Source organism: Gordonia sp. JH63 (assembly GCF_009856645.1).
Classification (GTDB): domain Bacteria; phylum Actinomycetota; class Actinomycetes; order Mycobacteriales; family Mycobacteriaceae; genus Gordonia; species Gordonia hongkongensis.
On record NZ_CP047235.1, the window covers coordinates 5064313 to 5121983 of the forward strand.

The window sequence follows — 57671 nt, forward strand, 5'->3', positions numbered from 1 at the left end:
CGTTCCTCGGTGAGGATCGCGAGTGCATCGCGGATGGTGTTGCGGGAGACATTGAAGTCGGCGATGAGGGTGCGTTCATCGAGCGAATCGGCGAGGTCGCCGTCGTGGATCTGTCGCCGGAGCACGTCGGCGACCATACGGGCGTTGTCCGCCCGGAGCCGTCCGGCTGCTGTGGTCCTGAGCTGCATGAATGGCACGATAACGCGATCGCGCCGGCCCCGGAACGCCTGTGCGCGGCGCTGGTCGCGGCCCGGGGTGAATGCGCCACCGGCGGTACGCCGTGACCTGCGGCCCGTGCTCGGCCGCAGGTCATTGCGCCACCCTCGTGCGCCTCGGTCCGATTAGAATCACCGCGCTCACAATGCGGTGTCGGCCCCCCCGGGTCAGCGCGGTTGCGTCGCGTCGGCCGCTCGCAGCACCGTCCGCGAGACCGCGTCGGGGCGCGACACCAACGACGCGTGCGAGGCGTTGACCTCGGCGGTGCGCCCGGGTACGACTCGTCCGGCCAGGAAGCGCTGCAGCGCCGTGGGATCACCCGATCCTGCTGCGAGACGAGGTACCAGCTGGGCACCCGTGCCCACGACGGCGGTCCGGACGGTTCCAGGTTGGCGCGGAGCGCGGCGGATTTCTGGTGGGCGAACATGTCGGCGGCGACCGCGGGCGACACGTCCTGCGCGAAGATCTCCCGGAAGTACGGGCGCGCGATGTAACCGTCGACGTTGCGTCCGGCCACGCCGGTCGGGTCGTTCTCGACCACCGTCAGCTGCAGGGCCGGCGGAAGGAGCCGGCTACCGGGATAGGTGATCGGGTTCAGCAGCCCCTGGACGAACTCGCCCGTGGTGCATCGGGTGTTCCGACCACTCGCCGGCGATGACCACTACTCTTGCCCTCATGACCAAGCGAACCGAACCGGACGCCGAGATCGACATCAAACCGCGTAGTCGCGACGTCACGGACGGCTTGGAGAAGACCGCGGCCCGCGGCATGCTCCGCGCGGTGGGCATGGGCGACGACGACTGGGTGAAACCGCAGATCGGCGTCGGGTCGTCGTGGAACGAGATCACGCCCTGCAACCTGTCGCTCGACCGGCTGGCCAAGGCGGTCAAAGAAGGCGTGCACGAGGGCGGCGGGTACCCGCTCGAGTTCGGCACCATCTCGGTCTCCGACGGCATCTCGATGGGTCACGAGGGCATGCACTTCTCGCTGGTGTCCCGCGAGGTGATCGCCGACAGCGTCGAAACCGTCATGAGCGCCGAGCGCCTGGACGGTTCGGTCCTGCTGGCCGGTTGCGACAAGTCCCTGCCCGGCATGCTGATGGCCGCGGCCCGACTCGACCTCGCGTCGGTGTTCCTCTACGCCGGGTCGACACTGCCCGGATACGCGACGCTGTCGGACGGCAAAGAGCGTCAGGTGACCATCATCGACGCCTTCGAGGCGGTCGGGGCGTGCTCGCGCGGACTTATGAGCCGGGAGGACGTCGACACCATCGAGCGCGCGATCTGCCCGGGTGAGGGTGCGTGCGGCGGCATGTACACCGCCAACACGATGGCCAGCGCGGCCGAGGCACTGGGGATGTCCATCCCGGGCAGTGCCGCACCCCCGGCCCCGGACAAGCGTCGCGACCAGTTCGCCCGCCAGAGCGGGGTCGCCGTCGTCGAGATGCTGCGCCGCGGGATCACCGCGCGCGACATCATGACCCGCGAGGCCTTCGAGAACGCGATCGCCGTGGTGATGGCGTTCGGCGGCTCGACCAATGCGGTGCTCCACCTCCTCGCCATCGCCAACGAGGCCGAGGTCGAACTGTCGCTCGACGACTTCATCAGCGTCGGCAGCCGGGTTCCGCACCTGGCCGACGTCAAGCCGTTCGGCCGGCACGTGATGACCGACGTCGATCGCATCGGCGGTGTGCCGGTGGTGATGAAGGCACTCCTCGACGCGGGCCTCCTGCACGGCGACTGCCTGACGGTGACCGGATCGACGGTCGCCGAGAACCTGGCGCACATCGCGCCGCCGGACCCGGACGGCCAGGTCCTGCGGGCCACGAAGTCGCCCATCCATCCCACCGGCGGCATCACCATCCTCAAGGGATCGCTGGCCCCGGAGGGCGCGGTGGTGAAGTCCGCAGGCTTCGACTCCGATGTGTTCGAGGGCACGGCACGGGTTTTCGACCGCGAACGCGCCGCGATGGACGCGCTCGAGGACGGCACGATCACCGCCGGGGACGTCGTCGTCATCCGGTACGAAGGCCCGAAGGGCGGACCGGGCATGCGGGAGATGCTCGCGATCACCGGCGCCATCAAGGGCGCGGGTCTCGGCAAGGACGTGCTCCTGATGACCGACGGCCGGTTCTCCGGCGGCACCACCGGTCTGTGCGTGGGTCACATCGCGCCGGAGGCCGTCGACGGCGGACCGATCGCTCTGGTCCGCGACGGCGACCGGATTCGGCTCGACGTCGGCCGCGGTCTCCTCGACCTCCTCGTCGACGACGACGAACTCGCTTCGCGCGCACAGGAGTTCACTCCCCTGCCCCCGCGGTACACGCGCGGCGTGCTGGCGAAGTACTCCAAGCTCGTCACCTCGGCGTCGCAAGGGGCGGTCTGCCGCTGAGCGCGGTACCGGTCCCGCTGGACCCCTTGAACCCCGGTGCCGGCGTCAGGTTGCGGTTTGTCCCGGATTGCGGGACAAATCGCAACCGGATCTCCGGTGACCGCCGTCGAATGCGCCTACAGTCTCTGGCATGGCCAAAGACCGTGGCACCCCGAAACCCACCACTGGGAAATCGTCCGCGCTGTCGAAGGTGTCTCTGCCGCAATGGATTGCGCTTGGACTGACCGTTCTCGCGGTGGTCTTCATCGTGCAGAACCGGACCACGGTGCGCATCGACCTGTTCTGGGTGAGTGTCGAGTCCCCGCTGTGGTTCATCCTGGCCGTGGTCTTTCTCGTCGGATGGGTCGTCGGCGTACTCGCCGCGCGCGGACGTTACCGGCAGCGCCGTCCGCACTGAGTTCGACGCCGCTTCGTCGGCGAAACCCGCGCGGTCTCACGACGATCGCCCGGGCGGCAGCTCCTTTCGCGGGATGAGGTGGCCGAGCAGCCACTCGTAGATCGCGTCGTCGTTCAGCAGGGTGAAATGGTGTGCGTTGCCGATGTGGAACCCCTCCTGGAACTTCAGCCCGCGACGCTGCCGCGTGTGCTGCCCGCGCCCACTCGGCGCGAGCACCAGGCCGTCACCCAGCAGACGCCCGACCGGGTGGTCGGGGTCGCGGGTGATCGTCGCGGTGACGAAGAGATGGCGAGCGCCCGCCAGCAGCGGCACGTCGGCGCCGGGCGGCTGCGACCACGCGTCCGGGTCGTGACCTATCCAGTCGTCGTCGGTCAGGCTGCCGTGGAACAGGTCCCGCACCCCGGCACTCCGACGACGCAACAATGAGCCGATCGGGCGGGTGACCGGCGTCCGGTTCAGCGCATTCGTGGCCAGGTGGACACCGCGGGCGAGTGGAGCCCCGAGGTGCGGCGTGCCGAGGCACACTGTCTCCGACACCAGGCCCGTCCAGTAGTCGCCGCGCTGATCGGCTGCGTGGCAAGCACTTCGGACGACCAGCCCACCCATCGAATGGCCGATGAGGGTCAGTCGTGTCACCGGCGTCGGCCAGAGCAGGACGAGTGCGTCGAGAAGGTCGGCGAGGGCGCGGCCGTTCTCGCTGATGTGGCGACCGGTGTTGTAGCGGACCTGGACCTCGGTGGCGCCGATGTCGTCGGTCAGCCGCTCGCCGTATGTGGGTTGCTCACCTAGAGACCACGCGAACTCCGACTCCATCAGGCCGTGCAGGAACACGACGACGTGTCCACCCGCGTCGGGGAAGCCATCGCGGAGCGACTCGGCGTCGAGGGAGACCGGCCAGCCGTCGACGCGGATCGACATGTCGGCCGTGAGGGGCGAGTGCACGGTGTCCAGTTCATCGCCGATGAGACCGTTGAGAATGCCGAGGAGCACCGCGCCTCGAGTAGTATGCGAGGGCGCGCGGCCCTCCGACCAGGGCACATGGTCCGCAGCCGACCGGCCGGCGTCGAGGGCAGCGGTGATCGAGTTGTACGTCCCCTCGCTGACGGCGTCATGCACCATCCGCGCGGTGTCGACGGAACTCCCCAGGACAGGCCGGAGCATCCGGAAGACGCCCCCGGCGATGACGCGGTGCATCGCTCCGACGCCGCGCGTCGCAGCGCCGGCCTCGTACAGCCCGAGGTCGGTGAGCGCCCGCAGCTCGGACTCACGCGTGGTCGTGGCGGTCATGCCCCGAGTGTACAGATGTGCACTCAATCTGGGCGGAGCGGAAGTCACGACCGCCACCCGTCAGATCAGGTTGCGCCTTGTCCCGGCTACCGGGACAAAACGCAAGGGGATCTCAGGCGGCCCGGCGTCGCGCCCGGAACACCACGTCGTGGGTGTGGTGGCCGCCTCCCGCGGCCTTGCCGCGTTCCCGCGTCTCGTCGGTGACGATTTCCCAACCGTCGCCGAGCAAGGCCACGAAGTCCTTGGGCTGCACATAGGCATCCGGGTTGAAGCCATGTGCACGCACACCCTCGGGGGCGTGTGCCACGACGAGCAGGGACCCGCCGGGGCCGACGGCATCGACCAGCCGGCGGGCCGCGTCGACATTCTCCTTCGGGATCGGGAAGTAATGCATGGTCACAAGGTCGACGTCGGTCGCCGGCACGTCCTCGGCGATCACGTCGGCACGCAACCACGTGATCGACGGCCGCGGGTCGATCTCACGAGCCCGATCCACCGCGACCTGCGAGATGTCGAGGGCCGTGACCTGCCATCCGCGGTCGGCGAGCCATCGGGCGTCGGCCCCCTCGCCCGACCCGACGTCGAGCGCGGTGCCCGGCTCGATGTCCGACACCTCGGCGACGAGCGCAGGGTTGACGTCGGAGGTCCACAAACGGTCCGCGCTGCGGTACCGCTCGTCCCAGCCTTCGGCGGTTCCCGGATCGTTGCTCCCCCGGGACTCGGTGGCGGCCTCGGGGCGGTGGCTGTTCTCGGTGGTCATGTCTTCGACTGTGGCACGCACCGTCGTGAGCGGCAAGGACGGTTGCCGATCCGGCAAGAAGTGATGGTGGAGCGGAGACCCCGGGTCAGTGCACCACGCCCGCGATCCGCCGGATGGCCTCGGTCAGCACGTCGGCGGAGCAGGCGGCGTTGAGTCGAACGAAACCGGCACCCGGATTCCCGAAGGCGTGTCCGTAATGCAGGGCGACGCGGGCTTTGTCGAGAATGACGAGCCCGGGGTCGTCGCCCAGCCCGGTCTCGCGGAAGTCGAGCCAGGCGAGATACGACGCCTCCGGCCGCGTGTACCGAACCGTCGGAAGATGCTGCGCGAGCAGCTGTTCGAGGAGATCGAAGCTCTCCCCGATGACCTCGAGGGTGGCGTCGAGCCACTCGTCACCGTGCGCCAATGCCGCTTCGGCCGCAGCGCGGCCCAGAATGATGCTCGTGCGATAGCGCACCTCGTCGGGTTGCCGCGCGATCAGAGCCCGGCCCCGATCCGACGCGACAACCGTGAGCGCGCACTTGGCACCGGCGAGATTGAAGGCCTTGCTCGCCGAATGTGCGGCCACGCCGACGTCGCGCGCCGTGTCGCTCACCGCGAGGAACGGGACGAACTCCACGCCGGGGTGGACCAGCGGCGCATGGATCTCGTCACTGACAACGGTCGCCCGCGGCCAAGTCGGCCAGTCGCGCGAGGTCGGTGGCGTCGTGGACGAGACCGAGCGGATTGTGCGGGTGACACAGTAAAACCGCGCGGGCCCCGGCGGCGAGGGCGCGTTCGATGCCCGCCAGATCCATCCGCCAGGTCGTCGACGACGACCCGCGTTCCTCGAGAAGGGGCACCTCGACGACGCGACCTCCGGCCTCCGGGATGAGTTCGAAGAACGGCGGATAGACCGGGGGCATCAGCACGACACCGTCGCCGGGACTGATCGCGACACGCAGACTCTCGACGATGACGACGCTCACGTCGGTCGTCGAGTTGACGTCAGCCGGATCCACCCGCCACCCCCACCGACGGTCGGCGAACCCGGCGAAGGCCTCCCCTGCCGAACCCGAGGTCGCCGCGTAACCGATGTCGGACGCACGTACCCGGTCGATGATGGCGTCGGCGACCACCGGTGCGAGCGGATAGTCCATCTCCGCGATGAACAGCGGTAGTACGTCGTCGGGGTGCGTGTTCCACTTCGCGCTGGTACGACGGCGTAGTTCGTCGAGCGGCGGCGCGACCGGTCTGATGCTCACCGCTACTTCGTACCGCCGATGCCAACGCCGCACCACCACTGCGCGGCCACCATGTCCGTCGACGATTCCGCCGTCAGCGGGCAGACTGGTCGGCATGGCCTCCCCCATTCGCATCGGTGTCCAGATCCAGCCCCAGCACGCACCCGAGTACTCGCTGATCCGTGACGCGGTCCGCCGCGCCGAGGACACGGGCGTCGACATCGCGTTCAACTGGGATCACTTCTATCCGCTGTACGGCGCCCCCGAGGGCGAACACTTCGAATGCTGGACGATGCTCGGCGCCTGGGCCGAGCAGACCTCCCGGGTGGAGATCGGCGCGCTCGTGACCTGCAACTCTTACCGGAATCCGGAGTTACTCGCCGACATGGCCCGCACCGTCGACCACATCAGCAACGGCCGTCTGATCCTGGGCGTCGGGGCCGGCTGGTTCCAGAAGGACTACGACGAGTACGGGTACGACTTCGGCACCGTCGGTTCCCGGTTGAACGATTTCGGTGCCGCCCTCCCGCGGATCAAGTCGCGGCTGGCCAAGCTGAATCCGGCTCCCACCCGCGACATCCCGATCCTCATCGGCGGCAGCGGCGAGAAGAAGACGCTGCGCTACATCGCCGAGCACGGCGACGTCTGGCACGGCTTCAACGACGTCGAGCAGTACCGGCACAAGTCCAAGGTGCTGGCCGAGCACTGCGCCGCCGTGGGTCGCGATCCCGAGACCATCGAGCGGTCGTCGGGCGTGCAGTTCGACGGGGACACCGACGCGCTGCTGCGCGATGCCGATGCGCTCGCCGACGAGGGCGTCACGCTGCTGACCGTCGGCGTCACCGGCCCCGACTACGACCTCACCGCACTCGAGGCGCTGTGTCGGTGGCGCGACTCGCGGAACTGACCGCGTAGCACCCGGGCGCACCCGCGCCCGGGTGCCGACACTCCCCCGAAGGCGTCGACGACACCGCACGCCCGCACGGCTAGGTTTGTGATCATGCATCGAGTGCCGGCACTTCGGGAACTGCTGACACGCGCGGCTTCGGCGGTCGCGCTGACGGGACTGCTGGGCGTCCTCATGGCCCTGGCGTCCCCCGGCGCGGCGTCGGCGGAGCCGCCCACCCGGCTGCCGAACTACGTCGTCGACTCCGCCGATGCGATCTCCCCGGCGCAGCGCGCCGAACTCGAGACGGCGATCGACTCGCTCTACAACGCCCACGCGGTCCAGATGTGGATCGTGTACGTCCGCGATTTCGACGGTCTGACCAGCGAGGAATGGGCGGATCGGACCGCCGCCGCCAGCGAGCTGGGTGACCATGACGCCCTGCTCGCCGTCGCCACCGAGGACCGGGCGTATCGGTTGTTCGCACCCGACAGCGTGGGCGGCCTCGATCAATCGACACTCGAAGAAGTCGCGAACGACGACGTCGTCCCGCAATTGCGCGACGAGAACTGGGCAGGTGCGGGCCTGGCGGCGGTCAACGGACTGTCCGGCGCACTCGATCCGAACCACACCGGCCTGATCGCAGCCGGCGTCGTCGGCGGCGTGGCCATCCTCGGCGGCGGCGGCGCGTACCTCTACTCCCGACGCCGCAAGCAGCGTCGTATCGACGACAGCGTCGAGACCCTGCGAGAGCAGGAACTGACTGTCGACCAGTTGGCCGCGCAACCCGTCGAGGTGCTCGACCCGTGGTCGCGTGAGGTGCTCACGGACCTCGACAACGCCATCCGCACCAGCAAGGAAGAGCTGCAGCTGGCGGTCGGCGAGTTCGGTGAGGCCGAGACGGCTCCGTTCACCGACACCGTGCGGCACGCCGAACAGGCGCTCGGACGGGCGTTCGGGCTGCGCCAGCGTCTCGATGACAACGTTCCCGAGACCGACGACGAACGACGCTCGATGCTCGTCCAGATCATCACCACCTGCACCGAGATCGACAGCACGCTGGACGACCACGTCGAGAACTTCGACGCGATGCGCAACCTCCTCATCAATGCGGACTCGCGATTCGACGCCATCACCCAGCAACTCATCGGTCTACGCGCCCGTCTGGAGACGGCGACGCAGCAGCTGACCGACCTCATCGGCAAGCACGGCGAGGCCACGTTGACCTCCATCCTCGACAACGTCGATCTCGCCCGAGCCCAGATCGACTTCGCCGAGGCGACCGCGGATCAGGGGCGCGCCGCCATCGCCGCACCGGTGGGTCAGCAGGGACCGGCCGTCGCTGCGATCAGGTCGGCCGAGGGATCGATCGAGCAGGCGACCACGCTGCTCGACGCCATCGATCACGCAGATGCGAACATCGCCGTCGCCCGCTCGCGAATGCCGGCGCTCATCGCCGAGGTGGACGACGAACTGGCCGAGGCCAACGCCCTGGCACAGACCGGCGGGACCTCGCTGGTGACTGCGATCGAGGTCGCGAGCGCCGCGGTCGCCAATGCCCGCAGCAACTTCGACGCCGATCCGCTGGGTACCTTCACGGCGCTCGTCGACGCGGATGCCGATCTCGACGACGCACTCGCCGCGGCCCGGGACGCCGCGGCCGAGCGCATCCGTCGTGCACAGGTCCTCACCGCGGCACTCGAATCGGCCGAGGCCAAGGTGACGGCGGCGGCCGACTTCATCGGCACCCGCCGCGGGGCCGTGCAGTCCACGGCACGTACCCGACTGGCGGAGGCGCAGCGGCTTCTGCAGTCCGCGATGGACGCCGCTGCCACCGATGCACCGGTGGCGACCGCGACCGCACGTCGCGCCGGTTCCCTGGCCGACCAGGCGCTCATGGCCGCTCAGACCGACGTCGTCGACTGGCAGTCGCAGCAGCGACATCCGGGCGGCTCGTCCACCGCCGGTGCGGTCCTCGGCGGAATCCTCGTCGACAGCTTCCTACGCGGCACCGTCGCGGGACGCGGGGGCGGATTCGGCGGCGGTTTCGGCGGGGGCGGCTTCGGAAGCGGCGGACGCAGCCCCGGTTCCTTCGGCGGCTCCGGGTCGTCGGGCCGGATCGGAACCGGCGGGCGGTTCTAGGCCCCGGCGCCGGGAGCGCAGCGAGCGGGCCGAATCAGCACGGCGCCGGGAGCGCAGCGAGCGGGCCGGATCGACACGGCCGCGTGATGTTCCACGTGGAACCAACAGGGGTGTTGGGCTGCCGTTAACGCTCGGGTAGCCATCGGTTCGTTTCATCCTCCTAACGTGCTCCTCGTCGTGCGCCGGCCCCGTGGCGCGACCATGTTTTCAGAGGAGCCCGTGTGCGTATTCCGTTGCAGCTGTTCATGTCCACCGGCGAGGATGCCGGACGTTCGTCCCGCGCCTACGTGACATGCCGCTACAAGTGCGGCGACGCGTGCCGCCACGATCCCGGGAACACCAGCGACAACAACTACTTCCGGGACATCGTCCGCACCGCGGTCTCGCGTCGAAGCGTTCTCAAGACCTCGGCCGGTGCAGCGGTGGCCGTCGGTGCGACCTCGCTCCTCGCGGCGTGCGGTGACTCCGGGTCGTCGGAGTCGGCCTCGTCGTCGAGCGGTGCGACATCCGGAGATGCGATGCCGGGCATGAACTTCGCCGCCGTCGCGCCGAACACGGAGGACGCCGTGGTGATCCCGGACGGGTACCGCCAGGAGGTGGTGATCAGGTGGGGCGACCCGATCCTGCCCGGCGCTCCCGAGTTCGACTTCGCCAATCAGACACCCGAGGCGCAGGCCGGGCAGTTCGGCTTCAACAACGACTTCGCCGGCCTGATCCCGGTCGACGGCGTCGCCGATCACCACTACCTGGTCGCCAACCTGGAGTATCCGACCGAGCCCTTCATGTTCGCCGGCTACAAGGAAGGCGAACCCACCGAGCAGCAGGCCCGCATCGCCATGGCGTCGGTCGGCATCGCAGTCGTCGAGGTCACCGCGCAATCCGGCAGCGGCGCTCTCAAAACCGTTGTGGGCCCTCGCAACCGACGTCTGGCTGCCTCGAGTCCGTTCCGTCTCACCGGCCCGGCCGCGGGCAGCGAGTTCGTCAAGACGGCCGCAGACCCGGCGGGCACCACTGTCCTGGGCACCTTCGCCAACTGTTCCGGAGGTCTCACCCCGTGGGGCACGATGCTCTCCGGGGAGGAGAACTTCAACAACTACTTCGCGAACCCGAGCACCGTCACCGACGCCAAGGCCAAGGAGCGGCTCGAGCGCTACTCCTTCGAGGACGACGGCGACGAGCATTACTGGGGACGGTTCGACAAGCGCTTCGACCTGGCCGTCGAGCCGAACGAGGGGAATCGCTTCGGTTACATCGTCGAGGTGGATCCGCACGACCCGAATTCCGTTCCGGTGAAGCACAGTTCGATGGGCCGGTTCAAGCACGAATCGGCGAACATCTACGTGGTCGGGAGCGGGCCGGACAAGGACACCGTCGTCGCCTACAGCGGTGACGACGAAAGGTTCGAGTACATCTACAAGTTCGTCTCCAGCCGCAAGATGAAGTCCGGCCTGTCGAAGACGGCCCGCGACCACAACATGGGCATCCTCGACGAAGGCACGCTCTACGTCGCCACCTTCACCGGGGACTCCCCCGACCCGGTGGACGGCACCGGAACCCCGCCCGCCTCAGAGAAATTCGCCGGGAAGGGGTCCTGGAAGCCGCTGCTGACGGTCAATGCCGACGGTTCGGCACGCTCGTACATCCGCGGCATGTCCCCCGCCGAGGTCGCGGTGTTCACCCGGCAGGCCGCCGACACCGTCGGCGCGACCAAGATGGACCGGCCCGAGGACATCGAACCGAATCCGAAGTCCGGCAAGGTCTACTGCGCGCTGACGAACAACGACGATCGCGGCACCGATGGAGAAGCGCCTGCCGATGCGGTGAACCCCCGCAACGAGAACAAGAACGGTCAGGTCCTCGAGATGACCGACGACCACACCGGCACCGAGTTCACCTGGGAACTCCTGCTGGTGTGCGGCGACCCGGCTGCTGCCGACACCTACTACGGCGGGTTCGACAAGACCAAGGTCAGTCCGATCTCCTGCCCCGACAACGTCGCGTTCGATCCACATGGCAATCTGTGGATCTCCACGGACGGCAACGCACTCGACAGCAACGACGGGTTGTTCGCGGTCGCCCTGGACGGCGATCGACGCGGGGAGACCAAGCAGTTCCTGACCGTGCCCAAGGGTGGCGAGACCTGCGGCCCGATCATCGACACCAATCGTGTCCTGATCGCGGTTCAGCATCCCGGCGAACTCGACGACCACTCCGCGGACAACCCGGCGTCGCACTGGCCCGACGGCGGACAATCGCAGCCCCGGCCCTCCGTCGTCGCCGTGTGGCGCGACAACGGAGGCGAGATCGGCGTCTGACCACACCTCGTCATCCGAGCACCCTCGAGTCCCGGCCACTGCCGCCCGGCTCGGGGGTGTTCTGCATCTCCCACCAGGACTGTCCAGCGGCACCGAGCCGTTGACCTGGATCTTTCGTGGACCACACCCCGATCGTGACAGTCGTCAAGGTTTTTCTTGACGACTGTCAAGACCCAGGCCTAGTGTGGCGTGCAGCACATGTCGTCTCGACTGTGTCTTGCTTCTCCGCCTCGGTCGAGGCGGTCTCACGGAGGTGGAACGATGACGAGTTATGACCTGACCGGGCGGACGGCACTGGTCACCGGTGGCGCACAGGGTCTCGGTGCCGGGATGGCCGAGGCGCTCGCCGCAGCGGGCGCGTCCGTCGCGATCGGCGACGTGAACTCCGACGGCGGTCGGCAGACGGTCGAAACGCTTCGGGCACAAGGCGCGAAGGCCGAGTTCGTCGCGCTCGACGTGACCGACGACGCAGCCTGGGAGTCGGCCGTGGCGTCGACCGTCGAGTCGCTGGGCGGGCTCGACATCGTCGTGAACAACGCCGGCATCGAGGTGACGAACCTCCTGGTCGATCTCGACGCCGGCGAGACGTCGAAGATGCTGGACGTCAACGTGCTCGGTACTGCCCTCGGCATCAAGCACGCGTTCCGCGCGATGCGTCCCGGCGGCATCGCAGGCAGGGGCGGAGCCGTCGTGAACATCGCATCCGTCGCTGCGACAATCGCTTTCCCCGGCATCAGCGTCTACTCCGCGACGAAGTCGGGTATCGACCGCCTCACCCGGGTGGCGGCCGCCGAATCCGGCAAGCTCGGCTACGGAGTGCGCGTCAACTCGATCTATCCCGCACTCACCCCGACCGCGATGGGCAACAAGCTCGCCGTCGAGACCGCGGCCCTGGGGCTGTTCGAATCCCCGGAGGCGGCTGCCCAGGCGGTCGCCGAACTGACGCCGCTGGGCCGGCTCGGTCAGGTCGACGACATGGCCGACGCCGTGGTCTTCCTCGTCTCCGACGCCGCGAAGTTCATCACCGGCGCGGGCCTCCCGGTCGACGGCGGCATGGGGATGTGATCCCGCCGACGTCCACCGCCGCAACGCTTTTCCCGAACACCCGCATCGAACACCCGAACCAGACACGAGGAGTCCCACCATGCCCACCGACAAACGCGTCGTCGTCTACGGAGCGTCCGGATACACCGGCCGACTGATCTGTGAGTACCTGCGCGAGTACAACATTCCGTTCCTGGCCGCGGGCCGCGACCACGCCCGGCTGAAGAGCGCCGTCGAGGCGGTGCCGGGCATCGACACGGTCGCGTACGACATCGTCGAGGTCGAGCACACGGTCGAGGCGCTGACCGAGGCCTTCCGCGGCGCCGACGTCGTACTGAACACGGTCGGGCCGTTCGCCCGCTACGGTCACGAGGTCGTCCAGGCGTGCCTGGAGATCGGGGCCCACTACACCGACACCAACGGTGAACAGAACTGGATGATCGATGCCGAGGCGCAGTACGGAGCCGAATTCGCTTCTCGCGAACTGGTCTTGACGCCGGGCCTGGCGCAGATGTACTCGATCGGCGAGATCGCCGCGAACATCTGCCTGGAGAACCCCGGACTGGACACCCTCGACATCCAGGTGTTCTGGAAGGGCCACCCGACCGTCGCGTCGACCAACACGATCCTCACCAATGCGGCATTCGCGAAGGCGTACTACCTCGAGGAGAACGAGTACGTCGAATGGCCGGCGGACGCGGGTCTGTACACGGTCAGCGTGCCCGGCCAGCACGACCTCGGTCTCGCTCTGCCCTGGGGCGGTACATCACACCCGGTGTGGTTCAAGAACGACCCGCGCGTGGCCACCGCAAAGGCACTCGGCGGCGTCTTCAACCGGCCACTGATGCAGGGCGTTCCGGTTCTGGTGGCCGCCGCGCTCGAACAGATGGAGGGCAAGTCCGAGGAGGAGAAGTACCGGATCATCGACGAGCAGTCGGCCGCCATCCGCAGCGAGATGCCCCCGCGTGAGAACCCGCGCCTGAACACCTCGCTGGACTCGGTGTACGCCTCCGGTCCGCTCGGCCGCGCGCACTGCGTGATCCACGGCAACTCCAACTACAAGCAGACCGCCCTGCTCAACGCGCACGCCGCGAACGAACTCCTCCAGGCCCGCCCCCGCCGTGTCGGCTTCGTCTCGAGCTGCCAGGCGTTCGGCCATCGCGAATTGCTCGGCACCCTACGCGCTTTCGGTCTGGTCCTGGACCCGATCGTCACCGTGCACCGCTGAGGACGACATGCGACTCTCGGAGTACCTCGACAAGGGCGCCTCGCTGGGGCGCGACGCGCCGTGCCTCACCGCCGGCGGGGTCACCTCGACCTACGGCGAGGTCCAGGATCGGTCCACCGCCATCGCGGGTGCATTGCAGCACAACGGGATCGAGGCCGGTGACCGGGTCGCCGTCCTCTCGGCCAACGATCCGCTGGCCCTGACATGCGTCTTCGGCATCTCGCGTGCGGGTGCTGTGTGGTGCCCGGTCAATCCGCGCAACGAGGCCGAGGAGAACCGACAGCTGTTCGATCTCTTCGGGTGTCGGCTGCTGTTCTTCCAGGCGAAGTTCACCGGCCTGATCGAGAAGATCAAAGATCAGCTCCCGCAATTGGACCGGATGATCTGTCTGGACGGCGACGTCGACTGGGCGAGGCCGTTCGACGGCTGGCTCGACGAACATCGGGCCGAGCCGGACGAACGCCGACGACCAGATGGCGGTCTGTGCATGCTCGCCGGTACCGGCGGGACGACCGGCCGACCGAAGGGGGTGCGACTCACCGAGGACAACATGATGACCTCGACGGCACTGGCGTTGATGAGCTACCCGTTCGGTGAGCGCCCCCGGTACCTGGCGCTCGCCCCGCTGACCCACTCGGCGGGGGTGCTGACGTTCCCCATCCTCAGCCTCGGCGGGGAGGTCGTGATCATGCCGGCACCTGACATCGGGGACTTCCTGGCGCTGATCGAGCGGCATCGAATCACCCACGCCTTCCTCCCGCCGACGGTGATCTACGGGGTGCTCGACCATCCCGACCTCGACAGTCGGGATGTGAGCTCGCTGCGATGTCTGTGGTACGGCGCGGCGCCGATGTCGCCCACGCGGCTGGAAGAAGCACTGACGCGTATCGGACCGGTGCTCGGCCAGTTGTTCGGGCAGACGGAGGCGCCGAACATGATCGCCACCCTCGCGCCCGCCGAGCACTTCCATGACGACGGGTCGATGGCCACCGAGCGGTTCGGATCGGCCGGGCGGCCGACACCGCTGACCACGGTCGCGATCATGGCCGAGGACGGGTCGCTGCTGAGTCGCGGCGAGCGCGGGGAGATCGTCGTCCGGGGACCGCTCGTGATGGACGGGTATCACGAGAACCCCACGGCCACCGCCGAAGTGAGCGCGCACGGCTGGCATCACACCGGCGACATCGGCTACCTCGACGACGACGGCTACCTCTTCGTCGTCGACCGCGCCAAGGACATGATCATCACCGGCGGGTTCAACGTGTACTCGGCCGAGGTGGAACAGGCGTTGCTGGCCCATCCGGCGGTGAAGGACTCGGCCGTCATCGGGCTGCCTGATCCCAAATGGGGCGAACGCGTGACGGCCGCCGTCGAACTGCGTGCGGGGCACGACGCCGACACCGAGGAGCTCATCGCCTTCGTCAAGGAACGGATCGGCAGCGTCAAGGCGCCGAAGGAGATCGAGATCTGGACCGAGCTGCCGCGGTCCAAGATCGGCAAGATCCTGAAGACCGAGGTCCGGGGCGCATTCAGCTGACCGGATCGAGGCCTCACCCGGTGCCCGCCCGGCTGGCGCCGACAAGCGTCGAACTCGGCCGGGTGGGTACACTCGGGTCTCGAACTCCATCACTCCCCGAGCAAGGGAATCCCCCGGCAAGGACCGCGAGATGACACAGGTCGTCGACCGACAGGCCCGCATCGAGGCCCGCGCACGAGACAAGTTCCAGGCCAAGCGCGACGAGCTGGCCATGGCGACTCTGACGACGCTGGCCGAACTCGGGTACGCGCGGACGAGCCTGCGCGAGATCGCGCAGAACTCCGAGTACTCGCACGGCGTGTTGCACTACTACTTCACCGACAAGCTCGACCTCATCGCCCACGCGGTCCGGCAGTACGAGGCCGTCTGCGTCACCCGCTATGACGAGGTCGTGGCCCAGGCGGTGACCGCGGACCAGTTGCGCGACGAGTTCGCCGACACCTTCTTCGCAGGCATGCACTCCGAGGCAGCCATTCATCGGCTCTGGTACGACCTGCGCAACCAGAGCATGTTCGACGACTCCTTCCGCGCGGACGTCATCGAGATCGAGCGCCGGCGCGAAGAGATGATCTGGCGTGTGGTGGAGAGATTCTGCGAGTTGTCGGGGACGCAGCCCGCGGTGACACCGGCGGTCGCCTACATCGCGCTCGACGGCATCTTCCAGCGCGGACTGCTCAGCGAGATCGACGGCCGGCCCGACGGCGTCGCGACTGCGCGCCAGGACCTGATCGCCTTCTTCGGAGTCGTGGGGCACCACTGACCGTCTGACGAGTCGAGCCGCACGTTCGTGCGCAGCATCACAGCCCCCTGCCCTAATACTTCGAACCCCTAAGTATTAGACTCTCTAAACGTGTCCGCTTCCGACCCCGCCCAACTCGCCCAGACCTTGCGGCCGACGATCACCAGGCTCTACCTGGCCCTCCGTCGTCGCGCACCGTCGGTCGAGCTGACCGCGGCGCAGACGTCCGCTCTGAGCGTCCTCGCCGATCACGGGCCGATGCGTATGGGTGAATTCGCCACCCGCGAATCCATCCGCATGCCGACAGCGACGTCGGTGATCGACGGACTCACCAAGCACCACCTGGTCGAACGCAGACCTGATCCAGACGACCGCCGAGCCGTGCTCGTCGGCCTCACCGACCACGGGCGCACCCTCGTGCGACAGATCCGCGAGGAGCGGGACGTCATCCTGACCGGTGCGCTCGCCGCGCTCGACGATCAGCAGCGCGAAGCCATCGCCGCGGCCGGACCGGCCCTGCAGGCCCTGCGCGACCAGCTCGACAATCACCCGGTATCGCACCCCGCCCGCCCGGCGAGTGCGTGAGCGGCCCGGTCGCGGTTCGACACCGCCGGCCGTCCGCCTGATCTGGCAAAGGAATTCATGACCGTCACCGAACACACCCCGGGCGACACCGCCGCGGTGGCGCGCGACACCACCGCAACCGAACCGTCGATGCTCGCCTCTCTGCGCGCCCAACCGCGCGCGGTGTGGATCACCGCCTTCGCCGCCGTCATCGCCTTCATGGGCATCGGCCTCGTCGATCCGATCCTGCACAGCATCGCCGAAGCGCTGAACGCCCCACCGGAGAAGCTCACGCTCCTGTTCGGTGTCTACGTCGGCGTCCAGTGCGTCGCGATGCTGCTGACCGGTTGGGCCGCATACCGTTTCGGGCCGCGACGCACACTCACCGTCGGGCTGGGACTCATCGTCGTCGCAGCCGGCGTCTCGGCCTTCGCCGACAACATCGACCAGCTCATCGCCTACCGGGTGATCTGGGGTCTCGGCAACGCACTGTTCCTCGCCACCGCACTGGCTTTCATCGTCCAATCGGCGGTGGGCAACCGCAACAGCGCCATCATGATGTACGAGGCCGCCCTGGGCATCGGGCTGGCCGTCGGACCGCTCCTGGGTGCGACGCTCGGTGAATGGACTTGGCGCGCACCGTTTGCCGGTACCGCCCTGCTGATGCTGGCCGGAGCCATCCTGTGCGCGTTCATGCTTCCCGCCGACGGCCCCCGGTCCGAACGAGTGCGGGTCCGGATCGTCGACCCGATCAAGGTCCTGCGCAACCGCACCCTGTTCGTCACGTCCGTCGGTTCCGCCTTCTACACGGGCGCCCTCTTCACCGTGATCGCCTGGGCGCCGATCGCGATGGGCCTGCGACCCATCTACGCCGGACTCGTCTTCTTCGGCTGGGGTCTACTCACCGCGGTCGCCGGAGTCTTCGTCGCGCCGCTGCTCGCTCGGGTCGTCGGTGAGAAGGCCGGTGTCATGGTTGCCATCTCGACATACGGACTTGTCATGGTGCTGGCCGGGATCGGCACGTTCACCGGACAGATCTGGCTGATCGGCCTGGCCGTCATCCTCTCCGGCTTCCCCTCGGGCGTGCTCAACACCCTCTTCACCGACGTCGCGATGTCGGCCGTCGGCGGCGACACCCCGCGCTCGGTCTCGAGTGCCGGGTTCAGCTTCCTCCGCTGGATGGGCGCCGCGATCGCGGCCGTGCTCGTCGCGTACCTCGCGAAGTGGACCGGTTCGGAGGCGACACCGTGGTGGTTCGCCACCGGATACTGCGTCGTCGCCCTCGGCGCGGTATCGCTGGCCAAGGTCGCCCACGACCACAAGGTCGCCGACGATGCCGCTCTCATCGGCGCCGAGGAGTTCTGAGGTTCGCGCACACGCGGCTTCACGCTCCCTGAGCACAGGCGCAAGGAGCACGGCCCCCTCCCGCTCCCCGAGGTGCGACGAGCGCGACGCCTCCGCTCCCTGAGGAGCGGCCGGACGGCCGTCGTGGACCACCGAGCGAACACTCCTGGGCGCCCGAATTCTATGCTCCCTGAGGTGCGAGCGAAGCGAGAGGGTCCTATAGCTTGTCAAGTGCTCCGAGGTCGGTGGTGAGGTCGCGGAACACTTCGCGGGCGATGTAGCGCTTGAGGCAGCGGAGGATGTCTTTCTTCGTTTTGTGTTCGGCGGAACGTCGCTCGACGTAGGCGCGGGTGGGGGCGTGGGATTTCATGCGTCCGACCGCGATCATGTGCAGAGCACTGTTGGCTTGCCGGTCCCCGCCCCGGTTGAGTCGGTGACGGCTGGTTTTGCCTGAGGATGCCGGTAACGGGGCGGCGCCGACGAGTTTGGCGAACCGTGCCTCGGTGCCCATCCGCTCGACGTTGTCACCGGCGGTGATCACCAGGCGGGCGGCGGTGATCGGCCCGATCTGCGGGCGCGAGAGCAGGGTGGGTACCAGCTTGGTCAGCAGTCGTGTGAGTTCGCGGGCCAAAGACCGGGCTTGTTGTTGGGCGAGTCGGTGTCGGTCGAGCAGCGACCGCGCAGCGCGCACGAACGCCGCGGCCGGCCCGGACAGATCAGCTTTCTCGGCTGGTACCGGCAAGTCTTTGATGAATGCTGCCCGCTTGGCGATGGTGCGGGCCTGGCGCGCTTGATCGGCGTACTCGGCTGGTGCGGTGGTACACAGGTCACGGATCTGGTTACCGATGCGGGTGGCTTCCTCGACGGCCGAAGCCCTTGCCACGGTGAGCATCCGAATAGATTCGACCGCGCCGCGGGTGTCTTTGGCCACCGCGGTCGCGCGGCCGGTGATGACTGCCATCGCTGCGGCGTAGGCATCGAGTTGATCGGTCTTACCGTGGGCGTAGCGGCGCGGCAGATCGGGGGTGTTGACCTCGATCACTCGCACCCCTTCGGCGGTGAGCATCCGGGTCAACCCGGCCCCGTAGGAGGCGCTCGATTCCACTGCGGCATCCTCGACGCGGCCGAAGCCACACGCCCACTGCCACAACTGGGTGTAGCCGGCGGTGGTGGTCGGGAACTCGCGATCGGCCAGCGGGCGGCCGTCGGTGGCGACGATCGCGGCGTGGTGGGTCTGTTGATGGGTGTCGACTCCGAGTACGACCACTTGCGTGGTCACTGCTGTCTCAGCCATTCTGGCGGTGTCTCCTTCACTGCGGTGGTGGATGACCTCACCGGGGCGGGTGGACAGGACAGTGAAGAGTCACGGCCTACCAGCCAGACAGGGTCCTAATCAGGTCACACCCGCCCCGGTCCTCACAGGTCACTTGGTGCAGGTGATCGACCGGAGTTCCGGGCCGACACATCTCGCCCATGACAGCACCGTCAGCCACGAAGTAAGTCAGACCCAAACCCGGTCAACCACCCACACCCATTCTCACTGCCACGAAGGGCCACGCAACGTGTCTCACCAGGCCCTTCGTGGCTCGTCGCTATCGCTCCTCGCACCTCAGTATCTGCGGCCTGGCGGCCGTCGTGGGGGTCGAAGAGTTCGTGCTGGTCACCGGCGCGTGGGGGGTTGATAGTGGAGGGGTGGGATGCGGTGACCTTGAATTCCTCCCTTGTGCCGAAGAGCCAGTACCTCAGTGTGAGGCGCGGGGCCTGCCACGGGAATCGTGGATTGTTGCTACGAGCACGCGGATTAGACTCCTGCACTTTGTTCGCCCCGTCCGCAGCCCACTTTCCGAGGACTCGAAAGGAGACCGAGATGGAAGTGCTGCATCCCCGATGCGCCGGGATGGATGTCTCCAAAAAGGATGTGAAAGTCTGTGTCCGCCTGGCTAGTCCGGGCCGAAAGACCGTGCAGAACACCACGACCTGGTCGTCGATGAGCGGCGACATTCTGCGGCTGCGGGACCATCTGATCGCCGAGCAAGTGACGTGTGTGGTCATGGAAGCCACCGGCGACTACTGGAAACCGTTCTACTACCTCCTCGAAGACGCCCCGTTCGAGGTGATGCTGGTCAACGCCCACGACGCCAAGAACCTCCCGGGCCGCAAAACCGATGTGTCGGATGCGGCGTGGCTGGCGCAGCTGGCCGCCCACGGGCTGTTGCGTGCCTCATTCGTGCCGCCCGAACCGATCCGACGGTTACGCGATCTGACCCGCACCCGCACCGCGATCACCCGCGAACGCGGCCGCGAGATCCAACGGTTGGAGAAAGTCCTCGAAGACGCCGGCATCAAACTGTCGGTGGTGGTCTCCGATATCAACGGGGTCTCGTCGCGATTCATGTTGCAGTCGCTGGTCAAGGGTGAACGCGATCCCGCCGTGTTGGCGGAGTTGTCGGTGAAACAACTCCGCCGCAAAATCCCCGCGTTGACCCAGGCGTTGCAGGGCCGCTTCACCGACCACCACGCGTTCCTGGTCGAGTTGCATCTGGATTTCATCACCGAACACACCGCCCGGATCGACGCGTTGACCGAGCGCATCGAGAAGGTGATGGCGCCGTTTCAGGCCAAGCGGGACCTGATCTGCACGATCCCGGGTATCTCCACCGCCACCGCCGATGTGATCATCGCCGAGACCGGCGGCCAGATGGCCCAGTTCCCCACACCAGGCCATTTGGCCTCGTGGGCGGGGGTCTGCCCCGGCCAGCACCAATCCGCCGGACGGGTCAAGAACGTCAAAACCCGCCCCGGTAACCGTCACCTCAAAGGTGCTCTCGGGGCTACAGCGTTATCGATCGCCAGCCACAAAGGCACGTTCCTCAACGCCAAGTACCGGCGCCTGGTCCGCTCTCGCGGCAAACCCAAAGCGATCGTCGCCCTCGAGCACACCCTGCTCACCGTGGTCTGGATCATGCTCACCGACAACGTCGTCTACGACGAACCCGGCCCCGACTACCACCAGCAACGCCACCCCGAACGCACCAAGAACCGCGCCATCTACGACCTACACAAACTCGGATACGACGTCACCATCACACCCCACGGAGCGGCCTGAGCAGCCACCTCACCTAACTCTTCGGATTAGGGAGCAGGGGGCTGTCGCTTGCGCTCCTCACAGCTCAGGGAGCAGGGGGCTGTCGCTTGCGCTCCTCACAGCTCAGGGAGCAGGGGGCTGTCGCTTGTGCTCCTCACAGCTCAGGGAGCAGGGGGCTGTCGCTTGCGCTCCCCACAGCTCAGGGAGCAAAAGCGCGGATGGATCTGCGAATCGGCGACCGGCGCGCGGAACGACCGGTACCGTCCGCGGGATGACGAGTTCCAAGGTGATCGTCGCCATCCGGGGCGGCGGGCCGAGCCGCACCGACGCCGACGATCTCGTCGAGCGCTGTATGGCAGCGGGGGCAACGCGCGTGCAGGTCAACCTCAGCGACGACGCGGTCTCCGGGGCCATGCGCATCGACGAACTCGACCCGCCCATCGTCGCGGTGCTGTCCTTCTGGGCGCCCGACCCCGACCCGGTCCTTGCCGTCGTCGATGACGAACTCGACGGTCCGATCGCTGCCTGGGCGGTCACCGCGCGGGCGCCGCTCAATCCGGACCTGCCCGCGGACGGGACGCGGATCGACGCCCTGTCCAACGTCGCGTTCCTGCGGCGACCCGACGAACTCGACCACGCCGAGTGGTTGCGCCGCTGGTTGGACGATCACACCCAGGTCGCCATCGACACCCAGGCCACGTTCGGTTACGTCCAGAACATCGTCGAACGACCGTTGACCGAGGACATCCCGCCGGTCGCGGCCATCGTCGAGGAACTGTTCCCGATGGCGGCGGTCAGCGACATCCACGCGTTCTACGGAAGCGGCGGTGATCAGCTGGAACTCGAGCGCCGGATGACCCTGATGCTCGAGAGCGTGTCCCGCTTCGGCGCGGACCGCCACCTCGACGTGGTGCCGACCTCGCGCTACGACTTCGACCTCAGCCGGTCGCGAACCTGAATGGGGCTGTCACACGGCCGAATCCGGGAACGCGATCACCGACAGGAAGCGCACCGGCAGCTCGACGAGTTCGACGGGTCCATGCGCGCCCTCGCCGTCGATCTGTAGCGAGTCGCCTGGATGCATCCGGTACACCGAGCGACTGTGGGCGTAGTCCATCACGCCCTCGAGGACGTACAGGAACTCGGTTCCCGCATGCTGGAACAACGGCTGGGTCACCGACTTCTCCGTCAAGGTGACGAGGAGACATTCCAGGCGTTTGTGCTCACCGCGCAGCGACCCGAGCAGCTCGTACTCGTGACCCTCCCGGGACCCCTCGCGCACGATCTCCGAGCCCTCGCCCGCTTTGACGAACACCGCCGACCGCTCCATCTCGGCGCCGCGGAACAGCGAGGTGACCGACACGTCGAAGCCGTTGGCCAGGCGGGCGAGCGTGCTGAGACTGCACGAGGTCTGGGCGTTCTCGATCTTCGACAGCATCGCCTTGGAGATGCCGACGCGAGTGGCCATGTCTCCCACCGACAGTCCCTGCTGACGTCGCAGGCGACGCACGTTGTGCGCGATCGCCGTCTCGAGCTCCAGCTCCTCGACCGACTGGTCGACAGGTCTCTCTCGCGCGGTGCCGGACTGATTCCGGATCAATGGGTCGTCCGTCACGCCGCCAGCATAGTGAGAAACAACGTTTCCTGACAGTTGACACACGATTCCACCCCTGTCGACGGCCACGGCCTCGGATCATCCGGCGTCCCGGTCAGCGCATCTCGCCGGCTCCCACATACGGGAAGCGCGTCGTCAGCAGGTCGCCTTCGGCGAACCGCGTGAACCGGAAGTCCGACTCCGGAATACGCGGGTCCGCGCTGCGTCCGTCGACGACGAGGTCGGCGATCAACCGGCCGACCGCCGGCGAGATCTTGAACCCATGGCCGCTGAACCCGGCCGCCAGGACGAGCCCGTCCAGTGGTCCGCTGGAGATGATCGGATTCCAGTCGGGTGTGACGTCGTAACACCCGGCGTAGCTCGTGGTGATCGCCGGATCGGTGAACCCGGGGAACCGGGTGCCGACCTTGTCGACGGTGAGGTCGATGAAGTCCGAGTCCGCGCGGTTCCGGTAGTCGTCGGGATTCGCTATGTCGAGCGCCGCGAGATCGCTGTTGCCGAACAGAATCTCGCCGCGGACGTCCGGTCGGACGTACTGCAGCGACACCAGGTCGGAGAAGACCGGCACCTCGCCGAGGTCCTCACCGGGGTGAATCATCACGATCTGTTCGCGGTGCACCTCGATCGGGATGTCGACCCCGTAGGGCGCGAGGAACGGTTTGGACCAGACACCGGTGGCGACGACCACGGTGTCCGCGGAGATCGTCGAACCGTCCGCGAGTCGGACTCCCGTCACCCGGTCGGCGTCGACGATTAGGCCGGTGACGTTGGTGCCCTGACGAATTCGGATTCCTGTTGCCCGCGCCGAGGCCGCGAAGGCCTGCGCGGTCTGATACGCGTCCCCGTAGCCGCCGCGCTCTTCCCAACCGAAGGCCGCGAAGGGTTCGAGGTCGGCGGTGGGCCACATCGCGGCGACATCGGCGGCGTCGATCTCCTCGGTCTGCACGCCGACCGCACGTTGCGCCGCGAGGCTCTTGCGCATGTTCTCGACATTCGGCTCGCCGACGCCGACGACATATCCGGTCTGACGGAATCCGATGTCGGAGCCGAAGATCTCCTCCGCCTTCTCGAAGACCTCGAGTCCGACCGCGGCCATCGCCGCCAGCGAACCGACGCCGTAGTGGCACCGCACGATTCCCGAAGACTTGCCCGTCATCCCGCCGCCGACGGTGTCCCGCTCGCAGACGATCACATCGGTGATGCCGCGTTGTCCCAAGGCCCAGGCGGCCGCCACGCCCTCGAGGCCGCCACCGACGATGACGACCGAGGCGGTCTCGGTGCTCACAGGCCCGCCCCCGGAATCCAACTCGTCCCGGCGAGCGGAACGCGGGCCATCGCCGACGCCTCGATCGAGATGGCGACGAGATCTTCGGGCTCCAGATGCTGCAGGTGCGCTTTGCCGCACGCACGGGCGATCGTCTGGGCCTCCATCGTCATCACGCGCAAGAAGTTCGCCAGGCGCTTTCCGCCGAGGACTGGGTCGAAACGCGCCGAGAGTTCCGGGTCCTGCGTGCTGATGCCCGCGGGATCGCGCCCGTCCTGGAAGTCGTCGTAGAAACCGGCGGCCGATCCCAGCGCCTCGTACTCCGCGGCGTATCGGGGATCGTTGTCGCCCAACGCGATCAGCGCTGCGGTGCCGATGGCGACGGCGTCGGCACCGAGGGCCATCGCCTTGGCGACATCGGCGCCGTTGCGGATTCCGCCCGACACGATGAGTTGGACCTCTCGGTGAACACCCAACTCCTGCAGGGCCTGCACCGCCTGCGGGATGGCGGCGAGGGTCGGGATGCCGACGTGCTCGATGAAGACGTCCTGGGTCGCCGCAGTTCCGCCCTGCATCCCGTCGACCACGACGACGTCGGCGCCGGAATGCACCGCGAGTTTCACGTCGTAATACGTGCGGGTGGCGCCGACCTTCACATAGATCGGCTTCTCCCAGTCGGTGATCTCGCGCAACTCGTTGATCTTGATCGCCAGGTCGTCCGGTCCGGTCCAGTCGGGGTGACGGCACGCGCTGCGCTGGTCGATTCCCTGCGGCAGGGTACGCATGCCCGCCACACGCTCGGAGATCTTCTGTCCCAGCAGCATTCCCCCGCCGCCCGGTTTGGCACCCTGGCCGAGCACGATCTCGATCGCGTCGGCCTTGCGCAGGTCGTCGGGGTTCATCCCGTATCGCGACGGGAGATATTGGTAGACGAGGTGTTTGGACTGACCCCGCTCTTCGGGCGTCATCCCGCCGTCACCGGTGGTGGTGGAGGTACCGACCTCCGAGGCGCCGCGCCCCAGCGCTTCCTTCGCCCCGGCCGACAGCGCGCCGAAGCTCATCCCGGCGATCGTCACCGGGGTGGAGAGATGCAACGGGTACTTCGCATTTCGCGAGCCGAGGACGACGTCGGTGTCGCAGCGCTCGCGATAACCCTCGAGGGGGTACCGGGACATCGATGCGCCGAGGAACAGCAGATCGTCGAAGTGCGGCAGCTTGCGCTTGGCGCCCCAGCCACGGATGTCGTAGATGCCGGTCTCGGCCGCGCGCTGGATCGCGGCGATGGTGGTGCGGTCGAACGTGGCCGACTCACGCAGGCCGCGCTGTTCGATGCTCAGGTTGTTGGTCATCGGTAGTTCTCTTTCGTCGTGTGGTCGTGCGGCGTTGCGGCCCTTCGTGGCTCGTCGCTAACGCTCCTCGCACCTCAGGGAGCAGGTGGTCGGCCGCGCTATCGCTCCTCGCACCTCAGGGAGCAGGGGTTGCGCCTCCGCAAGCTCCGGGCGCTCCTCAGGGAGCGGAGGAGGGTCAGTACGCGGAGGTGTTGTCGACCTTGAAGTGGTAGAGCTCGCGGGCGGAGCCGTAGCGGGTGTAGTCGCGGGGGTCGTCGTCGCCGAAACCGGCGGCCTTGAGCAACCCGGCCAGTTCCTCGAGGTGCTCGGCGCGCATCGGTTTGGCGATGCAATCGGCACCCAGCGAGGCGACCTCGCCGCGCACGTAGATGCGGGTCTCGTAGATCGAGTCGCCGAGACCGTCGCCGGCGTCGCCGCGGACGACCAAGCGGCCCGCCTGAGCCATGAAAGCGCTGTTGTGCCCGACGTTTCCGCCGACGACGATGTCGACGCCCTTCATCGAGATGCCGCAGCGTGCCGCGGCATCGCCCTCGACGACGAGGAGTCCACCGTGCGCGGTGGCGCCGGCCGACTGCGAGGCGTTGCCCTTCACGATCACACTGCCGCTCATCATGTTCTCGGCGACGCCGGTGCCGGCGTTGCCGTTGATCGTGACCTCGGCCTGCTGGTTCATGCCCGCGGCGTAGTAGCCGACGTGGCCGTTGATCGTGATCTTCACCGGCAGGTTGACTCCCGCGGCGACGCTGTGGGCTCCGGCCGGGTTGTCGATGACGATCTCGCCGGAGATGTCCCCGTGCAGCATCGAGTTGATCTCGCGCAACGGGGTTTCGGCGAGGTCGAAGGTGTGATTGGGGTTCATCGTCTCAGCTTTCGCCGTGTCGTTCGAGGCGGGAACGGTAGGGGTGGAGGGAAACTCGGCGGTCATCGAGTCCATGCGTAGACGACCTCCGGCTCGGGCTCCCAGATGCGGGCGTTCTCCACGCCGGGCAGTTTGGCCAGTGCGCGGTACTCACTCGCCATGGCCACCCAGTCGTCGGTCTCGGCGATCACGGCCGGTTTGCATGCGATGGCGTCGCGCACCACCGCGAACGAATCGCGATTCGACACCAGCAACGTGTAGAAACCGTCGAAGTTCGCGCAGACCTCTTTCAGTGCTGTTTCCACGTCCTTGCCCGCCGCAAGCTGGTGTGCGACGAAGCGCGCCCCGACCTCCGTGTCGTTCTCACTGTCGAATTCCACTCCGGCAGCGCGCAGTTCACGCCGGATGGTCGCGTGATTCGCAAACGAACCGTTGTGGACCAGGCACTGTTCGGGGCCGACCGCAAACGGATGTGCGCCCGAGGAGGTGACCGCCGATTCGGTCGCCATCCGGGTGTGCCCGACGCCCTGCCATCCCGACGCCGCGGCCAGGCCCCAGGATTCGGTCAGGTCACGGGGTGCGCCGACGCCCTTGAGGACGGTCAGGTCCGACCCGAAACCGGCCACCAGGGCCTGCGGGTATGCGGCCCGGGCGGCGGCCAGCAGCTCGTCGGCCGGCGCCGGGGCGGAGGCCACCAGCGTCACGTCGATCGTCTGTGCCGCGACCGGCACCCCGAGGGCCGCGCTCAGCGTCGTGGACACCTCGTCGGGAAGAACGTCGAGTTCGAGGAGGGAGATGCAGCCGTGTCCGGACGGTGCCCACGTGGGGTTGCCGTAGACGGCGATACCCGCCGAATCCGCGCCACGGTCTTGCATCTCGCCGAGCATCCCGGCGAGCATCTCGCCCAACCGGGGGTGAAGGTCAGGGTTGCGCAGGTGCAGCCCGACGATTCCGCACATGATCAGTTCCTTACGTCGATCGATGAATCTCGTTGAGAGGTCTTGTGTTCTGGGGGAAGGACGGTCAGAACGCCGTCAGGTACTTGTCGACCTCCCACGGCGTGACCGCCGCGTGCCAGTCGAAGAACTCGTCGCGTTTGAGTCCGGCGAAGTATGCCGAGACCCGCTGCTCGTCCTCGGGCCAGTCCTCGGGAAGCGCGGCGTCGAGCGTGCCGGCGACGACCCCGTCGGCCTCCAGCGCCTCCACCGCGTGCAGGAGGGTGAGCGGGAGTTCGGCGATGTGGCCGGGGCAGTTGCCGACGGCGCCCGGGTCCAGACTCCGCTTGATGCCGTCGAGTCCCGCACCGAGCAGCGCGGCGACGGCCAGGTACGGATTCGCCGACCCGTCACCGCCACGGAGCTCCACGCGCTGCTCGTCGGGCACCCGGATGTAGTGGGTGCGGTCGTTGCCGCCATAGGTGGCCCGCCGCGGGGCCCAGGACGCACCCGAGCGCGTCGCCGTCGCACCGGTTCGCTTGTAGGAGTTGACCGTCGGTGCGATCACGGCTTGGAGCGCGGGTGCGTGTTCCAGAATCCCGCCGATGAACCCGTACGCCGTCTCCGACAACCCCAGTCCTCGCTCGTCGTCGGTGACCTGCGGGAACACCGGGTCGCCCGCCTGCGTGAGGGACAGGTGGAAGTGCAGACCCGACCCGGTGCGCTCTGCGAAGGGTTTCGGCATGAAGGTCGCGATCATGCCCTTCTCCGCAGCCAGGGCGGAGAGCAGGTACCGGAGCGTGACGACGCGGTCGGCGGTCGTGAGCGCGTCGGAGTAGGCGAAGTTCTGCTCGAACTGGCCGTTCCCGTCCTCGTGGTCGTTGGCGTAGTTGCTCCAGCCGAGTTGGTTCATCGCGGTGGACACGGTGGTGAGGTGGTCGTACATCCGGGTGAGACCGCGGACGTCGTAGCACGGCTGGTCGGAATCATCGGCGGCGTCGGCGGTCACCAGCGAGCCGTCGGCGGCCCGTTTCAGGAGGAAGTACTCGACCTCGGCCCCGACCCACGGCTCGAAACCCGCGTCCGCGGTCTGCGCGATGAGCGCCTTGAGGATGTTCCGGGGCGCGAACGGCCACGGCTTGCCCTCGACATGGGGATCGCACTGAACGACCGCGAGGCCCTCCTTGATGAACGGGATGGGCAGGAAGGACCGGACATCGGGGATCGCGATGAGATCGGGATCCTTCGGCTCCTGGCCGATCGCGCCGACCGCATATCCGGCGAAACCTACGCCCTCGGTGGCCAATTCGTCCACCGCTTCCACCGGCACCAGTTTGGCGCAGGGCTTGCCGCGGAGGTCGACGAACATCGCGAGGATGAACTTGGTGCCGTGCGTCGCGCAGAGATCGGCGAGTTCGCCGGTCGTTGTCTCGGTGGTTGTCATCATGTGCTCCGGGGTCGACTCTATGGGCTTTCGTTCCGCATGTCTACTAGCGTGAACCATTGTCTACTATTAGTAGACCCGGTGGATGTTTCGTCCCTGTTTCGACTCCGTGAGCGGTGGGTGTCAATCTGTCCGGCAACGTTTTCCACGTCCTCGGACGCACAGCGCTCGGGGGCCCACCGTCGAACGGTGAACCCCCGAGCAGTTGCCAACCGATGACCGGTATGGATCAGACCCCGGCCGGTGGCGCCGAGGCCGGAGTCGACGGCGGCATCGCCTCCTCCACCTTGTCCGCGGCACGGGCCGGCGACATGGTCGCGAGTCCGCCGGCGTGACCGACCGAGGCGGCGGGGATCTCGTACGCCGTCTCCGCGTGGACCGCGGTGTCGAGGCCGACCATCTCGGTCTCCTCGTCGACGCGCATGCCGATGAGCTTGTCGAGTCCCTTGGCGATCAGCCAGGTCATCACGAACGAGTACGTGCAGGTGATGACGATGCCGGCGAGCTCACGCCAGACGATGTCCACCGGACCGCCGAACAAGATCCCCTGGACACCGGCCGGCGCGGCCTCGGTGGCGAAGAGCACGATGCAGATGGTTCCGACGATCCCGCCGATGCCGTGCACGGCGAAGGCATCCAGCGTCTCGTCGATCTTGAGCTTGCTCTTGAAGCTCAGCAGGAACGCCACGACCGCCGCGGCGAAGATGCCCACGAGCAGCGCACCGAGCGGTGCCATGCTGCTGGCCGCCGGGGTGATCCCGACGAGGCCCGCGACGGTGCCGGTGATCATGCCGAGCGAGGTGACGTGCCCCTCGCGCCACTTCTCGATGATCGCGAACCCGATCATGCCCGCCGAACCGGCCAGCAGGGTGTTCAGGATGACGGCCTGCGCGAGGAAGTTGGCGCCGAGCGCGCAACTGCCGTTGAACCCGAACCAGCCGAAGAACAGGATGCCGCCGCCCATGATCGTCATCGGCACGTTGTGCGGGCGCTCCATCCGCCGCTTGCGCGCACCGAGCACCACCGCGAGGGCAAGGGCCGCGACACCGGCATTCATGTGGACGGCGGTGCCGCCTGCGTAGTCGACGATCTCGAGGTCGTTCAGCAGGAACCCGCCGCTGTAGTTGTCGTCGACGTCGGCCGCGAAGACCCAGTGGGCGACCGGGAAGTACACCACGATGAGCCAGATCGGCGCGAAGACCAGCCACGCCGAGAACTTCATCCGGCCCGCCGCGCCGCTGGCGACGATCGCGATCGTGATGGCCGCGAACAGGATGAACCAGGCTGCGAAGTAGAGCGTCTGGGTGGCGCCGGAAGCGTCGTCGGTGAGCCAGTTGGTCAGGCCGATGTAGTCGGTCGGGTTGCCGATGAGGCCCCACCCGCCCACCGACGGACCGGACACCAGGCCGTGCCCGATCACGACGTACAGGACCGCCGTGATCGCCAGGGTGGACATGACCATCGTCATGATGTTGAGGACGTTCTTCGATCCGACCATGCCTCCGTAGAAGAAGGCCAGGCCCGGGAACATCAGCAGGACGAAGACGAAGGCCGCCAGCATCCATGCCAGGTCGGCATTGGCGGCGAGTATGGGTTCCATGAGCGATCTTTCGGTTCTGGGACTCTACGAGAAGTCGGGTGTTACGGGACCAGGGCTCACGGGCGACTTTGACCGCGGAGGTATGCGACGACGTTGTCGCGATAGTCGAGAAAACCCTTGTAGGCGGCGATGTCCTCGCCGAGCGTCTCGATGACGGTCGCCAATTGACCGGCCCACTCGGGTATGCGCTTCACGTCCTCGAGCGAGGCCATGAATGTCCGGATATTGAACGTCACCGCACCCGACATCGGCAACCGGACGAAGTGTTCCAGCTCGATGCGCAGTCGCGCGCGACCGAAATCGCCGTCGGCGATCATGCCCGCGACGTCGGCCGCCCACTCCGGCAGCTCCTCGAGGCTGACGTCGAGTTTGTGGGAGTCCGACGCCGACAGCGTCCAGTTCACCCTGCGGTACACCTGGTCTGCGGGTAGCCTCCGCAGGAACTGTTCGGCGCGGGCGACGATGCCTTCGCGGAGCATGCGGGGAACGGGCGCGTGGATCTCGTACATGTCCATCCCGACGTCGAAGGACACCGACCACGCGGCGGCGAAGGTGACCACGCCGGCGTCGAAGTACAGGTGCCCGTCGCGTTCGGTGACGAGCAGCAGGTCGTCGGGTACCTCACGCGCCAGGAATTCCATGGGGCCGTAGGGAAGGGTGGCCGGATCACCCAGGACGAACTCCTGATCCGTACCCAGAAGCCGGTTGCACCAACGGAATCGACCGTCACCGTGTTCGGTGAGCTCCATCGCCGCGGGGTAGGCGTGACCGAGATCGCGCAGGTAGTACAACAGCAGATCCCAGGAGGCCAGTTCCATCCCCGGGCGCACACGGACGCGTGTCGGATCGGCGTCGAGGATCCGCCGTCGCTCGGCCATGATCTCCGGATACTCGGCGCCGCCGAGATCGACGAGGTGCCTGCCCCATTCGCCGGCCCGGGTCGGACGCGGGATGCGTGCCGGTTCGACGTTCACGCTGTAGGAGAACTCCTCCATTTCGTCCGGAAACGGCCACGGCAGGTTCGTCAGGTGGTCGACCCGACGGGTCGGGAACGATTCGATGCTCACAGGTCCACCTCGATGTCCTGACCGCGCGAGACACAACACAGCATGGCGTCGCCCACGGTCTTCTCGTCGTCGGTCAGTACGAAGTCGCGGTGCTCGATTCGGCCGCTTCGCACCGGGATTCGGCATTCGCCGCACACGCCTTGGCGGCACAGACTCGGCACCGGGACGCCGTTGTCGAGCAACCGCTGCAGCAGCGACACACCCGGTGGCACGTCGATGCGGAGGCCCGAAGACGCCACCGTCACGGTGAAGGGATCGCCGGGATCCTGTTCGGGGGCGGTGAAACGTTCGAGATGTACTCGCGCGCTGGGCCATCCGGCGTCCTCCGCGAGCCGCGTGTACGCCTCCAGGAGTGACGTGGGACCACAGGCATAGGCGTGCGTTCCGAGCGGCTGCGCCCGCAATCGCTCAGCGATCACCCGCATGGTGGCCGCGGCCCCGGACACCTCGTGCAGCGTCACGGAGGGTTGCATGGCGAGCGCCCGCAGGTCCTCGGTGTGCGCACCGCATCCACGCCGATAGGAGTAGACGATGTCGGCCCGACGCCCGTCCCGAGCGAGGGCACGGGCGTGCGACAGCACCGGCGTGACCCCGATTCCGCCCGCGATCAGCAATGCGCCGCGCTGATCGAGCACCGGCGGGAACATCGAACGCGGACCCTCGATCTCGATGACGGCATCGACGACGAGGTTGTCGTGCAACCAATCCGAACCACCGCCCGCACCACGTCGCAACACCGAGATGCCGTAGCTGGTCGGGTACATCCCGTCGTCGACGAGCGAGTAGGCATTCCGCTGTCCGCCGGCCGAGATGATGAGATGGCTGCCCGGCTGGTACGCGGTCAGGACCGCGTGGGCGTCGTCGACGGGGCCGAACCGGAAATGCGTGACCTCGTCGGTGAGTTGTCGCACGGACATGACACGCATCGGTCGCGGACCGGTGGCATAGGCCGGATGAAGGTGGGCCGGGTACTGCCCTACGGCGACCGCGGTCATTCGTCGCCGCCGACCGCAGAGGCCAGGAAGCTGCCCATCACCGGTGAATGGTGTTCGTGCACCTCGAGATCCCGAGCGCAACCGGGGCACGCGACGACGCCGCCGACAACGGCCTCGGCGCGAAAGGTCTCGCGGCAATGCGCGCAGTAGAGCGGTAGGTCGCGGGTGTGCGTGACATAGCACGACAGTTCGGCCGCCACCGCCCCCGCGTTACGCGCCATGGCGAGTGCCGTCATGACGTCGTACTGCCCGCCGGTGACCAGGACTCGGGTACCGGTGCGGCACTCGTCCAGAGCAGACTGCAACGCCGATCTGTCGACCGCGTCGCCCAGTGAGTCCAGGACCACCAACCGCGTCCCTCCGGCTGCCTCGGCGGCCGCCACCCAGTTCCGTGACACGTGCGCGGCTGCCGGATCGTCGCCGATCGCCACCACGAGGAACGCCGCCCCGGTGGTGTCGACGGCCGGGGGCGAGGCGGGCCACCGCGGCATGCCGGCCCCGGTGGTCTCCGGCGTCGCCGGTGCGGCCGCGCGCAGCCACTGCGCCGCACGATCCCGGAACTTGATGATGCCCTTGTAATCGGCCATGTCACCGGGCAATTCGGCCAACACCTCCGCGGTGCGTCGGCGCCAGACCTCGACGGTGGCGAGTTGCTCGAGCGGAAGCATGTACGTCCGGATGAGGAACATGACCGCACCCGAATCCGGCAGCCGGATGAGGTGTTGCACTTCGACGCGGAGGTGTACCCGCCTGCCGAACTCGTCGTCGGGGACCTGTTGGATGACCTCCCGGTCCGGTCCCCACTTGTGATAGATCTCGGTCGAGACGTCGAGCCTGCGGTCGATCGTCAACGTCCAGTTGGTTCGTCGATACGGCTGATGAGGTTGGAGGCGCTTGAGGAACTCGTGCGCACGGGTGATGACGCCTTCGGGGTGGATGCGCGGCACCGGTCCGTGGATCTCGAGGAAGCTCATCCCGACGTCGAACCCGAAACTCCAATCGGCGGCGAAGGTGACGACCCCGGCATCGACGTGGAGTTGCCCATTGCGCTGATCCAGAAGGGCGATGTCCTCCTGGACCTGAGAGCTGATGTAGCGCAACGGTTCCTCGGGAAGTGACGCCGGGTCACCGTATCGGAAGTGTTGCTCGATCCCGAGGATTTCGTTGTGCCACAACCAGGTGTCGGGTCCGGTCGACGCGAGCCGGAACTCGGGACAGGTCGCGGCGAGCTCACCCATGACGGTCAACATCGCGTCCCACGCGGCCGGGACCATGTGCGGCAACACAGCATGGCGGGTGGGATCGGCGGCCAGGATCACCGCGCGCTGATCGATCTCGGTGCGGTACTCCGAATCGATGTCGACAACCGACGTCCCCCACTCGCCCGCCGCCGTGGTCACCGGGGTCCGGGCCGGCTCGACATTCGTGCTGTAACGATAGCGGTCCTCGGGGAACGGGAACGGGAAGCCCGCGAGGAGATCTGGCGCGACCGTCGTCGTCGCTCCGCCCGGGCCGAGAGTGTCTGTCACAGGGGAACCTCCAGGGTGCTGGCGGCCGCAGCGCGCGAGACGCACGGCATGATGGCGTTGCCCGCGTCCTTCTCCTCGGGGGTGAGGTAGAGATCGCGGTGGACCGGGATACCGCCGGCGAGCGGGATGCGGCACTCACCGCACACGCCTTGCCGGCAGAGATTCGGCACGACGATGCCCTCGTTCTCGAGAGCCTCGAGCATGCTCGTCCCCGCCGGTACATCGACCGTCCGCCCGGAAGCGGTCAGCTCCACACGGAAGGGGTCGCCGGCGTCGAGAGCGTCGATCCCGAACCGCTCGAGATGAATCCGCGATTCCGGCCAACCGGCGTCCACCGCCGCAGCAGTGACCGCGTCGATCATAGCCGCCGGACCGCATACGTACAGGTGGGTACCGATCGGCTGGGTACGCAGGGTCTGTGCGAGGCGATCGGCGAAAGAGTGCCGGTCGGTGAACAGTTCGGCACGGGGTCCGGCGAGTGCGGTGACCTCGTCGAGGTGGGCGGCCGCCGAATCACGGAAGACATACAGCAGTTGCACATCCCGGCGCCAGCGAGCCGCCGACCGAAGGTGGGACATCATCGGCGTGATCCCGATCCCGCCGGCGATCAGGAGATGTTTACGCGCCCGGGCGACCGGAGCGAACGCGCTGCGCGGCAACCCCACCGACACCGTTGCGCCGACCTCGAGTTCGTCGTGCAACCAACGCGATCCGCCCTTGCCGTCATCGAGTCGGAGCACCGAGATCGAGTAGTGCAACGGATGCGCGCCGTCGCCGGTCAGGCTGTAGGCGTTGGTGAAGGCACCCCCGTGCACGACGACGTGACTGCCCGGGATGTAACCGGGCAGCACGTTGCCGCCGGGGTCGGAAAAGGTGATCGCGCGGATGTCTCGGGCGGGGGCGTCGACAGCCGTGACGACGAGTTCCAGCGTCGTCGCGCCGGCTCCGGGACGCACGACGGACTCGGGGCTGCTCATGTCGGCCACTCCGGTGTTCATGAGGGATCCTTCGTGAGGGTGGGTACCTCGCCTGGTCCGGTTCCCGGACAGGCCGACTGGGCGGTCTCGGCGTCGGCCATGAAACCCAGATATTGTCCGGTTCGACGCGAGACGTGGTGGTACACGAGCAGGTCGCGACGGCAACCGACGCACCCGACGATGTCATCGACGGCCGCGGCCGCGCGGGTGACCGATCGGCAGTGTGCGCAGAAGATCTGCACGACCGACTGCGGCGCGGAAGTCACCGGGACGACGGCGATCTCGTCGTCCTCGAGTCCGGCACCGAGCGCGACCGCGCGCAGTGTCAGTGCCGATCCCGGCTCCGCTGCTATCCAGACTCGCACGCCGACAACGGCTTCGGCGAGGGTGCTGCCGAGCTGGGCGGCGACCGAGTCGGTATCCCCGTGGATACGTGTGGTGGCACGCGGAGGTAGTGATGACTCCCAGCGAGCCAGGGTCTCGGCGACATCCCCGACACCGACCAGCACGTACGAGTTGCCGGTCGGTGGGGGCGTCGTCGCCTCGATCGGTACGCCGGGACGTGCCCACGTCGGCACGCTGGAGAAGTCGATCTGCGACATGGCAGCGACTCAGAGGAGGGTGGCGTCGCGCAACCCGGTGTAGAAGGCGAGCGCGTAGTCGGGGGTGCTGAAGTAGATCTTGGACCCCTTCGGGAAGAAGATCGCGTCCTTGGCCTTGGCCACGGTCTTCTGCCCGGTCTCCCTGTTCTCCAGGAGGAACTCGCCTTCGAGCACGACCTTCATCTCGTCGTATTCGTACTCGTAGTACAGCGGCTCGTCGGTGTGGCGCAGCTCGAAGTACCCGCTGCACATGGGGCTTCCGTCCGGGTTCTCGTAGACGTCTCCGATGAAGCCCTCGGTGCCCGGGTACTCCGCCTCGGGCATCTTCGGCAGATCCTCGTATCCGCCGCTGGTCACGCGGAACTCCAGGGCCTTGGCACTCTCGATGGTCACGATGCTCCTTCACAGGTTCGATCTGGGCGTACTCGCGGGCGGCGGTACGTCGACGACATCCGGGGTCCGCGACCCATCGGCGCGACTCCCCGTAGTGGACTTTGTCCCCTGTTATGAAACAAGCGTCGTGTTTCGTAGGTGTGACGGCACTGTAATGGCGTGCTACGGAACCGGCCCGTCCCGGACAGGGTGATCGGTCGGGCACGCAGACATCGACCCGCAGGTGCGCACCGTTTCGGCCCCTGGTCGGTCGGGTACCGCGGTCGGCAAGCCGGTTCCGCCGCATGCGAGCGCCCCGGCCCAGGCGCCCGGTTGAGAACCCAGCCGGGCGCCGTCTCATGACTCGACTCCGCGGGCCTGCTCGGCACGACTGCGACCGCGCCGCAACGTGATTCGCGATCAGTGTTGCACCTTCGACCAGACTCTGACAACATACGTTCTCAGTTTGATCGGAGGGATCAATGGGCCATCGGCGTCAGTGGGTGACGGTTGCCGGCGCAACCAGCACGACAGGTCGTGCACGAAGTGCGCGCGATGTCGGCGGAGTGCCTGACATGCAACCCACGTGTACCTCGAACCCGGACGCCTGGTTCCCGGAGCAGGCCGCCGGTGCCCGGAGCCTGGCCAACCGGCACGCTGTCGACGGGTGCGTCCGCTGTCCGATCCGCTCGCGCTGCGCCCGCCTCGCACTGGACGATCCGACTCACCTGACCGGGATCTGGGCGGGTGTCTACGTGCCGCCGCCGGGCAACCAGCACCGGGCCCGTACCCATGCACTGAATCGACTGCAATCCATCGGCTTTCCGCACGCGCACCCGAACGAAGAGCACCGGACGACGGCCTGACCCGACGATGCGGTGGCACTCGCACACGACATCGGCCCGGGTGCGGCGACTACCTGAGAGGTAGTGGCTCTCACGACGTCTGACGCCGACACTGGGATCACGACGATCCGCAGAGGAGGTGTCCGATGACCGACCGACCGACCGCCGTCGGCAGAAGACCCGCTGCTCTCCGCGCGCCCACGGGCTCGTGTCCGCGGTGGCTGACCGCGGTCATGCGGTGCGACCGCGCCCTGTCCTCGTGGTTCATCGGGGCGGGCTTCTTCTTCGCGCCGGTCTTGTTGATCCTCGACCCGTGGCCGGCCGCTGTCGTGATCGCCTGGGTGACGATCTCGATGTCCGGGCTGTGGCTTGGTCTGCTCGGCGTCTTCATGGCCGCCGGCTTGGCGCAGGTGCTGCGCGCCGGCGACGAGATCCCCGACGAGTTCTGGTCCGGTCTGCTGGATTACCGGACCCGGTGAGCCGGCCGGGCCGACGGTCGAGCGGCTAGGCCGACTCGGCGGCCCGGGCCGCCGGCGCACCCGTTCGGCCACGGACGAGCGCGGCCGCTGCGATGAGCACAAGCGACAGGCAGGCCGCGACGACGAAGGCCAGGTAAATGCCGTCGGCCCCCGCCTGCAGCGGGTTCACCCCGTCGTCGATGGCCGACTGTGTACCCCGGGACATCAGCGTGATGAACAGCGCGGTGCCTGCCGCTCCCGCGACCTGCTGGATGGTGCTGACGGTCGCGCTGCCGTGCGAGTACAGCTCGGGACTCAGCAATCCCAGCGCTGAGGTCATGAGCGGCGTCAGACCGAAAGCGATACCAGCACTGAGGATCACGTGAGCCGCGATCACCATGCCCAACGACGACCCGGCGTCGAGCGTGGTGAGCAGCCACGTGCCGGCACTGACGGCCAAGGTGCCCGGTAGCACCAGTGGTCGTGCACCGACCTTGTCGAACAATGCACCGACGAAGGGCGCCAGCAGACCCATCACCAGGCCACCGGGCAGGAGCACGAGGCCGGTGGTCAGGACGTCCTTGCCCATCACGTTCTGTAGGAAAAGGGGAAGCAGGATGAGCGCGCCGAAGAGCGTCAGCATGAACCCGGCCATCAGCACGACGGCCAAGCGGAACGGTGCGATCGCGAAGGTCCGCAGGTCGAGCAGTGCCAAGCCGCGGTCGGCGAGTTTGAGCTGTCGCACGACGAACAACGCGAGCGCGACGGCGCCGATGACGAGTGGCACCCACGGTGGGATCGGGGCGTGCCCACCCGCCGACTCCCCGATGCTGCTGAGACCGTAGACGACACCGCCGAAGCCGAGAGCCGACAACGGGACCGAGATGAGGTCGAGCTGCGCGGGCCGCCGTTCGGTGACGTTGCGGACGAACACCCCGCCGAGGATCAGCGCACCGATCGCGATGGGCAGCACGATCCAGAACATGGCTCGCCAGCTGAGGGACTGCAGGATCAGGCCGGACACCGTCGGACCGACGGCCGGCGCGACGGCGATGACGATGGAGACCAGTCCCATCGTGCGGCCCCGATTCTGCTCCGGGACGACGTTCAGGATCGTCGTCATCAGCAGCGGGACCATGAGCGCGGTGCCGGACGCCTGCACCACGCGGGCGACGATCAGGAGTTCGAAGCCCGGCGCGAGGGCGGCGGCGAGGGTGCCGATCGTGAACAACGTCATCGCCGCGATGTAGATCGACCGCAGGGTGAAGCGCTGCATCAGGTAGCCGGTGATCGGGATGACGATCGCCATCGTCAGCAGGAACCCGCTGGTGAGCCATTGCGCGGTGGCGGCGGTGATCTCGAGGTCGGCCATCAGGGTGGGCAGTGCGACGCTCAGGATCGTCTCGTTCAGGATCACCACGAAGGCCGCGACCAGCAAGACCCCGATGAGCAGCACGGCGCTGCGATCCGTGCCGGTGTCGGTGCGGTTGTCGGTGCCCGGGAGGGCGGCGTTCTCGGTCACTGTCGTTCTCTCATCGCTGTGGTGGTCCGGGTCGATCACACGGCGACGCTACCGAAAAATGGCAGGGACTGCCAGGCTGGCACCGACTGACACCTGCGCCGGTCGACCGCTAGTCTCGACCCATGCCGGAATCCTCCGAGACCGGCGGGTTGCGGGCCCGCCGTCGAGATGCGACGCGCCTGGAGATCCACGAGGCCGCAGTGGATCTGTTCGAGCGCAACGGATTCGACGAGACGACGGTCGACGAGATCGCCGCTGCCGCCGGGGTCTCCCCGCGCACGTTCTTCCGGTACTTCCCGACCAAGGAAGAGTGCGTGCTCTTCGACCGCTTCGGTTTCGACCAGGCACTCGACGACCATCTGGCCGGCACCGACCCCGATGCCCTGTCGCTCGCCGACATCGAGGGCGTCTACCGGCAGCTGCTGGAGGGGTTCGGTGATCGCAGCGACGACGTGTCCGCCCATTTCATGCGCGTGCAGAAACTCGTACTCGCGACACCCACCCTGAGCCGAGCCGCCCTCGGCCGCTACGCCGACAAGTCACGCCGACGGCCCGAGGCCCTGGGCGACCGCAGCTCGGCGCGAACTCGCGGTCAGCTACGGATGATCCTGGAGATCGCCAATCTCGAGGTGCAGTGCGCCTTCGAGGAATGGGTCGAGATCAACGAGCGTCCCGGGTCGTCGGGGACGCCCCGGCCACTCGTGGACGTCTACGACGACGTGTGCCGTCGGATGCGGGAGCTGTGATCAGAGGTCACTCATGTCGAGGACGAAGCGGTGCCGCACCTCCCCTCGGCGAAGGCGGTCCAGCGCGACGTCGACCTGGCTCGACGGAAACACCTCGACGTCCGCGGCGAAGTCGTCGGGCGACGTGGCCACCGCCACCGTGTGCGCTCCGAGCGCCCGGCCATCGGGGACCTTGGCGGCGGTCGAGGTGCACGCCGTGACCTCGGCGCAGAGCGCCACCGCGAACTTCACGGCGAGGGGTCCCAGACCGCCGACTCCGGCGACGCCGACACGGACGCTCGGGCCCGCGTTCCACCTCCTCAGCGGTGCGGTCGATGATCATCTCGCTGGCGGCCACATGGGTCCCGGCGTCGATCGTCGTCGTCGCCGACCAGGACGAGAACCCCGAGATTCATCGGCGACGCAAAGCAAGCGCTCGCCGCGAGCGCTTCGCGAGCTTCTTCTCGGTGTGACCGCCCACGATGGGTCGCCCCGGCCCGGGGTACGGACTTCGAGCGTCCGCACCGCACTGACCGGGGCACGCGTCAGGACGCGACGTCGAGGACCCAGGTGACCCCGAATCTGTCGGTCAGCATGCCGAAACCGGGACTCCACTGCGACGCGGCGAGCGGTTCGACGGTCGACGCCCCGACGGACAGCCCGTCCCAGAACTGCTGCACTTCGTCGAGGGTCTCCCCTCGGACGGAGACGAAGAAGGACGCGTCGGTGACCGTCATCCCGTTCTCGCGTCTCGTCGTGCCGGCAACGTCTGCCGAAACACCCGCCGGACCCGGAACGTCATACGCCATCACTCGGAACCCGTTGTCTGATACGACCGATCCGAAGACCACGTCGTCAGCACCGGGCGCCTCGGCGGGCATCCCGAAGTCGCCGTAGGTCCGGATGACCATCTGGCCGCCGAAGACCGACCGGTAGAACTCCAGGGCCGGGCGTGCATCGCCACGGAAGTTGAGGTGCGTGGTGGTGGTGATCATCATTCTCCTGGATGTGTGTCGCGTTGCCGACCGATTCTCGGTCGCACAGACGACGATCGCCCGTGAGTAGGTCACCTTGTGTCCGCCACTGCGAACTACATTTGTCTGGTGCGCACACCGACCGCCCGGCACCTACGGCTGCTGTCTCTGCTGCAGACGCGGCGGGACTGGCCCGGCGCGCTGCTGGCCGACCGTCTGGAGGTCAGCCACCGCACCATCCGACGGGACGTGGACCGTCTGCGCGACATGGGCTACAACATCCAGGCGACGATGGGACCCGAGGGCGGTTATAGACTCGAGGCCGGCGCGGAGTTGCCGCCGCTGCTCTTCGACGACGACCAGGTGGTCGCCCTCGCGCTCGCCCTGCAGACCGCGAGCGCCACCGGTGTGGATGTCGGTGAGCCGGCCGCACGTGCGCTGGCGACCGTCCGGCAACTCATGCCCTCCCGTCTCCGCCATCGTCTCGATGCGCTCCCCGTCACCGCCGGTGGCCCCGAGACCGATCTGGCTGGGCCGGATGTGCTGAGCGCGATATCGCGGGCCGTCCACCACCGCCACGTCCTCCGGTTCGACTACGCACGCCGTGTCGGCTCACCCGAGTCAGCTGATTCTCGTTCCACTGCATCGGTTCCCGACGTCTCACCACCGCGCCGGGTGGAACCGCACCACCTCCTGACCGCTCGGGGACGCTGGTACCTGGTGGCGTGGGATCTCGAGCGAGACGACTGGCGCATCTTCCGTGCCGATCGAATGAGCCCGCGAGTACCCACCGGTCCGCAGTTCACTCGGCGCGACCTACCGACGGGAGACCCCGCATCGTTCGTCGCCGCCCGGTTCAAGGGCTCGACCGATTCCGACACGTGGCCGTGCCGCGGCAAGGTGATACTCGACCTGCCTGCCCGCGATGTCGCCCCGTTCGCCGGCGACGGCACCGTCGAAGAACTCGACTTCGATTGTTGCAGTGTGGAACTCGGCTCCTGGTCATGGATCGGGATGGCCGCGTCGCTCAACCGGTTCGACTGTTCCGTCGAAGTCGTATACCCGGCCGAACTCGCCGCGGCCTTCGGCGTCCTCGCGGCCCGCAACGCGGCCACGGCAGAGAGCTCAGGCGGCCCGGGCCTTCCCTCGGGCCCGGTTCCGTCCTGCTGATGGGATGCCATCAGCGGGACGGAAACGGCACCAGGACGACACTATTCGCTGCAACATGTGGCGAATCCGCACCAGCTCAGTCGAGCCAGTCCAGCACCGACGCCGCGGTCCAGCTCTGCTGCATGCTGCCGAGCGGCTCCCCGGTGAACGGCTCGTAGTACTCGGCGAACGTCCCGTCGGTGGCCTGGCGGAGTCCTTCCTCGCGCAGGCGCGCCGACCGCTCGGTCCAGCCACGGCGGGCGAACGCCCAGCTGAAGAGCCAGGTCATCACCGGCCAGACGGGCCCGCGCCAGTACTCGCGCGGGCGGAAGTCGGCCGAGATCGGTGACGTCGACGGCGGGACCGCATACCGCAGATCCGGGTGGCCGCAGTACCGCGGACCGTCGAAGAGTCGCAGCAGCGCGCGTTCGCGGTCCCGGGAGAGGCCGCCGCATAGCAGCGGCGCGAACACCGCGATCGTCTCGGTGTTGATCCACGAGTTGGCGCGCAGGTCGAAATCCCGTGCGGCACCGTTCCGGTCGTTGGCGGCGGACACGACCCCGGCCCGGAACCGGTCAGCCCACGCGCGGAGATCCCGCACGTCCGACCGCGGCTTGGAGTAATCCTCGCCGATCGTCGCCAGCACGTCGCAGGCAACGGCGAAGATCGCGCTGACGAACACATCCTCGACGGCGAAGCTCATCACCTTCGGGAGCAATTCGTCGTCGTAGTTGGCGCGCTTCATCTGTTCGACCAGCCAGATGTAACGGTCGTACTCGAGGTCGGTGGGCCGCATCGAGAAGTCGTCGACGTGATCGAGGTCGGCGCGTTGGTACGGGGGGAGGTCCACCCCGGGGATCACGTTGGCGTACGCGGAATCCCAGCGTGGCGAGTTGTCCATCCCCGACTCCCAGCCGTGGAAGATGGTGATCCGCCCGCGCCCGTTGGGGTCTCGCGCGTGTGCCAGCCACCGGTGCCACCGCACCAGCGAACTCCAGCGCCGGTCGATGAACTCGTTGGCGACGGCGCGGGTGGTGCGACCGTGGCGTCGGGAGTGATCGAGGATGCGCTGCACCGCGATCGCATGCACCGGCGGCTGGGTGATACCGGACGTGTCGGGGAAGTCGGGCGCGCACTCGGCGAGGCGGGCGCACTCCCAGCGAGCCGGCCCCGGGAAGTAGCCGTCGCGGCCGTTCGCGAAGACGATGTGCGGAATCATCCCGTTGCGCCACTGCGCCGACAGCAGGGTGTCCATCTCGATGACGGCCCGCTCCACCGACAACGGTGCGAGACCGACCGTGACGAACGCCGCATCCCAGCTCCACATGTGCGGATACAACTTGGGCGCAGCGCTTGTCATCGTGCCCAGGTCGTTGCCTCGAAGCAGGTACGCGGCACGTGCCGACAGCTGCGTTGGGGTGAATCCGTACCTGGCCACGTCGACGATTGTGCCCCGCGACGTCGGCGTCTGCTCATCGAGCCCGACGGGGCTGCCGCCCACGGATTCGCAGTAGGGTCGAGAGGTGCCCACCGCGTTGATCACCGGGGCGAGCCGCGGCCTCGGAGCCGAGATCGCCCGCCAGCTCGCGCCGACCCACGACCTCCTGCTCGGCGGACGACCCTCCCCCGAACTCGATCGGCTGGCGACCGAACTCGACGGCGCGAGCACCTTCGCCGTCGACCTCACCGACTACGACGAGGTCGAAGCCGCGGTCGAGGCGATCACCGAGCTCGATGTCCTCGTCCACAACGCCGGAGTAGCCAGCAGTCTCGAGCACGTCGCGGAGACGCCGGTCGAGGAATGGCGTCACATCCTCGAGGTGAATCTCATCGCGGCCGCCGAGCTGACGCGGCTGCTGCTCCCCGCTCTGCGAGCGGCTGCGGGCCACGTCGTGTTCATCAACTCCGGCGCGGGACGTCGGGTCAACCCCGGATGGACCCCCTATGCAGCAAGCAAGTTCGCGGCGCGGGCGCTCGCCGACGGGCTGCGTGTCGAGGAACCGACCCTCCGGGTGACGTCCGTCTTCCCCGGCCGCATCGACACCGACATGCAGCGCGACATCGTCGCCATCGAAGGAGACGAGTACGACGGGTCGCGGTTCCTGCATCCCGCGACCGTCGCCCGAGCAGTCGTACACGCCATCGCCACCCCGGCCGACGCCCACCCCGAAGAAATCGTGCTGAGGCCGACGGGGCGGGGCTGACCCTTCCTGAGCGTCCGTATTCTCTGCTCCCTGAGGTGCGAGCGAAGCGAGCCACGAAGGGCCCGCAAGACGTCTGGGGGATCGCTAGAAACCGCCGTCCACCAGGCCCTTCGTGGCTCGTCGCTTGCGCTCCTCGCACCTCAGGGAGCAAGGCTGACTCGCCCTCCGCAAGCTCCGGGCTCTCTCAGGAGCGGAGGGATCGCGGTCAGAGTTGCTTGAGATCCGACTGCTGCCAGACCGCGCGCATCGTCGACACCTTGCCCTCGGCGTCGAAGACCATGATGTCGACGGGGGTGATCTCGAAGGCGAGTCCGGCGGTCTTGGTGACCAGGGTGAACTCGAAGACCGCGGTGTCGCCGGCGATCTTCTTCCACTTGAGCGTCGCGGTGCGCTCGTCCATACCGGTGATCACCGAGTAGAACTCCACCAGCTGCTCGCGGGTGTCGCGGATGTCCGCGCCGATGGGGTCTTCGACGGTCGCGTCCGCGGCGTAGAGGTCGGCGATCTGCTCTGCGGTACCCGAGTTGAGCAGCTCGATATAAGAGTCGACGGCCGCGTCGATCTTCTCGGCGAGCCCGGCTTGTTCCACGGTCATGAATCCTCCAGAAAAGTAGAACGTGTTCTAATTCAGCACGGTAGCACGGCGTCCGTCAACCGGTGGATGATTTCGGTGCCCGGTCGGAGTTGTTTGATACGTTCGCCGCACAGTTTCCCCGCGTGCGGAAAGGCCGGTGCACCTCTCGATGACCGAGCCGCCGCGCGTACCTCCACCACCGTCCGGCGAGCCCCCGTGGCAGCCGCCCGTCGTCTCCGACGAGTGGAGCCCGGTGCCAGATGCGGGACCGCCGCAGGGTCCACCCACACCGCGGCCGCCTACCGTGCCCGGACCGCAGCCGCAATGGGGTTCGGCGATGTCGACCCCACCTGGCTCGAGTGCTCCCCTTCCGGGGAACGGGTGGGCGGGGTGGATGCCGCCACGACGGCCGACGCCCGTCAGCGCACTGCTGCAACAGATCTTCTCGACCACGTTCGCGGCACCGCGTGTCTTCCTGGGCCTCGTCGGCGTGAGCTGGGGCGCGGCGGCGGCACCAGTCGCGCTCATCACCTGGTGGCTGGTGAGCGCCGAACCGACCCTCGACGACCCGGACGACTGGGCGAGCCTGGCACCGGTCACCGCGTTCGTCCTCACTGTCTTTGCGCAGTGGGCCGTCATGACGGGCGCACTCAGCGGTCTCGCCGCCCGTCCCCTGGCCCGCCTGCGCGCCGGGTCCGTACCGACGCTCGACGACGCCCTGCGCGCGGGTCGCCGGTCCCTCGCCCGACTGTCGGGGTGGACCGCCCTCCTGGGACTCGCCGTCGCGGCGGCGTTCACCCCGGGCATCGCACTCCTCGGTCTGGGAGTCAGCTCCGACGGAATCGTACTGATCGCCGGGAGTCTCCTCCTCTTCCTCGTCGCGCTCATCCAGGTGACGTGGCTGCTGGTACGCACGGTGTTCACGGCGCCTGCGATCGTGGTCGACGGCCTCTCCGTGCGAGGCGCGATCGCCCGCTCGGGGTCGTTGTCGGCGGAGCGGTTCTGGCGGACCTTCGGCATCCTGGCGGTCATGGTCGTGCTGGCGTGGGTCGCGATGACGACGATGATGTACCCCTTCGATCTTCTCGGATCGATCGCCGGCGTGTGGTTCGCCGACGGGGACGCCCGTGGCACCGAGACCGTCGTCGCGGTGATTGGCATCGTCGTGGCGTCGATGGTCGTGCAACCGGTACTGACCGTCGTCCCGGCCGTCCTCTACGACGATGCACGCGCCGAGGCGGCCCCGACGCCGTTCTTCTCCGGACAGGGCGACCGGTGATCGGAGTTCTCGCTGCGCCATTGGACCCCGGCAACGACGAAGCACGCCGGTGGGCCGAGGAGGAGCTGTCCGACTCCGAGTATCAACCGCCCGAACCGTCGTGGTTCGACCGCTTCGGTGAGCGGCTCTGGGAGTGGATCGCCGACAACGTCTTCAGCTGGTTCGGCGGCTCCGACACCCTTCGGGGCATCGTGATCGTCGTGGCGATCGCCCTCGTCCTCGGGCTCGTCGTCGCGGTCGTCCGGCATCTCCGACGCAACCCACGAATTCCTCGCACCAGCGCTGGCCCGCCAACGGGGTCGGTGCTGACAGGTCCGGCCCGGTCCGCGGCCGACTTCCGGTCCGACGCCGACGCCGCCTTCGCCGCAGGCCGGTACGACGAGTGCGTGCTCGCCGCCGTGCGTGCCGTGGCCCGTCGCGGTATCGAGCGCGGCCTGCTGGCCGATGAGCCGTCCCTGACCGCCCACGAGGTCGCTGTCGACCTCGGACCCCGCTTTCCCACCTACGACTCCGGATTGCAGACGGCGACAGACATGTTCGACGCCATCGCCTACGGCGACCGACACGCATCGGCCGAATCCGCGCGCGCGGTCCTCGACATCGAGCGCGGGGTCTCGTCCGCACGGCCGGTCGACGAGGACTCGGTCCGGTCGAGGCGACTGGCGGTGCCCCGATGACCGACACCGTGCAGGCGACGCCACCCGGACCCGTCTCGTCGACGCCGATGCGACCGGCGCCCGGGAAGAGCAAGACGCCGGCGTGGATCTGGGTGACCATCGTGCTGGTGGTGGTCGTCGTGGTCGCCGGCGTCGGACTCCTCGGTGTCACGGCACTCACCGGGGTGCAGGGCACGCCCGGTCCCGGCGTCAGCTACGACCCCGACAACGCCCAGCCCACCGGATCGCGCGCTCTCGCTCAGATCCTCGACGACCACGGGGCCGACCTCCGGCAGGTGCGCGGACTCGAGGAGTTCACCGACGCCCCTCGTCCCGGCCACGGGACCACGGTGGTGGTGAGCTCGACCTCGTCGCTGAATCCCGGTACGACGCAACAGTTCCGCGAGCGTGTGCAGGACGCCGACCGCGTGATCCTGATCGCGCCGGACACCACGGTGCTCACCGCGCTCGACCTGCCCGTCACGTCCGGTTACGGCGCCGGCCCGGCAGCGGTTCCCGCGGGTTGCCGCACGCCCGGCATCGACGAGACCGACGTCGTCGATTTCAGTCCGTTCGGATACTCGCCGACCTCCCCCGCGGCCACCGCCTGCTTCACGTCCGACGGGACATCGAATCTCGTCGTGGTGCCCCGCACCGCCGACCGCCCCGAGTTCGTCGTGGTCAGCGGCACAATGCTCTCCAACGAGCAACTCGCACAGCAGGACAACGCCGGCGTCGCCGTGCGGGTCTTCGCGAGCTCCGACGAGATCCTTTGGTACGTGCCCTTCGTCACCGACCAAGTGGCGACCGAGGAGGAGGAGTCCGACATCCCGGCCGCGGTCGGGCCGCTGATCGTGTTGACCGTCTTCGCGGTTCTGGCCCTGATGTTGTGGCGGGGCAGGCGATTCGGTCCGCTGGTCACCGAGCCGCTCCCGGCGGTCGTCAAGGCGGTCGAGACCACCCGGGCGCGGGGCCGGATGTACCACCGCGCCCGTGCCGACGCGCGCGCCGCGGCGGCGCTGCGCATCCACACACTGGGTTCGCTGGCGTCGTATCTGGGACTTCCGTTCGACGCCGCCCGTGCCACCGACGCACTGTCCCGACCCGACTGGGACACCGTCGTCGCGCCGACCGAGAACTCGGACCCGATGGTGTCGGCGATCGTCCTCGCCGTGGTGGGGGCGACGCACCGCGATCTGGGCGAGGTCCGGTCGCTGCTGTCCGGCCCGCTCCCCACCACCGACGCCCAGCTCGTGCATTTCACCGCCGAACTGACCAACCTCGAGAAGGAAGTCCGACACACGCCATGACCGTCGACCCGTCGCGCAACCCAGGCCCCGGTCCGTTCGCCCCGGACGCATCCTCACACGCGGACCCGTTCGCCAAGGCACCGGCCGGGCCACCACCGGACCACACCGACCACCGACCCGGCGGAGGGCCGAACCGCGCCCGCGATGCACTCGGGGCCGTCCGCGGCGAGGTCGGGAAGGCCGTCGTCGGCCAGGACCCGGCGGTGGCGGGCATCCTGATCGCGCTGCTCTGCCGTGGACACATCCTGCTCGAAGGCGTTCCCGGCGTCGCCAAGACGCTGCTCGTCCGGTCGGTGGCGGCCGCGCTCGACGTCGAGACCAAGCGCGTGCAGTTCACGCCTGACCTCATGCCCGGTGATGTCACCGGCTCGCTCGTGTTCGATTCCGCCAGCTCCGAATTCACGTTCCGCGAGGGACCGGTGTTCACCAATCTCTTGCTGGCGGACGAGATCAACCGCACGCCGCCGAAGACCCAGGCATCGTTGCTCGAGGCGATGGAGGAGCGACAGGTCACCGTCGACGGGGATCCCCGACCGCTGCCGAGCCCGTTCCTCGTCGCGGCGACGCAGAACCCGGTCGAGTACGAGGGCACCTACCCGTTGCCCGAAGCCCAGCTCGACCGCTTCCTGCTGAAGGTCACCCTGCCGCTCCCCCCTCGCGACGACGAGATCACCGTCCTGACGCGGCACGCATCCGGATTCGATCCGCGGGATCTGTCCGCCGCCGGCCTCCGTCCGGTCGCCTCGGCCGCCGACATCGAGACCGGCGCCGAGCAGGTCCGCCGGGTGACGGTCGCCCCGCAGGTCACCGCCTACATCGTCGACATCGCCCGGGCCACCCGATTCTCGCCGTCACTGGCCCTCGGCGTCAGTCCACGCGGCGCCACCGCATTGCTCGGCACGAGCCGGGCATGGGCGTGGCTGAACGGCCGCGACTTCGTAACCCCCGACGACGTGCAGGCGCTCGCCCAGTCGACGCTCGCGCACCGCCTCTCGTTGCGCCCAGAGGCCGAACTCGAAGGAGTGTCGGTGGGTTCGGTGCTCGACGCCGCGATCAACTCGGTGCCCGTCCCCCGCTGATGTTCCTCACGGGCCGCTTTCTGATCCTGGTGCTGCTCGGTGCGGTGCCCATCCTGATATGGCCGAACTACTTCGTGCCCGTGCTGTGGGCGCTGTTCTGTGTCCTGGTCGTGTGCCTCGACATCGCGCTGGCAGGGTCCACGAAATCGATCACCATGTCGCGGTCGGGACCCGGCCCGATCCGGCTCGGCCAGAGCACGACGTGTTCGATCGCGGTCACCAACCACGGCTCTCAGACGTTCCGCGGAGTGCTGCGCGACGGCTGGCAGCCGTCGGCGGGTGCCTCGTCGAACACCCACCGCGTCAGCATCCCCCGCGCGGAGACCCGCTCGGTGACAACGACTCTCACCCCCACCCGACGCGGTGACCGACTCGCGGTCCGAGTCGCCGTCCGTCGGGTGGGTCCCCTCGGCATCTCCGGACGCCAGCGGTCGGTGCCGCTGCCGGGCCGTGTCCGCGCACTCCCGCCCTTCGACTCGCGGCGGTTGCTGCCGTCACGGTTGGCCCACCTGCGTCAGCTCGACGGTCGGTCGGCGGTGCGCGTACGTGGTCAGGGAACCGAATTCGATTCCCTGCGTGACTATGTCGAGGGTGACGATGTCCGCAGCATCGACTGGCGGGCCACCGCCCGGCGTCGTTCGACCGTGGTGCGGACTTGGCAGCCGGAGAAGGATCGGCACATCGTCATCGTCCTGGACACATCTCGGACGTCGGCCGGGCGGGTGGGCGACACCCCGCGCCTCGACGCCGCGATGGACGCCGCGTTGCTGCTGGCCGCGCTCGCGTCGCACGCCGGCGATCGGGTCGATCTCATCGCCGGTGACCGCCGGGTCCATCGACGGGTGGTCGGTGTCGGCCGCACCATGCTGCTCAACAGCCTCGTCACCGCAATGGCCGACCTCCAACCCGCTCTCCTGGAGGCGGATTGGCCCCTGCTCGGTGCCGAGGTCGCCAAGATCGGGCGGCAGCGCGCGCTGCTGGTCCTGCTCACACCCCTCGAACCCGCAGCTGTCGAGGAGTCGCTGCTGCCCCCGCTGGCAGTGCTGGCGCAGCGCTACAAGGTCATCATCGGCTCCGTCGCCGACCCCGCCCTCGACGCCATGCTCACCAAGCGCGCCGACGCCGCGCAAATCTACGATGCGGCGGCCGCGGCACGCACACTCACCCTGCGGGACCGAACCGCCACCGCGGTGGGCCGGCTCGGCGTCGACGTGGTGGATGCCCCACCGGACAAGCTGGCCGCCAAGCTCGCCGATCACTATCTGTTACTCAAGTCGCGAGGGTTGCTCTGACCGGCGCGATTGATGGTCTTCGTCATGACAGTGACTGCTCGACAATCGTTTTCAATCTTGTGTATGCCGGCGGCGCCGACCACGCGAGGTGTCTCCGCTGGCACCGGTGTCGTTGCATTCCCACAGCTGTGTCGCGCGTCGCCCGAGACGTTGTGAAGTTGGTCTTGACAGACAGCCTTCATCCTCTGCTCTCGAGGCGAGACGACGGACACCGACAGTCGAGAGCAACCGACACGCTCCGCTACCACTGCACAGTCACTCGTTGCTGCTTTTCGCGTCCGATGCATCACTATGTTCCCGACACTGACCATGGTCACGAACACCTTGCTGGCATGGCATTCGAGGAGCCGATCGATCACAGCTTCGGCGCGACGCGGACGATCAGAGTGCACTCAATCTGTGACAACGTATGCGACTGTGCCACTACCCAAGACAACTAGCGAGCAGCATCGACTGTCGGGCTGTTCAAAAGTGTCGGGCTCGTCATGAGACACCCGAATGAACCTGGGCCGCCCACCTCACTCGGGTCATGCCACGCCACGCTCGATGCGTGACAGCGATCACGGCAGTATCAGCGATCCGCAAAGGTCCATCAGTCGAACTGAATATGGACAAGGATGGCACTCGGCCGCCGGGGAGGACGGCGGGTGTCATCCTTGTCCATTTCTGCCTGCGATCGCCCGGAGCCCGAGACCGCCAACCCCTCCGGCTCCCGGACGCAGGCGTCTTTCAGAAGCTCTCAGATCGAGGTGGGCGGGCCACGCTGCCGCCCACCTCGCCTCACCACTCGGTGTCGCGGCCGCAGGTGCGCGATGCGAGCGGCGGTTCGGCTTGAACCAGGTACCCGGCGCCGAACGGTGGCGACCCCGCACGTGAGGGTAGGTAGCACCTGTTGCGGATCGCCGACCTGCGCGAAGACAGCATCGATTTCAGCGGCCAGCCAGGTGTCTTCGGCGTCGATCACGTCGACACATCCGGCTGGCGACGCAGCCGTGACGCAGCCCATCATCATCTCAGACCTCCCGGTACTGGGGTGACAGTGACGAACCACCTCCCCGGTCAGTCAGCCCGAGGCCGCCTCGGAGCCGGCGGTGATCTCCTGACGTCCGTCGCCGGAATGCTCGATGGCCACCTTGCGAGGCTTGGCTCTCTCGGCCACCGGGATCGTCACCGTGAGCACACCGTTGTCATAGGCAGCAGAGATCTTCGCCGGATCGACACCCTCACCCAGAGTGATCTGCCGACGATAGGTGCCGGCGAAACGCTCGTTGGCCAACCACTGCACACCCTCATCCGAGAGTGCGCTGCGATGCGCCGACAAGGTCAACACCCCGTTGTCGACGTTGAGATCGATCGAACCAGGATCAGCACCAGGCAGGTCGGCAATCAACGAATAGTGGTCGTCGATCTTGTACACATCGATCGGCATGAATCGCGGTGTACGTCGGCCAGCGCCGGACTCGCCGGTGAGAAGTCCTCGAGCCCAGTCATCAACCATGGAGAACGGATCGATACCCAGCATCGCAAACACCTCCTTGATCCACGGGTGCCGCCACGCTGACGGCACCACATCAACCATCACTGCGCGCCATCAGATTAGCACTCAACGCCAGTGAGTGCCAAGCATCTTTTCGATGATCAACGCACTCAGTCCTCCACCGGCACAACAGCACTCGCCCCAAGAGCAGAGCAGTAGTCCGCTTTCGGCATCGGGTGGCGATTCACCCAGACGAGTGCTATCTAGGAACACGACGTTCACCCCCGGCACGTTCCGACGACATGACCCAGGAAGGACCCAACCGATGTCGGCCCCCGCCCCTGAACTTCACCCGATCGTCTGGCCCGACCCCAGCCCGCTGCAGCACTGGTGGACCCACGTCATGGGCCGGCCACGTCTCCACCCGGATCAATCCGAACACCGGTACCAGCCACACCCGACACTCGTGACCAGCAGCGACGCACGCCCGGCCCGACATTGACCGCCAGCATGGGTGCCTGTGGCCTCCACAGCATCCCTCGACAGCAGCTGGCTTCCGCTCGACGGCCCTGACCGCGTCACACACCTCTACGGCCGGGCTCACGCCTCCCCAGGCGCAGTGATTTGGACGCCCCGACCTCAGGGTGGCGTTTTGTTCACGCACGGGACGGGCGTCGGCCCTACGACGACTCTTGTTGTCCCACACCACCAAACCACCATTTGCTTCGAACTTGCAGTCATGACATCCCGCAGCCTCACATTTCACCGTTACACCCCGCCCACACCACACCATGACCTACGATGGGCCCTGGCCTACCTCATCACCCCGGCCGCCATCCTTGTATTCCTCACCACGTCGCAGTGACACCTCGATCCCCTGGCGGGTTGGCCGGTGCGGCGACAGACCACGTCGGTCCACGCCGGCCGGCCCTGGCCGGGCAACCCGACAGCGGGTGACGGCAGCGGTTTACCCCGCCTCGACACTGTCACGCCGCACACGCAATGTCCGATGACCGGTCGCGGATCGGTGTCGCACCGGCCCTGTTTGGAACCGAAACGCTTTGCGCTAGAGTGCTTTCGCAAGATATGGAGCAGGACATCAGAAGGAAGGTCGACGCGTATGGTGAGCCTGGGTGGTCTTGTCATGCCGGTCGCTGTGGTGGTCGCCGCGTTGGTCATGTAAGCACTGCAGAAGCGCATACTCCCCTATACGCCGCCCGACGACGTCCCACGCCTCTGCCAGAACGGGCGCGCCCATTCTGGGCACGGCATTCTGCCAGCAGCGGCGGCACCACCGGGCCCCTACGCTACTGCTGGCGAGGGCTTCGAACGTCCCCGACCTCCCATCGGTCCTAGCACACTTGGCAACATGTATTCGTTCTCGCACAGCGTATTTCGACAGGAGTCAGCAGGCCGACCGTCGGGGCCACGCCTGTGCCGAACCCCGCGATCTCGATTCAGATGGCAGCGAACTACCCAATCCGGGTGCCGCAAACGCGGGTTAGTGCCTCCCAAACTGCTGTCACAACTCCCGACTACGGTGTCATCGGACAGTGAGCCATCAACGCAGGACCAATGCAGCAAGCGGATATGCGGTGTTACCCGCAGCAACAGCCTGCATATCTCCCAGATGTGTCAGCCTGGCCACTCCTCCTGATCGTCGTAGCCAGTAATTGTGAATCACTGTTGGACAAGGCATTAGACACTCGGTACCGGAATCGTCCCGCGGACATCAGCTGGGAGCCCGCCCCCGTAACCGCATTGCCAGAGGGTCGGGTTGACAGGCGGCGGGCCAGTCTGTACCGTTTGGTACACCGCGAACTGGTCAGTACACACTGAACCGATAGGTACACACTTGCCCTTGATAGGAGCTTGTCATGTCTCGTCCTCCGCTGCCGCCGTTCACCGAGGCCACCGCGATCCAGAAGGTCCGCGCCGCAGAAGACGCGTGGAACACGCGTGACCCCGAGCGCATCTCCCTCGCGTACAGCGAGGACAGTTGGTGGCGGAACCGATCGACTTTCGTCCAGGGCCGTGCCGCGATCGTCGAATTCCTCACAGATAAGTGGGACCGCGAGCTCGACTACCGACTCATCAAAGAGCTCTGGGCATTCACCGGCGACGTCATCGCGGTGCGCTTCGCCTACGAGTATCGTGATCTCACCGGCCACTGGTTCCGCGCATACGGGAACGAAAACTGGCACTTCGACAAGGACGGCCTGATGACCCACCGCCACGCGAGCATCAACGACGTCGCGATCACGGAGCCCGAGCGCAAGTTCTTCTGGGACGCCTCCGGTCCCCGGCCGGCCGACCACCCAGGCTTGAGCGACCTCGGACTGTAATGGCCCGAACCGTCCTCGACCGATCCGACGCGGTCCGCGCGCTGGCCGGCGTCTTCCGCAAGCGAGGCTTCGAAGCCGGCTCGCTGTCGGTCATCCAGCAAGAGACCGGACTCGGCCGCGGCAGCCTGTACCACTTTTTCCCTGACGGGAAAACGGACATGGCCCGCGCCGTTCTCGATCAGGTGAGCGAGTGGTTCGAGGAACGAGTCTTCGTGCCACTTCGCACGGCCGAGAGCGCAACTCAAGCGGTCGAGGCGATGTCACAAGAGGTGGCCGACTACTTCATGTCCCGCGAGAGCGTGTGCCTGTTCGCGGCAATGACGTTGGGCCAGGAGAAGGAGACATTCGCCGACGCGGTCCGCAGCTACTTCAGCGACTGGGTCGACGCTCTCGCGGAAGCGCTACGGCGCGGCGGGCTCACCAACCAAGAGGCTTCAGACCGTGCCCTGGACGCGGTCGCGGCGATCCAAGGCGGGCTGATCTTGGCCCGTGCCTACGACGACAGCGCGACCTTCCTTCACATCGTCGACCGCACCCGGCAGCGCCTACTCGCCCCCGTTCCCTGAGCGGGCTCTTACAGTAGGCCGAGCCGCCGTCACTCGCGACGACAGTGACTCGCTTGATCGCGGTGCGGTACGCACCAAACCGATTCCAGCGTTTGACCCACACCGCTCTGCCTCGTCCCCCGATTCATAGTCCGGAGTACTTATCCGACTTCGTCGTCGGTCGCCGACGAGGCGGGCGCTGATTCAGGATCGCGACGGCCAGGCATCGCCTCACCGCACACCGTTGCGACAGAGGACATTCCGGGGCGCACCACCACCCGACTCGCCGCAAAACTGGCCCCTCCCCGAGCCGAGCGTGCCCGCGATCGGAGGCTGCGCGAAGCCACGCAAGAAGCCGAACGTCATGACCTTCTGGAGGACCGCCGCCGGTCCGATCTCACTCCTCCACGACACTCACACCGCCACCGCCGGAATGTCGGCCGCGTAGCGGATGACCGAACCGACTCGGCCGAAACGGCGTTCGATGATCACGATCGCCTCCGCGAGCTGGTCGGGGTCGTCAACGTCGGCGACGAATGCCGCGGTCTGCCCGTTGTTGCCGAGCATGAACGGCAGGACTGCGGAGTACTGACTGCTGACGACAGCCAGCGGGATGTCGCGACGGAACAGGTCGTACGCGTGGTCGATGGCAGCAGGGTCGTCGAGGACGACGAGCGGGACCGAGGAGATGTGCTTGTTCTTTCTCATGTATCGAGAGTGAACTCGCAGGTTATGAGGGGGTTGACCGATCACTGTGAATTCGCTGGCAGCTACGCGTTGCCACCCCCCGGCCCGCGAGGTCACCGCACGAGTTGCTCGTCGAGAATGCTGGGGATGACTCCGCCGCGTCGGAGAAGCCGACGATCCAGATCGGTCTCGGCGGCCACCTGGGCGTCGAAACGCATTTCGGAACCGTCGACCCGTCGGACCACGACTGCCACCGTCCCGCGCTCGACGGCGTCGGCAGTCCCGACGACGTGCAGTCGGTCTCCGGGCCGGAGGTCCTGCAGCCCGCCGTCGACGTCAGCGGGGATGAGCAACGGCAGGACGCCGACACCGATCAGATTGGACCGATGAATCCGCTCGAAACTGCGCGCGAGCACGGCCCGCGCTCCGAGCAGACGCACCAGCTTCGCCGCCCAGTCGCGCGAACTGCCCATGCCGTACCGTTCCCCGGCCACGATCACCACCGCGTCGCCGTCGCTAGCGTACCGGCTAGCGGCCTCCGGGAGGGACACGACGTCGCCGGTGGGCGCATGCACGGTGTGCGCGGGAGCCGCATCCGGTGCGAGCGCGTTGCGGACGTTCTTGTTCTGAAAGCCGCCCCGCAACATGGCTTCCCAATTGCCGCGCCGGGACGCGTAGACGTTCAGGTCGCCCGGTTCCGCACCCCGCTCCACGAGGTATCGACCGGTCGGGCTGTCGGGCTTGATCGCCCCGGCCGGGGAGATGTGGTCGGTGGTGATGTCGTCGCCGAGCACGAGCAGGGGCTGCGCGGTGTACTCCCCGAGCCTGGTGTGCGCGTAGCCGTCATCGGCGAAAGGAGGACGCCGCAGGGCCGTCGACGACGGGTCCCAGGGGAACAGCGGCCCATCCGGAACATCGAGTGCGTCCCATGCCGGATTGCGGGACGCGGAGACGAAGTCGTCGACGACATCACGCGGACGCCGCGCTGCATCGGTGAGCGCGTCGATCTCCTCCGGCGCAGGCCACAGATCAGCGAGCATTACGTCATGCCCGTCGGCGTCGACGCCGATCGGTTCCGCGGTGGGATCGATGGCCGCATCACCCGCGAGCGCGAAGACGATCACCATCGGCGGCGACATCAGCAGGCCCAGTTCGAGGTCCGGGTGGACGCGGCCGGGGAAGTTGCGGTTGCCGCTCAGCACAGCCACCGGATTTCGTGTGTGCGCCTCGGCCACCGCGGTGATCTCCGCCGGCAGCGGTCCCGAGTTGCCGATGCAGGTGGCACAACCGAATCCGACGATGTCGAAGCCGACCGCGGACAGGTCGTCGGTGAGACCGGCCCGCTCGAGCACGCCGGCGGCAGAGGGCGAACCCGGCGCGAGGGAGGTCTTCACATACTCCGGCACCCGCAGCCCTCGTTCCCGTGCGCGGCGGGCGACCAAACCCGCGGCGATGAGGAGGCGCGGGTCAGAGGTGTTGGTACAGCTCGTGATCGACGCGATGGCGATCGGGAAGGCGGGCATCGGGATGTCGTCGTCACATCGAGAAGGCCCCTCGGCGTCGAAGGTCGCCGGCAACTCGGTCACCGGGACCAGGTCCTGCGGGCGACGCGGACCGGCCACCGACGGGACCACCGCACCCAGGTCGATGTCGATCGTGCGGGTGAAACGCGGCTCGGCATCGGGGTCGAACCACAGTCCGAGCCGTCGTGTCACCGACTCGACGAGCTCGCAGTGTTCTGCGGTACGTCCGGTGTCGGCCAGATATCGGACGGTCTGTGCGTCGACGGGGAAGAACCCGGTGGTGGCACCGTATTCCGGGGCCATGTTGGCGATCACCGCCCGTGCGCCCGCCGTCAGTGCCGATACGCCCGGCCCGTAGAACTCGACGAACTCACCCGTGACCCCGATCTCGCGCAGACGGTGCGTGACGACCAGCGCGAGATCCGTTGCCAGCACGCCCGCGGAGAGCGTCCCGGTGAGGCGGACTCCCACGACCTCGGGGATCCGCAGTGTGGTCGGCATGCCGAACATCACCGTCTCGGCTTCCAGACCTCCTATGCCCCAGCCCAATACACCCAGCCCGTTGATCATGGGCGTGTGGCTGTCCGTGCCGAGCATCATGTCCGGAACCGCGTGATCGATGCCGTCCACCGACTCCACCGTCACCACGGTGGCGAGCTGTTCGAGGTTGATCGTGTGCATGATCCCGGTACCCGGCGGGTTGATGTGCACGGTGTCCATCGTGGTCGACGCCCAGGCCAGGAAGCGATACCGCTCCGCGTTGCGGCGCATGTCGTGGGCGAGATTGGCCGCGGCGGCATCGCGGCGCGCGTACGACTCGACCGCGAGCGAATGGTCCACCGAGACCTCCACCGGCAGGCGGGGACTCAACGCCGTCGGATCCCCACCTCGGGCGGCAACCGCGTCACGCATCGCGGCGATGTCGACGAGGGCGGGCGTGCTGGTGGTGTCGTGCATCAGCAACCGGCCCGGCACATACGGGATCTCGGCGTCGCTGGTGCCGGCCCGAAGCCAGCGGGTCATGTCGTCCAGAGCTCGATCGCGCGTCTCGGCGTCGGCATGGCGGGTCACGTTCTCGGCGAGTAGACGGACCACCGTGGGCCACTGCCGGTACACGTCGCACCCGACCCGCCGCTCGACATCGACGACCGGCAGATCGGGTTGCGCGCGGCGTTCAGCTCCACTCATGGGTCCCACCATAGGTTATAACCTATAACTTGCACCACCGGTGCTATCATCGCGACGTCCGGCGCTGCCGGAT

The 57671-nt window shown here is 67.6% G+C and carries 52 protein-coding genes and 2 pseudogenes (1 of these 54 running past the window's edge); 27 read left to right on the forward strand and 27 right to left on the reverse strand.

The window, feature by feature from the left end; genetic code table 11:
• Positions 1 to 137 carry the 5' portion of a GntR family transcriptional regulator gene (locus GR168_RS22415; protein ID WP_159372000.1) on the reverse strand. Its footprint begins 556 nt before the window's first position, so the window shows 137 of its 693 coding nt (coding positions 1-137); the start codon lies at positions 135 to 137; the stop codon falls past the left edge of the window.
• A 246-nt stretch (positions 138 to 383) separates the two neighbouring features.
• A pseudogene (locus GR168_RS22420) lies at positions 384 to 835 on the reverse strand (alpha/beta hydrolase); the annotation flags it as partial.
• Between the two features lie 56 nt (positions 836 to 891).
• On the opposite strand from GR168_RS22420, the gene ilvD reads away from it, so the two are divergent.
• Both ilvD and GR168_RS22430 read left to right on the forward strand, forming a co-directional pair.
• Positions 892 to 2607: a dihydroxy-acid dehydratase gene (ilvD, locus tag GR168_RS22425; RefSeq protein WP_065631105.1), complete on the forward strand. Its 1716-nt coding sequence runs from the start codon at positions 892 to 894 to the stop codon at positions 2605 to 2607.
• A gap of 130 nt (positions 2608 to 2737) precedes the next feature.
• The gene (locus GR168_RS22430) at positions 2738 to 3004 is read left to right on the forward strand and encodes a LapA family protein (protein ID WP_065631106.1); all 267 of its coding nucleotides are present in this window, start codon (positions 2738 to 2740) and stop codon (positions 3002 to 3004) included.
• Between the two features lie 36 nt (positions 3005 to 3040).
• Here GR168_RS22430 and GR168_RS22435 read toward each other — a convergent pair whose 3' ends face one another.
• The 3 genes and pseudogenes from GR168_RS22435 to GR168_RS22445 form a co-directional block, all read right to left on the reverse strand.
• A complete protein-coding gene (locus GR168_RS22435; RefSeq protein WP_065631107.1) occupies positions 3041 to 4291 on the reverse strand; it encodes a hypothetical protein in 1251 nt (416 codons plus the stop codon).
• 112 nt (positions 4292 to 4403) lie between these two features.
• Positions 4404 to 5051 carry a class I SAM-dependent methyltransferase gene (locus tag GR168_RS22440; RefSeq protein WP_083207378.1) on the reverse strand — a complete coding sequence of 216 codons (648 nt, stop codon included), beginning with the start codon at positions 5049 to 5051 and terminating at the stop codon, positions 4404 to 4406.
• A gap of 85 nt (positions 5052 to 5136) precedes the next feature.
• A pseudogene (locus GR168_RS22445) lies at positions 5137 to 6295 on the reverse strand (aminotransferase class I/II-fold pyridoxal phosphate-dependent enzyme).
• A 94-nt stretch (positions 6296 to 6389) separates the two neighbouring features.
• On the opposite strand from GR168_RS22445, the gene GR168_RS22450 reads away from it, so the two are divergent.
• The 9 genes from GR168_RS22450 to GR168_RS22490 all read left to right on the forward strand — a co-directional run bounded on the left by GR168_RS22450 (position 6390) and on the right by GR168_RS22490 (position 18094).
• A complete protein-coding gene (locus GR168_RS22450; protein WP_065631108.1) occupies positions 6390 to 7181 on the forward strand; it encodes an LLM class F420-dependent oxidoreductase in 792 nt (263 codons plus the stop codon).
• A 93-nt stretch (positions 7182 to 7274) separates the two neighbouring features.
• Complete coding sequence (locus GR168_RS22455; protein ID WP_159371710.1) at positions 7275 to 9302, forward strand: TPM domain-containing protein; 2028 nt, start codon at positions 7275 to 7277, stop codon at positions 9300 to 9302.
• Between the two features lie 221 nt (positions 9303 to 9523).
• Complete coding sequence (locus GR168_RS22460; protein WP_159371711.1) at positions 9524 to 11617, forward strand: PhoX family phosphatase; 2094 nt, start codon at positions 9524 to 9526, stop codon at positions 11615 to 11617.
• Positions 11618 to 11878: 261 nt separating this feature from the next.
• Positions 11879 to 12682 (forward strand): SDR family NAD(P)-dependent oxidoreductase, encoded by an 804-nt coding sequence (locus GR168_RS22465; protein ID WP_159371712.1) that lies wholly within the window; start codon positions 11879 to 11881, stop codon positions 12680 to 12682.
• Positions 12683 to 12761: 79 nt separating this feature from the next.
• Positions 12762 to 13889, forward strand: a complete 1128-nt coding sequence (locus GR168_RS22470) for a DUF5938 domain-containing protein (RefSeq protein WP_065631111.1) — start codon at positions 12762 to 12764, stop codon at positions 13887 to 13889.
• A gap of 7 nt (positions 13890 to 13896) precedes the next feature.
• Complete coding sequence (locus GR168_RS22475; protein ID WP_159371713.1) at positions 13897 to 15426, forward strand: long-chain fatty acid--CoA ligase; 1530 nt, start codon at positions 13897 to 13899, stop codon at positions 15424 to 15426.
• Positions 15427 to 15556: 130 nt separating this feature from the next.
• Positions 15557 to 16186, forward strand: a complete 630-nt coding sequence (locus GR168_RS22480) for a TetR/AcrR family transcriptional regulator (RefSeq protein WP_159371714.1) — start codon at positions 15557 to 15559, stop codon at positions 16184 to 16186.
• A 90-nt stretch (positions 16187 to 16276) separates the two neighbouring features.
• Entirely contained in the window at positions 16277 to 16750 is a 474-nt protein-coding gene (locus GR168_RS22485; RefSeq protein WP_159371715.1) for a MarR family transcriptional regulator, read from the forward strand.
• A 57-nt stretch (positions 16751 to 16807) separates the two neighbouring features.
• Positions 16808 to 18094: an MFS transporter gene (locus tag GR168_RS22490; RefSeq protein WP_068972103.1), complete on the forward strand. Its 1287-nt coding sequence runs from the start codon at positions 16808 to 16810 to the stop codon at positions 18092 to 18094.
• Positions 18095 to 18290: 196 nt separating this feature from the next.
• Here the strand turns inward: GR168_RS22490 and GR168_RS22495 are convergent, their stop codons facing one another.
• Positions 18291 to 19367 carry an IS110 family transposase gene (locus GR168_RS22495; RefSeq protein WP_159371716.1) on the reverse strand — a complete coding sequence of 359 codons (1077 nt, stop codon included), beginning with the start codon at positions 19365 to 19367 and terminating at the stop codon, positions 18291 to 18293.
• Between the two features lie 573 nt (positions 19368 to 19940).
• On the opposite strand from GR168_RS22495, the gene GR168_RS22500 reads away from it, so the two are divergent.
• A complete protein-coding gene (locus tag GR168_RS22500; protein WP_159371717.1) occupies positions 19941 to 21179 on the forward strand; it encodes an IS110 family transposase in 1239 nt (412 codons plus the stop codon).
• Positions 21180 to 21429: 250 nt separating this feature from the next.
• A complete protein-coding gene (locus GR168_RS22505) occupies positions 21430 to 22116 on the forward strand; it encodes an EthD domain-containing protein (RefSeq protein WP_159371718.1) in 687 nt (228 codons plus the stop codon).
• A gap of 9 nt (positions 22117 to 22125) precedes the next feature.
• Here GR168_RS22505 and GR168_RS22510 read toward each other — a convergent pair whose 3' ends face one another.
• From GR168_RS22510 to GR168_RS22570, 13 genes are all read right to left on the reverse strand, one after another.
• Positions 22126 to 22818, reverse strand: coding sequence for an XRE family transcriptional regulator (locus tag GR168_RS22510; RefSeq protein ID WP_159371719.1), 693 nt, complete (start codon positions 22816 to 22818; stop codon positions 22126 to 22128).
• A 49-nt stretch (positions 22819 to 22867) separates the two neighbouring features.
• Complete coding sequence (locus GR168_RS22515; RefSeq protein WP_159371720.1) at positions 22868 to 24058, reverse strand: FAD-binding oxidoreductase; 1191 nt, start codon at positions 24056 to 24058, stop codon at positions 22868 to 22870.
• Positions 24055 to 25386 carry an FMN-binding glutamate synthase family protein gene (locus GR168_RS22520; RefSeq protein WP_159371721.1) on the reverse strand — a complete coding sequence of 444 codons (1332 nt, stop codon included), beginning with the start codon at positions 25384 to 25386 and terminating at the stop codon, positions 24055 to 24057. The genes GR168_RS22515 and GR168_RS22520 overlap by 4 nt, the downstream gene beginning before the upstream one ends.
• A 175-nt stretch (positions 25387 to 25561) precedes the next feature.
• Positions 25562 to 26320: a protein glxC gene (locus GR168_RS22525; protein ID WP_159371722.1), complete on the reverse strand. Its 759-nt coding sequence runs from the start codon at positions 26318 to 26320 to the stop codon at positions 25562 to 25564.
• A complete protein-coding gene (locus GR168_RS22530) occupies positions 26308 to 27204 on the reverse strand; it encodes a glutamine amidotransferase (protein ID WP_159371723.1) in 897 nt (298 codons plus the stop codon). Before GR168_RS22530 ends, GR168_RS22525 begins: the two co-directional genes overlap by 13 nt.
• Before the next feature lie 64 nt (positions 27205 to 27268).
• Positions 27269 to 28624 carry a type III glutamate--ammonia ligase gene (glnT, locus tag GR168_RS22535; protein WP_065631138.1) on the reverse strand — a complete coding sequence of 452 codons (1356 nt, stop codon included), beginning with the start codon at positions 28622 to 28624 and terminating at the stop codon, positions 27269 to 27271.
• 229 nt (positions 28625 to 28853) lie between these two features.
• Entirely contained in the window at positions 28854 to 30224 is a 1371-nt protein-coding gene (locus GR168_RS22540) for an ammonium transporter (RefSeq protein ID WP_065631120.1), read from the reverse strand.
• A 56-nt stretch (positions 30225 to 30280) separates the two neighbouring features.
• Positions 30281 to 31291 carry a DUF3445 domain-containing protein gene (locus GR168_RS22545; protein WP_159371724.1) on the reverse strand — a complete coding sequence of 337 codons (1011 nt, stop codon included), beginning with the start codon at positions 31289 to 31291 and terminating at the stop codon, positions 30281 to 30283.
• Positions 31288 to 32286, reverse strand: coding sequence for a PDR/VanB family oxidoreductase (locus tag GR168_RS22550; RefSeq protein WP_065631121.1), 999 nt, complete (start codon positions 32284 to 32286; stop codon positions 31288 to 31290). The genes GR168_RS22545 and GR168_RS22550 overlap by 4 nt, the downstream gene beginning before the upstream one ends.
• Entirely contained in the window at positions 32283 to 33815 is a 1533-nt protein-coding gene (locus GR168_RS22555) for a DUF3445 domain-containing protein (RefSeq protein WP_159371725.1), read from the reverse strand. The genes GR168_RS22550 and GR168_RS22555 overlap by 4 nt, the downstream gene beginning before the upstream one ends.
• The gene (locus GR168_RS22560; protein WP_159371726.1) at positions 33812 to 34813 is read right to left on the reverse strand and encodes a PDR/VanB family oxidoreductase; all 1002 of its coding nucleotides are present in this window, start codon (positions 34811 to 34813) and stop codon (positions 33812 to 33814) included. Before GR168_RS22560 ends, GR168_RS22555 begins: the two co-directional genes overlap by 4 nt.
• Positions 34810 to 35394, reverse strand: a complete 585-nt coding sequence (locus GR168_RS22565; RefSeq protein WP_159371727.1) for a dimethylamine monooxygenase subunit DmmA family protein — start codon at positions 35392 to 35394, stop codon at positions 34810 to 34812. The genes GR168_RS22560 and GR168_RS22565 overlap by 4 nt, the downstream gene beginning before the upstream one ends.
• A gap of 9 nt (positions 35395 to 35403) precedes the next feature.
• Complete coding sequence (locus tag GR168_RS22570) at positions 35404 to 35787, reverse strand: ethanolamine utilization protein (RefSeq protein ID WP_068972132.1); 384 nt, start codon at positions 35785 to 35787, stop codon at positions 35404 to 35406.
• Between the two features lie 554 nt (positions 35788 to 36341).
• On the opposite strand from GR168_RS22570, the gene GR168_RS22575 reads away from it, so the two are divergent.
• Entirely contained in the window at positions 36342 to 36632 is a 291-nt protein-coding gene (locus GR168_RS22575; RefSeq protein WP_068972131.1) for a WhiB family transcriptional regulator, read from the forward strand.
• A gap of 125 nt (positions 36633 to 36757) precedes the next feature.
• Positions 36758 to 37090 carry a hypothetical protein gene (locus GR168_RS22580; RefSeq protein WP_159371728.1) on the forward strand — a complete coding sequence of 111 codons (333 nt, stop codon included), beginning with the start codon at positions 36758 to 36760 and terminating at the stop codon, positions 37088 to 37090.
• 25 nt (positions 37091 to 37115) lie between these two features.
• On the opposite strand, the gene GR168_RS22585 is transcribed toward GR168_RS22580, so the two are convergent.
• On the reverse strand, positions 37116 to 38591 hold the full coding sequence (locus tag GR168_RS22585; RefSeq protein ID WP_159371729.1) for an MDR family MFS transporter: 1476 nt from the start codon (positions 38589 to 38591) through the stop codon (positions 37116 to 37118).
• A gap of 122 nt (positions 38592 to 38713) precedes the next feature.
• Between GR168_RS22585 and GR168_RS22590 the strand changes: the two genes are divergently transcribed.
• A complete protein-coding gene (locus GR168_RS22590; RefSeq protein ID WP_159371730.1) occupies positions 38714 to 39337 on the forward strand; it encodes a TetR family transcriptional regulator in 624 nt (207 codons plus the stop codon).
• On the opposite strand, the gene GR168_RS22595 is transcribed toward GR168_RS22590, so the two are convergent.
• Positions 39338 to 39568 carry a hypothetical protein gene (locus GR168_RS22595; RefSeq protein WP_137809184.1) on the reverse strand — a complete coding sequence of 77 codons (231 nt, stop codon included), beginning with the start codon at positions 39566 to 39568 and terminating at the stop codon, positions 39338 to 39340. It abuts the gene before it with no gap.
• Between the two features lie 83 nt (positions 39569 to 39651).
• Between GR168_RS22595 and GR168_RS22600 the strand changes: the two genes are divergently transcribed.
• Positions 39652 to 39789, forward strand: a complete 138-nt coding sequence (locus tag GR168_RS22600; protein ID WP_159371731.1) for a hypothetical protein — start codon at positions 39652 to 39654, stop codon at positions 39787 to 39789.
• 72 nt (positions 39790 to 39861) lie between these two features.
• Here the strand turns inward: GR168_RS22600 and GR168_RS22605 are convergent, their stop codons facing one another.
• Positions 39862 to 40314, reverse strand: coding sequence for a VOC family protein (locus tag GR168_RS22605; protein ID WP_137809183.1), 453 nt, complete (start codon positions 40312 to 40314; stop codon positions 39862 to 39864).
• Positions 40315 to 40419: 105 nt separating this feature from the next.
• On the opposite strand from GR168_RS22605, the gene GR168_RS22610 reads away from it, so the two are divergent.
• Complete coding sequence (locus GR168_RS22610) at positions 40420 to 41460, forward strand: WYL domain-containing protein (protein ID WP_159371732.1); 1041 nt, start codon at positions 40420 to 40422, stop codon at positions 41458 to 41460.
• A 76-nt stretch (positions 41461 to 41536) separates the two neighbouring features.
• On the opposite strand, the gene GR168_RS22615 is transcribed toward GR168_RS22610, so the two are convergent.
• Positions 41537 to 42877, reverse strand: coding sequence for a glycogen debranching protein (locus GR168_RS22615; protein WP_159371733.1), 1341 nt, complete (start codon positions 42875 to 42877; stop codon positions 41537 to 41539).
• Between the two features lie 85 nt (positions 42878 to 42962).
• Between GR168_RS22615 and GR168_RS22620 the strand changes: the two genes are divergently transcribed.
• Positions 42963 to 43643 (forward strand): SDR family oxidoreductase, encoded by a 681-nt coding sequence (locus tag GR168_RS22620; RefSeq protein WP_065631128.1) that lies wholly within the window; start codon positions 42963 to 42965, stop codon positions 43641 to 43643.
• 205 nt (positions 43644 to 43848) lie between these two features.
• On the opposite strand, the gene GR168_RS22625 is transcribed toward GR168_RS22620, so the two are convergent.
• Positions 43849 to 44238 carry a nuclear transport factor 2 family protein gene (locus GR168_RS22625; RefSeq protein WP_065631129.1) on the reverse strand — a complete coding sequence of 130 codons (390 nt, stop codon included), beginning with the start codon at positions 44236 to 44238 and terminating at the stop codon, positions 43849 to 43851.
• A 316-nt stretch (positions 44239 to 44554) separates the two neighbouring features.
• Between GR168_RS22625 and GR168_RS22630 the strand changes: the two genes are divergently transcribed.
• Genes GR168_RS22630 through GR168_RS22650 form a run of 5 tightly spaced genes read left to right on the forward strand, consistent with a single transcriptional unit; the run spans position 44555 to position 49833 of the window.
• Positions 44555 to 45496 carry a hypothetical protein gene (locus tag GR168_RS22630; protein WP_238994976.1) on the forward strand — a complete coding sequence of 314 codons (942 nt, stop codon included), beginning with the start codon at positions 44555 to 44557 and terminating at the stop codon, positions 45494 to 45496.
• Complete coding sequence (locus GR168_RS22635; protein WP_159371734.1) at positions 45493 to 46173, forward strand: DUF4129 domain-containing protein; 681 nt, start codon at positions 45493 to 45495, stop codon at positions 46171 to 46173. Before GR168_RS22630 ends, GR168_RS22635 begins: the two co-directional genes overlap by 4 nt.
• Entirely contained in the window at positions 46170 to 47462 is a 1293-nt protein-coding gene (locus GR168_RS22640) for a DUF4350 domain-containing protein (protein WP_203235877.1), read from the forward strand. Before GR168_RS22635 ends, GR168_RS22640 begins: the two co-directional genes overlap by 4 nt.
• Complete coding sequence (locus GR168_RS22645; RefSeq protein ID WP_159371735.1) at positions 47459 to 48541, forward strand: MoxR family ATPase; 1083 nt, start codon at positions 47459 to 47461, stop codon at positions 48539 to 48541. Before GR168_RS22640 ends, GR168_RS22645 begins: the two co-directional genes overlap by 4 nt.
• A complete protein-coding gene (locus tag GR168_RS22650; RefSeq protein WP_159371736.1) occupies positions 48541 to 49833 on the forward strand; it encodes a DUF58 domain-containing protein in 1293 nt (430 codons plus the stop codon). Before GR168_RS22645 ends, GR168_RS22650 begins: the two co-directional genes overlap by 1 nt.
• Positions 49834 to 50896: 1063 nt before the next feature.
• On the opposite strand, the gene GR168_RS22655 is transcribed toward GR168_RS22650, so the two are convergent.
• Positions 50897 to 51355: an Hsp20/alpha crystallin family protein gene (locus tag GR168_RS22655; protein ID WP_159371737.1), complete on the reverse strand. Its 459-nt coding sequence runs from the start codon at positions 51353 to 51355 to the stop codon at positions 50897 to 50899.
• Positions 51356 to 52049: 694 nt separating this feature from the next.
• On the opposite strand from GR168_RS22655, the gene GR168_RS24170 reads away from it, so the two are divergent.
• The 3 genes from GR168_RS24170 (at position 52050) to GR168_RS22665 (ending at position 54221) form a co-directional block, all read left to right on the forward strand.
• The gene (locus tag GR168_RS24170; RefSeq protein ID WP_275406156.1) at positions 52050 to 52175 is read left to right on the forward strand and encodes a hypothetical protein; all 126 of its coding nucleotides are present in this window, start codon (positions 52050 to 52052) and stop codon (positions 52173 to 52175) included.
• Positions 52176 to 53187: 1012 nt separating this feature from the next.
• Positions 53188 to 53655: a nuclear transport factor 2 family protein gene (locus GR168_RS22660; RefSeq protein WP_159371738.1), complete on the forward strand. Its 468-nt coding sequence runs from the start codon at positions 53188 to 53190 to the stop codon at positions 53653 to 53655.
• Positions 53655 to 54221 (forward strand): TetR/AcrR family transcriptional regulator, encoded by a 567-nt coding sequence (locus tag GR168_RS22665; RefSeq protein ID WP_159371739.1) that lies wholly within the window; start codon positions 53655 to 53657, stop codon positions 54219 to 54221. Before GR168_RS22660 ends, GR168_RS22665 begins: the two co-directional genes overlap by 1 nt.
• A gap of 393 nt (positions 54222 to 54614) precedes the next feature.
• Here GR168_RS22665 and GR168_RS22670 read toward each other — a convergent pair whose 3' ends face one another.
• Together GR168_RS22670 and acnA are read right to left on the reverse strand one after the other, a co-directional pair.
• Positions 54615 to 54908: a hypothetical protein gene (locus GR168_RS22670; protein ID WP_159371740.1), complete on the reverse strand. Its 294-nt coding sequence runs from the start codon at positions 54906 to 54908 to the stop codon at positions 54615 to 54617.
• Positions 54909 to 55000: 92 nt separating this feature from the next.
• A complete protein-coding gene (gene acnA, locus GR168_RS22675) occupies positions 55001 to 57598 on the reverse strand; it encodes an aconitate hydratase AcnA (protein ID WP_159371741.1) in 2598 nt (865 codons plus the stop codon).
• Positions 57599 to 57671 lie beyond the last annotated feature (73 nt).

Excerpts from the sequence above, each read along its gene's own strand:
- ilvD (WP_065631105.1), top strand. The coding sequence starts at position 892 with ATGACCAAGCGAACCGAACCGGACGCCGAGATCGACATCAAACCGCGT.
- GR168_RS22430 (WP_065631106.1), top strand. The coding sequence starts at position 2,738 with ATGGCCAAAGACCGTGGCACCCCGAAACCCACCACTGGGAAATCGTCC.
- GR168_RS22435 (WP_065631107.1), bottom strand. The coding sequence starts at position 4,291 with ATGACCGCCACGACCACGCGTGAGTCCGAGCTGCGGGCGCTCACCGAC.
- GR168_RS22440 (WP_083207378.1), bottom strand. The coding sequence starts at position 5,051 with ATGACCACCGAGAACAGCCACCGCCCCGAGGCCGCCACCGAGTCCCGG.
- GR168_RS22450 (WP_065631108.1), top strand. The coding sequence starts at position 6,390 with ATGGCCTCCCCCATTCGCATCGGTGTCCAGATCCAGCCCCAGCACGCA.
- GR168_RS22455 (WP_159371710.1), top strand. The coding sequence starts at position 7,275 with ATGCATCGAGTGCCGGCACTTCGGGAACTGCTGACACGCGCGGCTTCG.
- GR168_RS22465 (WP_159371712.1), top strand. The coding sequence starts at position 11,879 with ATGACGAGTTATGACCTGACCGGGCGGACGGCACTGGTCACCGGTGGC.
- GR168_RS22470 (WP_065631111.1), top strand. The coding sequence starts at position 12,762 with ATGCCCACCGACAAACGCGTCGTCGTCTACGGAGCGTCCGGATACACC.
- GR168_RS22475 (WP_159371713.1), top strand. The coding sequence starts at position 13,897 with ATGCGACTCTCGGAGTACCTCGACAAGGGCGCCTCGCTGGGGCGCGAC.
- GR168_RS22480 (WP_159371714.1), top strand. The coding sequence starts at position 15,557 with ATGACACAGGTCGTCGACCGACAGGCCCGCATCGAGGCCCGCGCACGA.
- GR168_RS22490 (WP_068972103.1), top strand. The coding sequence starts at position 16,808 with ATGACCGTCACCGAACACACCCCGGGCGACACCGCCGCGGTGGCGCGC.
- GR168_RS22495 (WP_159371716.1), bottom strand. The coding sequence starts at position 19,367 with ATGGCTGAGACAGCAGTGACCACGCAAGTGGTCGTACTCGGAGTCGAC.
- GR168_RS22500 (WP_159371717.1), top strand. The coding sequence starts at position 19,941 with ATGGAAGTGCTGCATCCCCGATGCGCCGGGATGGATGTCTCCAAAAAG.
- GR168_RS22505 (WP_159371718.1), top strand. The coding sequence starts at position 21,430 with ATGACGAGTTCCAAGGTGATCGTCGCCATCCGGGGCGGCGGGCCGAGC.
- GR168_RS22520 (WP_159371721.1), bottom strand. The coding sequence starts at position 25,386 with ATGACCAACAACCTGAGCATCGAACAGCGCGGCCTGCGTGAGTCGGCC.
- GR168_RS22525 (WP_159371722.1), bottom strand. The coding sequence starts at position 26,320 with ATGGACTCGATGACCGCCGAGTTTCCCTCCACCCCTACCGTTCCCGCC.
- GR168_RS22530 (WP_159371723.1), bottom strand. The coding sequence starts at position 27,204 with ATGTGCGGAATCGTCGGGCTGCACCTGCGCAACCCTGACCTTCACCCC.
- glnT (WP_065631138.1), bottom strand. The coding sequence starts at position 28,624 with ATGACAACCACCGAGACAACGACCGGCGAACTCGCCGATCTCTGCGCG.
- GR168_RS22540 (WP_065631120.1), bottom strand. The coding sequence starts at position 30,224 with ATGGAACCCATACTCGCCGCCAATGCCGACCTGGCATGGATGCTGGCG.
- GR168_RS22550 (WP_065631121.1), bottom strand. The coding sequence starts at position 32,286 with ATGACCGCGGTCGCCGTAGGGCAGTACCCGGCCCACCTTCATCCGGCC.
- GR168_RS22560 (WP_159371726.1), bottom strand. The coding sequence starts at position 34,813 with ATGAACACCGGAGTGGCCGACATGAGCAGCCCCGAGTCCGTCGTGCGT.
- GR168_RS22565 (WP_159371727.1), bottom strand. The coding sequence starts at position 35,394 with ATGTCGCAGATCGACTTCTCCAGCGTGCCGACGTGGGCACGTCCCGGC.
- GR168_RS22575 (WP_068972131.1), top strand. The coding sequence starts at position 36,342 with ATGCAACCCACGTGTACCTCGAACCCGGACGCCTGGTTCCCGGAGCAG.
- GR168_RS22580 (WP_159371728.1), top strand. The coding sequence starts at position 36,758 with ATGACCGACCGACCGACCGCCGTCGGCAGAAGACCCGCTGCTCTCCGC.
- GR168_RS22590 (WP_159371730.1), top strand. The coding sequence starts at position 38,714 with ATGCCGGAATCCTCCGAGACCGGCGGGTTGCGGGCCCGCCGTCGAGAT.
- GR168_RS22600 (WP_159371731.1), top strand. The coding sequence starts at position 39,652 with ATGATCATCTCGCTGGCGGCCACATGGGTCCCGGCGTCGATCGTCGTC.
- GR168_RS22605 (WP_137809183.1), bottom strand. The coding sequence starts at position 40,314 with ATGATGATCACCACCACCACGCACCTCAACTTCCGTGGCGATGCACGC.
- GR168_RS22625 (WP_065631129.1), bottom strand. The coding sequence starts at position 44,238 with ATGACCGTGGAACAAGCCGGGCTCGCCGAGAAGATCGACGCGGCCGTC.
- GR168_RS22630 (WP_238994976.1), top strand. The coding sequence starts at position 44,555 with ATGTCGACCCCACCTGGCTCGAGTGCTCCCCTTCCGGGGAACGGGTGG.
- GR168_RS22640 (WP_203235877.1), top strand. The coding sequence starts at position 46,170 with ATGACCGACACCGTGCAGGCGACGCCACCCGGACCCGTCTCGTCGACG.
- GR168_RS22645 (WP_159371735.1), top strand. The coding sequence starts at position 47,459 with ATGACCGTCGACCCGTCGCGCAACCCAGGCCCCGGTCCGTTCGCCCCG.
- GR168_RS22650 (WP_159371736.1), top strand. The coding sequence starts at position 48,541 with ATGTTCCTCACGGGCCGCTTTCTGATCCTGGTGCTGCTCGGTGCGGTG.
- GR168_RS22655 (WP_159371737.1), bottom strand. The coding sequence starts at position 51,355 with ATGCTGGGTATCGATCCGTTCTCCATGGTTGATGACTGGGCTCGAGGA.
- GR168_RS24170 (WP_275406156.1), top strand. The coding sequence starts at position 52,050 with ATGACATCCCGCAGCCTCACATTTCACCGTTACACCCCGCCCACACCA.
- GR168_RS22660 (WP_159371738.1), top strand. The coding sequence starts at position 53,188 with ATGTCTCGTCCTCCGCTGCCGCCGTTCACCGAGGCCACCGCGATCCAG.
- GR168_RS22665 (WP_159371739.1), top strand. The coding sequence starts at position 53,655 with ATGGCCCGAACCGTCCTCGACCGATCCGACGCGGTCCGCGCGCTGGCC.
- GR168_RS22670 (WP_159371740.1), bottom strand. The coding sequence starts at position 54,908 with ATGAGAAAGAACAAGCACATCTCCTCGGTCCCGCTCGTCGTCCTCGAC.
- acnA (WP_159371741.1), bottom strand. The coding sequence starts at position 57,598 with ATGAGTGGAGCTGAACGCCGCGCGCAACCCGATCTGCCGGTCGTCGAT.